Here is a 55630-nt window from a genome sequence, read left to right as displayed (position 1 = left end):
CCCCGGAGAGAACCGTCCCCCACGGCGTGCTCCCGCCGGCGCAGTTACCCAGGGTTCCCAGCACGTACCGGCCCTGCGGATCCGCGGCGGTCTTCAGCAGGTCCGAGCCGGCGGCAGGCCCGGTGAGCTCGAAGACCGTGTCCAGGGTGATGCGCCGGTTCAGGCGGGCACCGCGGACATAGGACCAGGGCGTCCCGCGTGAACTGCGTTCCAGTTCCACCACGGAGAGGCCGACGGCGTTGCGGAAAATGCCGCGCCGCTGCGCCTCCTCGGCCGCCGTAGCCGGAGCTGCCGGGAACATGATCTGCGGATTGACGTACTCGTGGTTGCAGACCAGCAGTCCTTTTTTGCCGTTGGGCTGGCGGAGGATCTCCAGGTAGTCGTTGTTGTACCCGAATTGGCGGGCCTGGGCCGCTGCGCTCTGCGCGTCGAAGTCGAACTCGGGCGAGTCGGCAAAGAGCGGGTCGCCCCAGCGCAGCAGCGGTTCCCAGCCGTAGCCTCCGGGGACATCCAGACTGTCGACGGCGGCATCCACCGGTGCTATCGGCGTAAACGCCAGCCGGCCCGGCTTGGAACTGCCGCGGCCGGGGTCAGCTGCCGCTGCGGGGAGCTCACCACCAAGGGTCAGCACTGCAGCACCCAGGATTCCGGCCGCGCCGGCACCCAGCGCCGAACGCCGGGAGAGTTCAGCCGAAACGATGTCCCGGAAGTAGCTGTTGGAGGAGGTGTTGCAGACCGCCTTGCTGCAGGCATTGTCACATTTCAAGGCGCAGGTGACCGCACTGCGCTTTCCGCGGGTGTGCCCGAGCATGGGCAGGAACCTCTTCTTGGCAGGGCGCGGGCCCGAAACAAACGCGGCGCGGGAATCAGGGTTCATCTGCTCAGTCATCTCTGGTCTTCCTCCGGTGGGGTGCTTGCGCGGCCCACGCTGGCAGCCCCAGGCGGCCTGAAGGCGGACGCTGGTTTAACGGGAGGTGAATTTCGGGCCTGGTTCCGCAGTTCCGGGGCTTTCCATTCCCTGGAATAGATGCCTCCGGGAATGGAAAGCCCCGCGCGGATGTTCCCATGGCAGCAGAACCAAGCAGTAACCAGCAGCAAGCACGATCCAGCTCAAACGATCCAGCAAGGAGTTCCCAATGCCCGCAACTGCCGAAGCGTTTACCCCCGAGGCCGGGACCATCACCATGTTCTCGACCACCTGGTGCGGCTACTGCCGGCGTCTGAAGTCGCAGCTCGATTCCCAGGGCATCGGCTACACGGAGGTCAATATCGAGGACGTTGAAGGCACCGCGGACCTGGTGGAATCCCTGAACGGCGGCAACCAGACCGTGCCAACCGTGATCTTCCCGGATGGTTCTTCGGCAACGAACCCTTCCGCCGCCGAGGTTAAGTCCCGTCTGGGTCTCTGACTGAACTGACCAGCGCCTGTTGGGCCCAGGGTGTTCTGGCTCCGACCTGCACTGGCGCAGGCCGCCGCCGGGAGCACCAAAAGTGACTCCCGGCGGCGCCCTCCCTAGGATGGAGATGCCCCCATAGCTGCGGGGTGCCCTGAGTAATCTCCCGAGAGGCAGTCCTTCCCCATGGTTCACAAGGTCCAAGCGGTAGTCGTCAAGGAAAAGAACGCCCCCGTCACGCTGGAGACGATCCTCGTCCCGGATCCCGGCCCCGGCGAGGCCCTGGTGGACATCCTCACCTGCGGCGTCTGCCACACCGACCTGCATTACAAGCAGGGTGGCATCAGCGACGACTACCCCTTCCTCCTCGGACACGAAGCCACCGGCATCGTCTCCGCCGTCGGCCCCGATGTCACCGAAGTCGCTCCCGGCGACCGTGTGATCCTGAACTGGCGCGCTGTCTGCGGCGAGTGCCGCGCCTGCCGCAAGGGCCAGCCGCAGTACTGCTTCAACACCCACAACGCCACCCAGAAGATGACGCTGGAAGACGGCACGGAGCTCTCCCCCGCCCTGGGCATCGGAGCGTTCGCCGAGAAGACACTCGTAGCCGCCGGCCAGTGCACCAAGGTGGACGACGACGTCGATCCCGCTGCGGTGGGCCTGCTCGGCTGCGGCGTGATGGCCGGCATTGGCGCCGCCATCAACACCGGTGAGGTCCAGCGCGGGGAATCCGTGGCCGTGATTGGCTGCGGCGGCGTCGGCATCGCTGCCATCGCCGGTGCCAAGCTCGCCGGCGCCACCACCATCATCGCCGTGGACATTGACCCGGCGAAGGTTGACCTGGCCCTGTCCCTGGGCGCCACCCACGGCATCAACTCCCGCGAAGAGGATCCGGTGGAGGCCATCCGTGCGCTCACCGGCGGCAACGGCGCCGACGTCGTCATCGAAGCCGTGGGCCGTCCGGAAACCTACAAGCAGGCTTTCTACGCCCGCGACCTCGCCGGCCGCGTGGTCCTGGTGGGCGTGCCCACCCCGGACATGCAGATCGACCTGCCGCTCGCCGACGTGTTCGGCCGCGGCGGATCGCTGAAATCCTCCTGGTACGGCGATTGCCTGCCCTCGCGTGACTTCCCGATGCTGGTGGAGCAGTACAAGCTGGGCCGGCTGGACCTGGACGCGTTCGTGTCCGAGCGGATCGGCCTGGGCGACATCGAGGAAGCCTTCACCAAGATGCACGACGGCAAGGTCCTGCGTTCGGTGGTGGAGCTCTGATGGCGGCGCGCATCGACAAGGTAGTCACCTCCGGCACCTTCAGCCTCGACGGCGGAACCTGGGACGTGGACAACAACGTCTGGATCGTCGGTGATGACCTCGAAGTCATCATCATCGACCCGGCCCACGACGTCGACGCCATTGCGGCCGCCGTCGGCGACCGGGAAGTCATGGGCATCCTGCTCACGCACGGCCATGACGACCACATCCGTGCCGTCGCCGAGGCCCGGGACCGGTTCAGTGCTCCGGTGCTCCTGCACGAAGCAGACCGGATGCTCTGGGACGCCGTGTTCCCGGATGAGGCTCCGGATGACGTGATCGAAGACGAAGACACATTCGAGATTGCCGGCGCCACGCTCGAAGCACTGCACACCCCCGGGCACTCCCCCGGCTCGGTCTGCTTCCTGCTGGAAGACGAAGAAGGCAGCTCTCCGGTGCTGTTCTCCGGCGACACACTGTTCAACGGCGGTCCCGGTGCCACCGGCCGCTCCTACAGCGATTTCGGCACCATTATCGACTCGATCCGCGAACGGCTGCTCACCCTGCCCGCGGAGACCATCGTGAACACCGGACACGGGGATTCGACGTCGATCGGTGCCGAGGCCCCGCATCTGGACGAATGGATCGCCCGGGGTCACTAAGCCCTGAAGGGTTTTATTGAAGGCGCTGTTTCCGGCTTCGGAAGCAGCGCCTTCAGGTTTGCTGCCTGGCTATTAACTTCCGGTACACGCTTCCGGTAATTATTGCCGGGCCTGCACCTGCCAGCACACGCCGTCGAGCCCGGCCGCGAAAGGGTCATCGGCCGCGGACCCGGGCCGGGGTGTGGTGTGCGGTGCGCTGGCTCTCTGCCAGTTCGTTGGCTCGCCGGCGGGTGCCAGCACGTCGTTCAGCCACCAGGTTTCGCCCGGCCCCCACCCCGCCAACATGGTTTTCGCTTCACCGGCGGCCAAAACCGCCCCGGCGGTGCTGAGGTAGCCGATGACGGTCAGGTGCACGGCGTCGTACTCATCAGCCACGGCGGTGAAGTCCGGTATCACCCAGGTCCAGTCTCCGGTCTGCGGAACCGCCAGATTCCAGGTGCTGCCCCGCGACCGGGTGACCTCCAGCGGATAGCGCACTGCGAGGTCCTGCCAGTCACCGGGACCACGGATCTCGCAGATGCGGGCACCGGGTGCCGGACGCACCGGATACGAGCGGGCAAGCGTCCATCCCAAGGCGTCTTCCACCAGCTCCAGGCCGGCCGGACCGTTGCCTGGCACGGCCGGCGTGCTGCTGACCAGGCCGGACAAGGTGGGCGAGGACCACCAGCGGCCGGTCCACCCCGTGGAGAACGGCGTATTGGACTCCTGTGCCGTGATGCCCGACCGCCACCGGGCGAGGGCGGGTCCGGCGTCGTCCAGTGCAGGAGGCGGGGTTCCGGGAACGGTACTGGTTTGTACCCACTGCACGCAGTGGGTCACCGGAGCGGCAGGATCGCTCCACCAGGCGGCGGCCGGCGAACGCACGACGGCGGCGGCCACCTGAAGCAGCGCCCGGCACGGTTCGGCTTCAGTCAGCAGCTGCGCCGTTTCATCCGGGGGCTGCCAGTACACTGCCTGCCGGACAATCCGGGCCAGGCTGCGGTGCAGGTCCGAGCCGCTGAAGACAGGCCGATCCGGGATACCCGCCAGGATCCGCAGCACCTGCTCACTTTCACGGGACAGACCCGGAGCCGGCAGCACCGTGCTTCCGTAGGATTCGCCGGGACGCCGGGGCGCTGTGATCCTAGCCAGTTCAAGGCAGAGCCCGCGGCCGCGGGGACCAGCGAGCAGGGCCGTGGTGGATGTGAAATCCATCGATCAAACGTACCAGCCGGCCCGGTGCCACCAGACCAAAATTCTGGAGAGGACCAATAATCAGGCGGCCCCCAACCGGTCTGCGCCCCGCACACCGCCACGGTCCACCTCACCACCCCGTCAGCGTTGCCCGGGCCGGGTCGCAGACCAAAGCACCGCCCGGTCTCTGATCCCAATCAGGCAGCGGCGCAGGGTAGCCCAATCCACCGCGTCGAGTGGCAGGCCCGCCAGGCCGCCCGGCCGCAGCCCGTACCGGAACCGGCCACGCACCACCAGCCTCGTCTGCCCGCTGCGGACCGGCTGCAGCAGCCAGAGCCAGGTGGACCGGCCGTCGCCGTCGGCCCACAGCATCCATTCGTTCGGTTGGACTTCCTTGATCCGCAGCCGGTGCCCGGCGCCGGTGGCCAGCAGGTCACCGATGTCGTCTCCGATGTCCTTCCCCGGGTTCTCCCCGGTGCCCAAAGTCCGCAGCGGAGTAAACCTGCCCGGCACCCGGAAGTCCGGGAGGGCAACATCCGGGACATTGGAATCAAGGACATTGGGATCCGGGAGACTGGAATCCGGGAGACTGAGCCGGTCCAGGAGGTACCAGCCGGCTCGACCGTGGTCCACCAGGTTCAGGAAGGACCAGATCTCCGGTGCGGAAGCGGAAATCAGGATGCTGCGCGTGCGCTGGCGGACCGAGCCGGAAAGCACCGAGTCGCCGGGCATCCTGTGTCCCGGCGGGGGCATGACGCGCTGCTGCCTGCGGTGCTGGAGAACCCGGAGATAAAGACCCGCGGCGGATCCGGCCGCGGCCGCCGCGCCCAGCGCCCGCCGGTACGGCCTGCCTGCGTGCCCGAAGGCATCCCGCCAGCCAGCCACGAAACGTTCTAGTTCCGTTCCGGCGTCATCAGGAAATTCCCCGCAGGGTCCCGAAATCCGGCGGTCAACGCGAAGCGGCGGGCGGCAGCCCTGTCCGCCAGGCCGACTCCGTGAAACGCGCTGCCGTAGTCGAACATGGTGGCACTCCTTTGCCTTGCCGTGCCGTGCCGTGCCTTGCCGTGCCCCTCGATGATAAACCCGGGAGTCGCCCCGGGCACCGGTCATCCCTAGGTGCCCCGGACGGCGGGCTGCCGGATTTACCAAGACCGGGTTTACGGGCTACTGGGTTACCAAGACCGGGTTACCGGCTGCCGGGTCACCTCAGCCCAGCTTTACCGCAGGCCAGGCAGGCCTTCAAATACGTCGCCCAGCACAGCTGCCGCCGCCGGTCTGGGCGGCCAGGCAATGACCAGCGCTTCGGCGCCGACGGCGCGTGTCCACCGGGCGTCTTCCTCCGCGTCAGGCGGGACGCCGGGAGAGACAACATGGCGCTGGGTCCGGTGCTCCAGAAGTCCGGCAACCACCCGGTGGGCCACGGTGCTGACGTCCACTTCGATGCCTATCTGCTCATCCGGCACCGGATGCAGGTCATACATCCGGCCGGCGTCCCAGGGATCCAGGCCGTGGAGGATGCGTCCGCGGTTCCAGCGCTCCCAGGTGGACCGGCGAAGAGCACCGTGCACCAGCCGCAGGAGGCCAGGACCGCCGTCGTTCCGCAGATCCGCAAACGCCACGTCGGTCGCGGCGCCCACGGCAATATGGTCCGGGTGGCCGGTCAGCCCGTCGGGGCCAAAGGTGGCGACAACGTCGGGCCGCTCCTCGGCGAGGATCCCGCCGATCCGGTCGACGAGTTCCGTCCGGGGAACCCCGGCAAGTTCACCGTCGTCGTACTCCAGCCACTCGTGCCGGTCCGGTGGACGGCCGTGCGCCGTCCACGCCGCGTCCATTTCCCGCCGCCGGATCCTGCCGAGCGGCTCGTGCAGCGGCGGGTAGGCAGGATCCACCTGCCCGGCGCCGCCGTCGGTTGCATGGACCAGAATAAAGCGGAACCCGGGATCATATTCATGGAGCGCCACCGTTCCGGCGAGCCCATAAGCATCGTCGTCGGGGTGCGCGACCACCAGTGCCAGGACGCGCGGGGCGGACATTTCGATACCTCCGCCTAGCTGGAGAGTTTTTTGCCACCAGTCCCAGCTTAGGAGCTTCGGGGCTAGGGTGGTGGCGCCATGGAATATTTCAGTGCAGAGGGATATGAGCTGGCGCGGCAGGTGCTGCAGCGCGGTATTGCGGCCGTGTTCCTGCTCGCGTTCCTCAACGCCGCCGCCCAGTTCCCGCCCCTGCTGGGCGAGCATGGCCTGCTGCCGGCACCGCGGTACCTGGAACGATCCGCCGGCCGGAGGATTCCCACCCTCTTCCGGCTGCATTATTCGGACCGGCTCCTGCGGGTGGTGGCCTGGACCGGTGCCGTGGCCTCCGCCCTTCTGGTGGCAGGGCTGCCGCAGCAGGGCCCGCCGTGGGTGCCCCTGCTGGTGTTCGGCCTGATCTGGTTCCTCTACCTTTCGATCGTGAACGTCGGCCAGGTGTTCTACGCCTTCGGCTGGGAGTCCCTGCTCCTCGAGGCCGGTTTCCTGGCGGCCTTCCTGGGCTCCAACGAGGTTGCGCCTCCGGTCACCGTGCTGTTCCTGTTCCGCTGGCTGGTGTTCCGGCTGGAGTTCGGCGCGGGGCTGATCAAGATGCGCGGGGACCGGGTGTGGCGGGACCTGACCGCACTGTACTACCACCATGAGACCCAGCCGATGCCCAACCCGGCCAGCTGGTTTTTCCACCATCTGCCCAAACCGCTCCACAAAGCCGAGGTACTCGGCAACCATTTCGCCCAGCTGGTTGTTCCGTTTTTCCTCTTCTTTCCACAGCCGGTGGCTTCCATCGCGGCCGGCCTGGTGATCCTCACACAGCTGTGGCTGGTGCTTTCCGGCAACTTCGCCTGGCTCAACGTCCTGACCATCCTGGTGGCCTTCAGCGCCGTGGATGATGCAGCCGTGCGGGCAGTCCTGCCGTGGGCGGCCTTCGGGTCACCGGACCCGGGCAGCACGCCGCTGTGGTTTGTGGCGGTGGTGCTGCTGATGACGGCGGTCATGCTCTATTGGGCCTGGGAGCCGCTGCGGAACCTGTTCAGCCGGGACCAGTTGATGAACGCGTCCTTCAACCGCTGGCACCTTTCCAATGCTTATGGCGCCTTTGGCAGCATTACCCGGCGTCGGAACGAAGTGGTCATTGAGGGGACCATGGACGAGCCCGGGCCGGACGCCCGCTGGCGGGAGTACGGCTTCCACGGAAAGCCCGGCGACCCGGCACGGCTGCCGCGCCAGTTCGCCCCCTATCACCTGCGGCTGGACTGGCTGATGTGGTTCCTGGCCCTGGGCTCATCCGGCGGGAACTGGTTCCCGGTGCTGCTGCAGCGGCTGCTGGCTGCCGATCCGCGGACGCTGAAGCTTCTCCGGGAGGACCCGTTCGACGGTCAGCCGCCGCGCTGGGTCCGGGCCCGCGTTTTCCGGTACCGGTTCTCCACCCCACAGGAACTGCGCGCCGAACATGTCTGGTGGGTCCGTGAACCCGCCGGTGTGTTGGTGGATCCGATCAAGCGCAGGGACCGGGACGCCTGAGCCGGTGTGTTGTGCGGCGTGGCGCCCGGGCTTTACGCTCCGTCCGGTTTGGTGACCACGGTGTGCGTGGCGTGGTCGTAGAGGAACGTCACGGGCCCGCCGGCGTGGTGGAAGCTGTAGTTCGCGCCGTCGAAGTGGGCTCCGTAGCCGTAGTTCTCCTCCCAGGAGCCGTTAAGTGCAGCCTTGAATTCATAGTCGCCGGCCGGGAGTTCCACACTGAGTTTCCACAGTTCGTCGCTGCGGTCAAAGGTCAATTGGACAGCCGGGTCCGCCGGCTCCCAGTCCTCGCCGCCGAGCGCGGATCCGAAGGTACCTGCCACCGCCACCGCCTGCGGCTGCGGGAAGGACGGGCCTTCGTAGCGGTCTTCCGGATGCGATCCGTGGGGCGGCTGCCCGCTGGGTCCCTCGGAATCGATCAGGGCTTCCTCCAGCACTGCCTCGCTGCGGGTTTCCGCCGGTGTTATGGCTCCTCCCGAAGCTTTGGTTCCGGCCAGCGCGGCCTGCAACTGCTCTACGTCGGGGAAGTCCGCCAGGGCGGCCCGGCCCGCGGCGGTGATGCTCCACCCTGCGCGCCCTTCCTTCAGGATCCAGCCCGCCTTGACCAGCTTGGTGGTTGCAGTCACCAGCGTGCGCTCTCCGCGGGCCACTCCGCTGGCCAGGAGATCCGCTTCGGGTCCTTCCAGCGGGACCTGTTCCAGGGCCTGGCGCAGCACGTCGGCGCGGCCTGTCCTCCCCGGATTCGACGGATCCTGGACGGCCAGAGTCTCCAGGATGACTTTCAGCCGGGTGGCAGTGTTCTCAATGCTCTTTTTAGGCAAGGTGGAATCCTCCTGATCGGTGGGCGCCGCTGGGTTGTTCTGTCGGCTGGACTGGCGGGATGTCCTGGACCGGTTGGTTGTCCTGGACAAGTTCTGTGTCGGCTGACGTGGTTCGCTGGTTCTGCGGTTCGCGCCCGATGTTATGGGGAACGGGCAATGGTTGGAAGGACAGGACCCGGTCCGCCCGTGATTTCCTCCAGGAGGGAGGCATCCCCTTGACGCAGGCCCGCATACCTGCGATAGCCGCCCAGGAGTGCTGTCTCGGCATCGTCCATCGTGAGTCCCGGCGCCAGGTCCTCGGCGGCGCCTGCAGTCGCGGGATCCCAGTCGAGACCCAGGGCCGCGTAGACAGACGTGAGTACGCGGCGCAGCGGATCAGCATTCCGGACCACCACCACCGAGGAGAACAGCCAGGCTCCGGACACCACACGCTGCGCGGTTCCCACCAGCTTGATGCGTGTGTCTCCGGTCCCGCCGTGCACGGTGTACTCACCCGGGCAATACTCCCCCGGGATTTCCCCCACTGCTGCCGGCACCCCGGCGTCCTGCAAGGATGTGGCCAGCAGCTGCGCAAAACAGGAAAAGCGGGCCAGGGACTGCGCGACGGCGTTGGGCTCGGGTTCGATGTGGTCCAGGATCAGGCAGCCTTCGTGGTACGCCGCGGCCCGCCCGCCGGCCTTGCGGATCAGGGGCTCGAAACCCTGTTCGCGGCAGGCATCGGCAGCGGCCGGGAAGCCCGGCAGGCGGGCGTCGCGCTGGCCGAAGGCGACCGTGGGCCGCGGACGGTAGATCCGCAATGCCGGGCCAAAGTCGCCGTGCCGCGCCGCAGTCAGCAGGTTCAGTGCGCACTCCAGGTCTGCTGCTGCCCCAAAGGACTGCTGCTGGCGGTAAACGTCCAGCACCCGGGGAGATTCATCCACCGGCTAGCCCTTGCTCAGCGGACGGACGGTCAGGATCTGCTCGCTGCGGCCGAAAGGTCCTGCCAGGTCGTGCAGCACCGAGGAGGTCAGGCCGATTCCATCCGTTCCGAAGGTGACGCGGGTATCCAGTCCCAGCCAGCGTCCTGCCGGCTGCCGGTACAGGTGCATCTGCAGGTCCACGTTGGGGAACATCCAGCTGTCCCCTCCCGGCGGCACCCGGGCGGCGATCCCGTTGGCTCCGTCCACCAGTCCCAGCAGGCTGACCAGGTCCGGGGTCGGTTCGCCGTCGACCATTTCAAACGGCGAGCGCACCCAGACCTGTCCGCGGCCGGGACGCAGGCCGGGTACCGCCCGGAATTCCAGGGTGTTGATGAACTTCCCCGGCCACGCGGTCATCCCGGTGAAATCGGCGGCTTCCTCCGGTCCGGGCATCGGCTCATCCTCAACGGCAGCCACTTTGGCGGAGTCGCCCAGGGCCAGGCGCCAGGCCGTGGCACGGATGGCGGTGCGTCCGCCGGCCACGAGCTCGGCTTCGAGAAGTTCGATCGTGCGGCCGGCCCGGATAACCTTGGTCCGCACATCGAAGGTGCCCTGCGGAATGACGCCCAGGATTTCGTAGCTGACCCGCGCCAGGCGCATATCCGGACGGGGATCCGTCTGCTCCAGGCAGTGGACCAGCAACCCTGCTGCCGGTGCCATGTGCTGTTCGTGGTCGTTCCAGGCGCCCTGGGTGAGGAGTGTTGATTCGAACGTTCCCTCACCCAGCGGGCGGTAATACGATTCCGGCACAAATCCTCCTGGCAGGTCCTTAAAAGATGCGCTCTCAGGCTACAGGAGGCGGTGCGTTCCGGAGCACTTCCCTCCGGGGTGCCGCCGGCTTTGCGGCTGGCCCTTCCTCGCCTTCCGGGCCGGGCGCAGAATGGTGGCGGGCCGCCCTCCCGGCGCTGCGGAAGATGCCCATCCCACTAGAGGAAACCGAGGAAGCATGAAGTACACACATTTGGGCCGGTCCGGTGTGCAAGTTTCGCGCTTGTGCCTGGGCACCATGAACTTCGGACCGAAAACCCCCGAGCTGGACGCGCACACCATCATGGACGCCGCACGGGAAGCCGGAATCAACTTCTTCGACACGGCCAACGTCTACGGCTGGGAGAACAAGGGGCTGACAGAGGAGATCGTGGGCCGCTGGTTCGCCAGGGGCGGCGGCCGGCGCGAAGACACGGTGATCGCCACCAAGCTCTACGGTTCGATGGGCCCTGGCCCGAATGACACCTTCCTCTCGGCACTGAACATCCGCCAGGCCCTCGACGCCAGCCTGAAGCGCCTGCAAACCGACCACATCGATCTGTACCAGTTCCACCATGTGGACCGGAACACGCCCTGGGACGAAATCTGGCAGGCCATGGAAACCGCCGTCGCCCAGGGAAAGGTCATCTACAACGGCAGCAGCAACTTCGCCGGCTGGCATATTGCCGAGGCGCAGGAAAGCGCCCGGCGCCGCCGGTTCAACGGACTGATCAGTGAGCAATCCATTTACAACCTGCTCCGGCGGACCGTCGAACTGGAAGTGATCCCGGCCGTGCAGAAGTACGGCCTGGGCCTGATCCCCTGGTCTCCCCTGCAGGGCGGGCTGCTCGGCGGCATCCTGAAAGCCCAGAACGACGGCGGCAGGCGGGCGGAGGAACGGGTCCAGAACCTGCTCAACAAGCACCGGGACCAGATCCAGGCCTACGAGGACCTGGCTGTGCAGCTGCAGATTGAGCCGGGGATCCTGGCCCTGGCGTGGCTGCTGCACCAGCCCGCGGTGAGTGCTCCGATCATCGGGCCCCGGACCTCCGGCCAGCTTGATGACGCGCTCGCATCCTTGGACGTCGAGCTTGATCAGGATGCCCTGGCAAAACTGGAGGAGATCTTTCCCGGCCACCGCCCGGCCCCGGAGGACTATGCCTGGTAGGCCGGGCCGGCCCCCGGCTGGTTAGTCCGCTCTCAGGATTTGGCCGGCTCGCACTCGTCTAGGTCTCCGATCCAGCCGGTTCGATCAGCTGCGGACCGTTGTTGCGGACGGAGTTCACCTCGGTGGAGACCACCCTCGGGCTGAGCACCGGATCGGGAATGGCCTCCAGCAGGCGGGCAATCGCCTCCGCGTCCATCAGTGCAGGGTCCAGCCATTCGGCGTACATGTCCGGCGGTACCACCAGCGGGGTCCGGTCATGGATGTGCCCGAGCTCGTCCGCCGCTTTCGTGGTGATGATCGTGACGCTGAGCAGCCACTTGTGTTCATGGTCCTCGGGCAGGTTTGGATCGGGCCAGAACTCATACAATCCGGCGAACGCCAGCGGCTCCGGAACAGGGGGATGCAGGTACGTCGGGACCTTGCCCTCCTCCGTCTTCTCCCACTCGTAGTAACCGTCCGCGGGAACCAGTGCCCGCCGCTTGACCGCGGCCTTCCGGAATGCGGGTTTTTCCAGGATGGTTTCCCGCCGGGCGTTGATCAGCCGTGCCCCGATCTTCGGATCCTTGGCCCACACCGGGACCAGCCCCCATTTTGCCGTCGCCAGGCGGCGCACGGTGCCGTCCGGATCATCAGGCCGGTGGCGGGCGGTGATGATGCGCACATCATCGGTGGGCGCCACATTCCACGAGGGCTCAACGTCCTCCCCCACTACCTGCTCCGCCGCAAAGGCTGACACCAGGTCCGACGTCGCCCTGGCCATCACGTATCGTCCGCACATGGCCAACATTGTGCCCGAAAACCCTTCCGGAACACAGCGGCAAACCCTCCCGCCGCCGTCGAACCCTCTTCGAACGTATGTTCTACTGGGAAGATGGATCAGAAGGCTGCAGGGCGGCTGGCTGCCCGCTATGCCAGGCGCGCCGAACCCATCGGGCTGACCCCCGAAGAACTTGATTTTGACCACACCCCGGTGACGACGTCCCTGCCCGCAATCCCCGTCTGGGCATGGATCCGGTTCCCGGGCTGTGCCGAACTGGTGAAAGGGGAAACCTGCACCTGGTCTGCGAAAGCAGTGCAGGTGCTGTGGGAGGACGCCGGCATTCGCCGCTCAACCTGGGTGTGGGCATCGGCGGTTTCCCGGCGTTCCGCGGAGGGCGGGCGGAGTTCCCTGGGCGACCGGACCCCGGCACGGAAGAGTAAAAATTAAGGGGATAGGTATCTCCGGTTCCCAGAAAGGTTCAGCGCCCGTGTCCGCACCGTGCACCTGCATCCAATCGGCCGATCCCTTCTCCGGCCGGATCGGCGTTACGGTCTATGATCCGTTCTGCCGCCAGCGCATGCACCGCGTCAGTGGCTCCACGCTGCGCGAATCCAGCTACGACGCCGGGCGCTGACAGTCCCCGGGCGTCCCCGGGTGCCCTTGGCTGTCCCCGGTTGTCCCCGGCTTCAGCCGTGGCGTGCCGCTGCCGCCGCATGGGAGGCAATGCTGAGCTTGTCGATCCAGGCCAGCGCCATGGCCGAGAGGATAAAGGCAATGTGGATCACGGTCTGCCACAGCAGGACGTCCCCTGCATGCGCTCCAAGCTCCGGGTCCTCAAAATAGGTGCGCGCTTCCACGAAGGACTTCAGCAGGTGCACCGAGGAGATCCCGATGATCGCCATGGCCAGCTTCACCTTGAGGATGTTTGCATTGACCTGGGAGAGCCACTCGGGCTGGTCGGGGTGTCCGTCCACGGACAGGCGTGAGACGAAGGTCTCATAGCCGCCGATGGTGACCATGATGATCAGGTTGGCCACCATCACCACATCCACCAGGCCCAGGACCATCAGCATCATCTCCGCCTCATTCAGAGTGGTGATGTGCGTGGCCAGATGCCACAGCTCACGCATGAAGGTCACCACGTAGAGCATCTGGGCAACGATCAGTCCGAGATACAGGGGTGCCTGAAGCCAGCGGCTGGCGAACATCACGGCACCCAGATAGCCGCGGGCACGGTTGCCGGGGCTCATGCCGCCGGGCCTTCCATGCGCGGCCTCGTGCCGGATCGTCTCATGCAGGACTGTCAACTAGTACCCTCACTATTCTCGCTGTTCTCCCCCGCAGGACTGTCGGCCCCAGCCGGAGCATCGTCACCAGCCGGCGGCGTGGGCTGAGTCACAAGGGTCGAGGCATGGGGGTGTGCAGGGAGGCGTGAAGCAGGGTGCGCAAAGGCGTGAGGTGCCGATGATCCCCGGCAGTAACGCGTTGCCGGTGAGTTTCAGCGGGTTGGTAAAAAGAGTGCGTCAGCCGCGCGTCAGGGGTTCATAGCGGTGATTTGCAGGAGGTTGCCGCAGGTATCAGAGAAGACAGCCGTCGTTACCGGACCCATTTGGGCAGGCGGCTGGGTAAATTCCACGCCCAGTCCCGACAGCCGGTCATACTCGGCCTGGACATCTTCCACCGCGAAAGAGTTGAAGGGAATGCCGTCACGGACCAGCGCTTCCTTGAACGGTGCCACAGCCGGGTGCCCGCTCGGTTCCAGCAGCAGTTCCACGCCGCCCTGCTCCCCGCGATTGCCGACCGTCAGCCAGCGGGCACCTCCGGCGGGTTCGTCTGAGCGTTTTTCGAAGCCGAGTACCCGGGTATAAAAGTCCAGCGCCTTGGCCTGGTCATCCACGAAGATGCTGGTGAGGGTGATTCTCATGACTGTTCCCTTCCACTCCGCGTCTGCGCGGATGACCGGATGCTACTACCTTTACGGCCGTCAGGACTGTACGTGGTTGCGCCGGTGACGGTGCTCCAGAAGCAGCCTGGCTCCGTTGAGAATCAGCGTTTCCACGGGGACACCCTGTTCCGTAGCCAATTCTTCCAGCTCCCGCCCAAGTTTTGGCGGGATATACACCTCGACATTCATGGGTTAAACGGTACCTGCTGCCCGCCCGGCGGCTGGACGATCCACCCCGGCCAGAGGATCGACGGCGCCGCCCAGTCATTGTTATCGACTGCGGTTGTGGCACGGAAGAGCGGTGCGCACTCTCCCAGATACAGCAGCTGCCCCTGCATGTACCTTCGGTTTGCCGCCGCTTCCGGTAGTGGATCGCTCCCATCGCGCTCCGCCATCCGTTGAAAGGAGGTGGTGAAGGACACGTGGAGGAACACGGACGCATCCCATATCTGCACCAGCTCCGGACGGTGCAGGAAGATGCCGTCAATCAGGATGACCGACGGCACGGAAATGGCCAGATCGGGGCCGCCGAGGAGGGCATCCGTGGCAAGGTCGTGACTTGCCGCGCGGTACGTGCCGGAGCCTCCGGGTTTCAGCGGCTCCACAACGAGTCTGCGGAACGCTTCATAGTCGTAGGAATCCTGCCAGAATCCTTCCGGTGAGTCTCTCCCCTGGCGGTAGCGTTCACGGCGAATCCGGTGGAAGCCGTCAATCGACACCCGGACAACTGGGGAAACCCTCACGGAGTCTCCACCGTGCCCCTTTGACAGGGCAACGGCCAGTTCGTCCGCGAACATGGTTTTTCCGGCTCCATCGACTCCGTCGACGCCGATGAAGACGTGCCTGCCGAGGTCCTCCGGCCGCGGAAGTCCTCCTGCCAGCTGCCGGAAAATGTCCCCTGAGGTTGCTGTCGATTCCATAGGCGGCACCCTAGCCACTACTTTCCAGCCACCGCCACCGTCCAGTGCTAACCTTGGAGGAATCGAAAGTATGTTCTATGGAGGTCTGCGGATGCCTGTGTTCTCGGGTAATACTCCCGGGACATCGTCCCGGTCCCAGGCCATGTCCGACGGCGATGCCGCCTCCGGCTTTCCCAGCCCGTCCCGCGACTATTTCGATGGCCGGATCGACCTCAACCGGCATCTGATCCGCGACATCACCTCGACGTACATCGTGCGGGTGTCCGGGGACTCCATGACCGGCACCGGAATCAGCGACGGTGATGAGCTGATCGTTGACCGTTCGCTCACGCCGCGGGACGGGGCCGTCGTCGTCGCCGTCCTGAACGGCGAGCTGGCCGTCCGCCGGCTCCGGCTCACCGGCCGGGGCATTGTCCTGGCCGCGGAGAATCCCAACTATGAGGACATTCCGGTGCCGGACCCGGCGGAGCTTTCGATCTGGGGCGTTGTGACCCGGTGCCTGCACCATGTCTGAGACTGACATGCCCGGCACCGTTATGCCCAAAACTGCGACGCCGGGTCCCGCCCTTCCCTGGCCCGGGCCCGCGCCTGCTCCAGCGCAGCTGCACCGGATTGCCCTGGTGGATGTCAACAGTTTCTACGTTTCCTGCGAGCGCGCGTTCGATCCCGCGCTCGCAGGCATTCCGGTGGTGGTGCTTTCCAACAATGACGGCTGCGTGGTGGCCCGCTCGGATGAGGCCAAGGCGCTGGGCATCAAGACCGGCGAGCCGTGGTTCAAGCTGGCCGACGCCGCACCGCGGCTTGGCCTGGTCCAGCGTTCGAGCAATTACGAGCTGTACGGCGACCTCAGTTCCCGGGTCATGGAGCTGCTGGGCCGGTACGCGCTCTGGCAGGAGGTCTACTCCATCGACGAATCCTTCCTGGGCCTGGCCGGCACGGCAGCAGAACTGGACGCCCAGGGCGCGGACATCCGTGCCGCCGTCGCCCGCCACACCGGCCTGCCGGTCTGCGTGGGCATCGGCACCACAAAGACCCTGGCAAAGTTTGCCAACCGGATCGCGAAACAGAACAAGCACCTGGGCGGAGTCTGCAACCTGGACACGATGGATCCGGACGTGGTGGAGACCATCATGTCCCGCGTCCCGGTGACGGGTCTCTGGGGCGTCGGAGCCAAGCTGGGCAAGCGCCTGCATGCGCTGGGTATCCGCAGCGTCGCGGACCTGAAGGCGGCCGATCCGGCGCTGATCCGCAGCCGCTTCTCCGTCACCCTGCAGCGCACCGTTCTGGAACTGAACGGGACCTCCTGCCTGCCGCTGGAGGAAGAACGCGCAGACCGGCAGCAGCTGATCTTCTCCCGCAGCTTTTCGGCGCCCGTGACGACGGCGGCGGAGATGCGGCAGGTGATGAGCATCTATGCCCAGCAGGCGGCGGCCCGGCTGGAACGCGAGGGGCAGCATGCCCGGGTGCTCACCGCTTATGCCGGCACCTCGCACTTTAGCCAGAAGGCGGCGTCATTCCCCTCCGTTACGGTTCGCCTGCAAAGCCCGACGTCCGATCCCGTGGTGCTTACCCGCGCCGCTGTCGGTGCGCTGGAGGACTCCATCGTGGAGGGGGTCCCCTACACCAAGGCCGGAGTGATGCTGAGCGGCCTGTCCGACGCCGGTGCACAACCGGTGTTTGATGAATTCGTCTCCGCCCATGAACACCGGCATCTCGGCGAACTCCTGGGGAAGGTTGCGGACAAGTACGGTGCCGCCAGCATCGGCCTGGGCCTGGCCGGCCTCTCCAGCGCGAAACCGGATTGGACCATGTCCCGGAAGTTTTCGTCTCCCCGGTACACCACCGAGTGGGAGGAGCTGCCGGTCGTGAAGGCCTGCTGAGGAAGTACCGCTGGGCGAAGGACAACCGTGGCGGGCTGCTGTGACCGTACCCATCCGCATGCGCGCGCCTATCCACCTGTGCTGTTATCGACACAGGCAGTTATCGATACAGGCAGTTATCGACACAGACAGTTATCGACACAGGCAGTTATCGATACAGGCAGTTATCAATACAGGCGCTCATCAACATAGGCAGTTATCGACTTAGGCGCTTATCCACATGGGCATCTCTGCCCATGGACGCCGTTCGGGGTACCGCCTAATCTCTCCTGCAGATGTCAGCGCGGAGCTCCTCCCCTAACCCAGCCGTCGCCATCGGCGCCCGCCGCACTTACTCCTCGACGTCAGGCCTGGTCAGGCGCAGCTCCTCGACGTCGAGCCGTAGCTCCAGGAGACGCAGCACCCGGTCGTCGATGACCCTGTCATCCCGCAGCTGCAGAAGCACCGTACGTTTGCGTCCGAGCAGCGCCAGCCGCAGTTCCGAGTCCTGTTGATGACGCATCACCGCAGGCGGAGACTCCTGCGTTTCGCCGGTGCCGGTCCCGGTTGCGCGCAGGACATCGAGATGGTGCCAGTGTTCCCGGGTGATCCGGTCCACGACGTCCCCGTTCGTACCCAGCTGCGCTGCCAGCCGCGGAATAGCCAGGAGCCCGTCCTCGGTGGTCCGGATTTCGGCCAGCTGGCGTTCTTTCTCCATCGCGGTGTCCTGCGGCAGCCGGGCCCAGCGGGCTACGAGGGGCAGCAGCGGGCCTTGGACCGTCAGGGTCACAACAATCACGCCCGCGGTCACGAAGATGATCATGCCGCGGTTCGGAAAGGGGGTGCCTGCGGCGGTGAGGACCGGAACGCCCAGGGCTGCGGCTAGCGAGACAGCGCCCCGGAATCCCGCGACGCCGCTGACTACCCATGAGCGGTTGCTGACCTGGCGCAGTTTTCGGGTGGTTGCCCTGCTCCGCAGGGGGACGCGGAAGCTGGTGAGGAACAGGAAGGAGAAGCGAATCGCGAGGATCACTGCGGAGACGACGGCGACCCAGAGCAGGCCCAACGCGATTTCGCCGCCGCTGAGGATCCGCACGACGGCGTGCAGTTCAATGCCGATGAGGGCGAACAGGGCCCCGTTGAGCAGGAAGGTCGAAAATGACCAGAACGCCCGGGCCTGCCTTCGGGCCAGCGCGGAGTTAATCCGCGGTCCGGCCTGGCTCATGATCAGGCCGCAGACCACCACGGCCAGCACCCCCGATCCCCCGAACTCTTCGGCGAGCAGGAAAGCGGAGAACGGCGTCAGGAAACTGATGACAGTGCTCAGCAGCGCGTCGTCGACACGGCGGCGCAGCCGGATCCCCGCCCAGGCCACCAGGAATCCGGCGGCTATGCCCCCTGCATAGGACAGGACGAGCAGGCCCGAGACGACGAGGGGCGTATAGTCCCGGTCTCCCGCGACTATCCCCACCGCCACGGCATACACCACAAGGGCGGTTCCATCATTAATCAGGCTCTCAGCGCGCAGCAGCGTCACGCTGCGGTGGGGCAGAATCCTCGCCAGGGCGGCGACGGCGGTGGCGTCGGTGGGTGCGACGGCGGCACCCAGGACCCAGGCCGGCCCCCACGGCATTCCCAACGCATGGGCTGCGGCGGCGACTCCTGCTGCGGTTAGGACAACAAGGACCGTGCTCATGAGGATGATCCGCCGCTGATGGGTGCGGATTTCCCGGAGCGACGTCGTCAGGCTTTCCCAGTAGAGAAGGGCTGGCAGGAAGAGCAGCAGCACCACCTCGGAAGGCAGTTCGACTTCCCGGAAGGCAGGAACGAAACCCAGCAGGACGCCCCACGCCAGCAATAGCAGAGGGGCTCCTATCCGAAGGTACGGAGCGGCAAGGGAACAAACGAGGATTGCTATTCCCAGGCCAACGAGGAGTTCCAGACCGAGCACGGGCAACCTCCCGGATATTTCGTCCGGCCGGAACAGATTCTGTAATCCGGCGCTGTTTCAGTCTGGCAACCGGGGAGGGGTGCGTCGAGACCTCCTGCATTTTGCTCTGCTGTTCCTGGTTCCACCGGGGCCCGCTGCGGCCGGGTGGGGCTCGTGGACACTGTGGGGCGGGCGCTGATTTATGAGGCTGACTCTTTTAACCTGTGAAGCTGGTTTATGCCGCCGCGCCGGAAACAGGCTCCCTGATCATGGACCAGACCATTGGTCCGCCGTCGGGCATCTCGGTTACGGCCCAGACCACGAAGCTGCGTCTGCGGTAAAAGGCGAGGTTCCGGTCGGAGGATGTTTCGAGGGCGATGCGGCGCCCATACGCGTCCGCGTGCTGCAGCATGGCTTCCAGGAGGGCGGAGCCGAGCCCATTGCCTTGGATGTCCGGAGCGACGCCGATGGTCGCCAGCGTCCAGGCAGCCGGGGGCGGCTGCGGCAGGCGGGTTTGCAGACGGTGCCCTGCCTCACCGTGCAGTTCAGACAATTTTTTCTGGAGTCCGGGATCCAGCTCGATGGGTCCTGGCTGGACGAGGACGGCAGCGCATTCAAGCCGGTCGTCCGTCCATACCTCTCCGTAAGGGAGTCCCACGTGCTCCAGGTAGAGGCGCTGGATGGCTGCGAGACGGGCCTCGTGCCGTTCACTGTCCACGGTCCAGCAGGTCCAGGGGTAGTTCTCGAAGGCCTCGGCCAGGGTTGCCGCGAGGGCGGTAATTTCGGCCGGAGATGCTTGCGTCAGCCGGCGGATTGCCATGCGGTTCCTTTGTTTGCTGTTTGCTGTTTGCTGTTCGCTGTTCGCTGTTTGCTGGTTGCTGGCTTGCTGTTCGCTGCGGGGATCGGAGGATGCTGCGGTTCCTAGCGGCTTTCCGGGGGTACGCGTCGGCACCTGTCACCGTAAACCGTATGTCACATCCAAAGCCGAAACCGAACCCGATTTCCAGCCGGGTCTGTGGGCTCGGATGCCGCCGGTCGCCTTCCTACCCGGCACGGATGTCCGCCCTCAACGGTTCCCACCCTGGCCGGCGTGACCGGATCTCTGGGGTCCGGCCGCGGGCACTGGCGGGATCTCTTGGGCCCCGCGCGCCCAGGCCGGGCTCCTAGGGCCCGCCCGCGGAACACGCTCAGAACGGTGGCGGGTCCAGGTCGTGAGCTGTCTCGACGTTGGCGCTTTCTCCGGGCATACCCGGTGAGCCAGCCATACCATTTGGGCCGCCCATCCCGGTTGCGCCGACCGTACCCTGTAGGCCGCCCACCCCGTTAGGACCGCCCACCCCGGTCGCACCAGCCATACCATTTGGGCCACCCATCCCGGTTGCACCTCCTCCACTCCCCTGCCGGGCGCCAGAGTCCGGTGGGGTCCAGTGGCCGCCCGGAGTTACCCGGGCTCCATATCCGAACATTGGCGTGGTGCGGTAGCTGCGGCCCATAGGAGATGTCCATTCGATGGTCCCCGGCTCTGGCTGTCTGGCCTTCCAATGCCCGAGTGTCTTGAATCGATGATGCTTCGGGCACAGGTGCTCAAGGTTTGAGTGCACAGTGTTTCCGCCGTGGGCCCAAGGCCGGGTGTGGTCGATCTGCGAGCTCTGCACGCTGACGCCGCAGCCAGGAAACCTGCAGGTGCCGTCCCTTGCCTGGAGCCAGCGCTTCAGCCCCGCTGGGATTCGCCGGCGGCGTCCGACCCCGAGGATCTCACCGCTCGCCGGGTCCTGAACCAGCGGCGTCCAGCTCAGAGCCTGAGAGATCATTCGGCGGCCGGCTTCTGGGCTCAGGGGGCCGTAGCCGTTGAGTTCCACAGGTGATTCGTCGAGCCCTGCGAGGGTATCAGCGTTGATCAGGACCATGACCTCCGTCCTCAGACCGTTTCTGCGGGCCTTGCGCGCCTTGGGGTTCCGGGGAGCGCGGGCTTTGCGAGAGCTGTCCGCCACATCGAACGGCCGGCCAATCGGTGCAGGGTCTCCGGCAACGCCCGCCCCGCGGACCGACGGTGCTTTTTCATCCGGCCAGCTGATGGGAAGACCCCCATCCAGCAGCAGCGACTGGAGGATGTCAGCCCGGAGCTGGTCCATGGAACGTTCATCCCCCGCTGACTTCTCGCCGCGGGCCGCAGCAGTCAGGGCCGAATGGATGGCCAAGCCTTTTTCGGCTGCCAGAAAAGCGGAGATGCAGGACATTCCGTCGGGCCGGGCCTCAAAGCAGACGCGTCGCTTGGCCAGGGCGTCCTTGTGCCGTACGGGGATAGTGTCCGGAAACAGAGATTCCCGAAGCCTGCGGGCCTTTGCTGTGAAGCGTGCCGCCGTGATCCCTTCAGCATGTGCGAGCAGGTCCCGTTCAAACCGGGCACGCGCACTGCAGGCGGGGCCACCATCGGGCAGGTCATCCAGCCCCTCGCAGCCGGGATTGCAGGCTGGGTCTTCAGAAATCCCGTCAGGAACGAATTGTGCCTCGTCCAGGACCACCCTGGCATGCTGGTAGCTGATCCGGCCTTCCGAAAGCCGCCGCAGTGTCTGAGTGTGCCCGGTGCAGAGGGTGTCGGACTCGTTAGCCAGACGCAACGCGCTCATATGTGGCAGGTTGAGGATGGCTCCAACCTCAGCCGCCGCCAGGCTTTGTGCCCATGCAGGGTCCTCCCGGCCGGTTGACTGGGCGATGTCGCGGGCGAAGAGCTCCTCGATCCGGGCCACAACCAGTGCCTGCTGAGCCTGTGCCCAGGAGACAAGGGCGCCGAGTCTGGCCAGAGTGGTCCCGGCCTCCACATCTGTCAGGGAGCCGGGGTTCTTGAGGGAAAGTCTGCCGTCAAAACCGCTGGGGAACGTGTCGCGGGCAACGGCTGGAGCTTCGCCGTCCGCACAGAAGACCGCGAGCGCGGAGCTTGCACCAGGAGCCGATTCCGGGGAATCCGGGGCACCTGCGCTAGATGGCCGCGTGTCTGAAAAGCTGTTCATGTGTCCAAGGCTTTCATCTGCCACTGACATTTGAGGCCCCTAATTGGGCACTTTTGGCGTGGTCGGATACGGGACATTTGCCGTCGAATACTCGTTTTTCCATGCCGAAATAACCGGAGCCGAGTAGCGTGCCGGGCGGTGTCTAAGCCAGGGCCTCAACGGTGGTCCCAGCCAGGCAGCCAACCGCACCAGGCAACGTCCGACGCCGCCAATACCCCCACCCCCCAGCTCGCGCGCTCGCACCCGCTTCGCCCACGCCCACGCACCCGCTTCGCTTCCTGCACCCCCACGCAGCTCGCGCTCACGCGCCGCGCCGCGCCTCGCCGCGCCTCGCCTCGCACTCAGGCACCCCCACCCAGCCAGCCATTCACCTCGCCCAGCTTCCCGGGTACCAGTCAGGCGCGGCCCCCTCCGTTTCGCCGCCCTCCGCTTCTTCCCCTTCCGCTTCTCCGCCCTACGCGCCGCCACCAAGGCCTCGGTGGTTCCGGCACGGCTTCCGGAGGCGCTGCCGCAGCCCTGCGTTCCCGCCAGCGCCGGACCTCAGTGTCGACGTCGCGCATTTTCGTTATGACCGGAGGACCACCGAGCAGCTGTCGGCGGGCCTCCACGATGCGCGCGTTGAAGTCCTCCACAGCCGCCCGGACCAGGGCAGCGGACGGAATCGTATCGAGACGGCTGTCCAGTTCGGCGTCCTCGACACGCAGCAAAAGGGCAGGGGGTCCCAGGCCGCTGAGCTTTTCGCGCTGGATGAGTCCCTTGATCCACCAGTCCGGATCGTGCCCCTCGCCCATTCCGGGTATGGGTTTACCCGCATACTGGAGGTTGTCGAATTCACCCCGCTGCATGGCGTCGCGGATGAGGTAGTCCGCTCTGTCCCCCGGGTCAATCATCGCCTTCCTGCGCCGCAGCTCGGCCTCCGCCGGGGTTTCCGGGGCCTCCTGCTGCTCCGGAACTCCGGAGGCACGCAGCCTTGCGGCCCGCTCCATCCGGCGGCGGTAAGCATCAGCTCCCCGGTTGCCCATCCTGCCCGTTCCTCCATTCCCTGCCACCGGCCTGCACACCCGAGTCGAACTCCGGCGTCCCGGTAAACACTCCAACGTCTGGGTTCCAACGTACGACGGCGTCAGCTCACCGAGTACTCCGGCCCCACCTCATGCGTCACTCACCGAAGCTCTCCGGCGCACGCTCACCACGCCTACCCACACGAACCCCACCCCCGGCAACCCCGCAAGCCCGGCACCCCTGGCCACCCCCGGCACCCCCGGCACCCCGGCCACCCCCGGTGACGGCACCGAGCCCCCACCCCCGGCCTCACTTGTCGATCGTTTTCTCCAGCTCCTCCGGATAGCGCGCCCCCTGGACCGGGATCCGCAGAACGGCGTCACCGATTTCCCGAAGGTCATTCTCTGAGAGCTCCACCGCTGTTGTCTCCAGGTTCTCTTCCAGCCGCTCGAGTTTCCGGGTCCCGGGAATCGGCACGATCCATGGCTTCTGGGCCAGCAGCCAGGCCAGCGCGATCTGTGCCGGACTCGCATCCTTCGCCGCCGCGATCCTGTCCAGCTGCTCAACCACCGCCTGGTTCGCCTCCCGTGCCCCGGGCGCGAACCGCGGGAGCCGTCCCCGCATGTCCCCGGCAGCAAACTCCGTGGACGGCGTGATCTTGCCGGTGAGGAATCCGCGTCCAAGGGGGCTGAACGGAACGAATCCGATGCCCAGCTCCTCGCAGGCAGGCAGCACCCGCCGCTCCGGCTCCCGCCACCAAAGCGAGTATTCACTCTGCACGGCCGTCACCGGCTGCACGGCATTCGCCGCCCGGATGGTAGCCTCCGATGCTTCGGAAAGCCCGAAGTGTTTGACCTTTCCCTCGGTGATCAGGTCTTTCACGGTTCCGGCGACGTCCTCGATGGGGACTCCGGGATCCACCCGGTGCTGATACAGCAGATCAATGGCGTCCACCCCGAGCCTCCGAAGGGAGCCGTCGACAGCCTCACGGATGTGCTTGGGACGGCTGTCCAGCCCGACCTGGCGCCCGTCGCTGTTGATCTTGAACCCGAACTTAGTGGCAATGGTGACCCGCCCCCGGTAGGGCGCCAGCGCCTCGCCCACCAGCACCTCGTTGCTGTACGGACCGTAGACCTCCGCTGTATCGAAGAGAGTTACTCCCCGGTCCACGGCAGTGCGGATGACGGTGATGGCAGCTTCGCGGCTGGCAGAAGGGCCATAGCCCTGGCTGAAGCCCATGCACCCCAATCCCAGCTCAGATACCCGGAGCCCTGCCAACCCAAGTTCACGCGCTTTCATCCATCTCTCCCGTTCATTGGTTCCTACCGTGGCAGGATCAGGAACGACGGCGGCTGGCTGGCCCTGCTTCCCACACCCGGTGATTTCTTCCACCCTGCGCGCAGGGAGCGGGAGCGTCAACCGTTGCCGCCGCCTGCCGCGGATCGGCTTACCGGGCGTCAGTCCGCTGGGCGTCACCGCCGCCGGGGATCGCCGAAGCTGGAGGTCCGCCCGGGAGCGCGCATCAGGTACGGGTGATCTCCTGCGGATTGGGACCTCCGCGGATCCCGGTGTCCAGCGCGCTGATGTCCGAGAGCTCGGGTGCCGTGAGGGAGAAGTCGAAAATGTTGATGTTCTCCGCGATCCGCTTGGGGGTGACCGATTTCGGTATGGCGCAGATCCCGAGCTGGATGTGCCAGCGCAGGATCACCTGAGCCGGCGTCTTGTGATACTTGGCGGCCAAGGCGGTGATCACTGGATCCTGCAGCGGGTCCTTCAGCTGCCCGGCATCGGACCAGTACCGGTTGACGCCCCCGATCGGTGACCAGGCCTCCGTGAGGATCCCCTGTTCCAGGTTGAAGGCCCGGACATCGGGTTGGCTGAAGTAGGGATGCACCTGGATCTGGTTTACCGCGGGAACGACGTCGGTGCGCGCCAGCAGCTCGGCCAGCTCTCCGGTGTCAAAGTTGCAGACTCCAATGGCCCGGACCATGCCTTGTTCGTACAGGGTCTGAAGCGCCTGATAAGCGGCCACGGTGGCGTCAAAATCCGACGGCAGCGGCTGGTGCAGCAGATAGAGGTCCAGGTAGTCGAGTCCCAGTTTCGCCAGGCTGGCGTCGAAGGCGCGCAGCGCCGAGTCATAGCCGTAGTCATCCACCCACAGTTTGGTGGTGATGAACAGCCCGGCCCGGTCGACAGCGGACTGGCTCAGAGCCGAACCGACCTCTGCCTCATTCTGGTAGGCGGCCGCAGTGTCGATCAGCCGGTAGCCGTTGGCCAGCGCGGTCTCCACGGACACGGTGGTCCGGGCCGGAGGGCTGCGGAACACCCCAAAACCCAGGGCGGGGATGGCGGCGTCGTTGTTCAAAGTCAGCGTCGGCATGATTCCAGTCATGGCAGGTTCTCCGATTCGGCCAGAGCTTGTCCCCCAGTGTCCCGCACCGTCCCACCGGCTGCACAGGGTGCTGAACAGACTTCCCCTGCAGGACCGCAACAGCGTGCCGGACTGTGTTCGTGTGGATGGCTCTTACGGATGCAGCGCCCGGTGCCGGCGCACGGCCGCCCGGTTCCCGCACCGCACGGAGCAGTACCGCTGCCGGCCGTTGCGGGTGACATCGACGACGACGTTCCGGCAGGGGTCCCCGGGCGTGAGTCCGGCTTCGCACCGGCGCAGGCGGGTCATTCCCCGGGTGGTCAGGTGCAGGGCGGTGCCCACACTGATGACGGCCAGCAGAACCTCGGCCAGCGACTGTCCATCGTCCCGGTAGTGCAGATGCCAGCCTTCGCCATCGTGGTCAGTAAGCCGGGGGTAGGCCGCCGCGTCCTTCATCAGTCCATTGAGCAGACTGGCACGCTGGTCCGCGCCGGAAGCGTCCACAACCGCCAGCCACCGGTCCACTACGTCCCTGACCTCGCTGTGATCTGCCGGTGTCCGTGTGAAAGCCATCGTCATACCGAAGTCACGGGTCCTGGCCACAATGCCGCTGCGGGTCTGGGGCCAGTCGTTTGCCAGCGACGCCGCCAGCAGCACGGCGTACTCCCCGTAAGGGTTGAGATGCATAACACCATTACATCATGCTCAGTACATGGAAACACAGAAGAAACCGGCCAGCCCCGGAGTCCGCCAGGAGTGTGAACACGGGTGGGTCACGGCCTCCCGGCACCGGACATCCCAGGGAACAGTTGCCTACCGGATGTGCGTCCGCTGCGGCGTTTACCGCGTGGAACTCAGCGAGCCCGGTTCCTGGCTGCCTGCGTCTCCACTGAGCCGTCCTGCCGGCGGAGCGGCGGGAGGGTCGAGCGGCAGTTCCGCACCCGCCAGGGGCAACCTGGCGGACGCGCCCGCCTGCGGATAAGTCCTCCCGCCTTTGACCTGCCGGGCACCAGCCGTTGACTGTTGTGAAGCGCCGCTGCCCGCGCCAGACTGGGCAGATGGCCGGGACCTGGCGCTCCGGCCGGCCCCCGCGGGATTCGCCGCGGAGGCACAGCACCCCAACCGTGCAGAGGACTGGAGCGGACATGACAGCGGATGTACTGGCAGTGATCGGCGTTGGCGGGATGGGGCAGGCCGTTGTGCGCCGGTCCGGTGCGGGCAGGAAAGTGCTCCTTGCCGACTTCAACGAGGCGCTCCTTCAGGACGCCGTGGATACGGCACTCGGCGAGGGGTACGACGTCGCCTCCCAGGTTGTGGATGTCTCCTCACGGGATTCAGTAGCAGCTCTGGCAGCTGCGGCCCGGGAACTGGGTACGGTCACCGGCGTCGTGCATACCGCCGGGCTCTCCCCCGTGCAGGCGCCGGCGGAAGCCATCTGGAAGGTGGACCTGTTCGGCGTCGCACTGGTGCTGGAGGAGTTCGAAAAGGTGATCGCCCGCGGCGGCGCCGGCGTCGTCATCTCCAGCATGTCCGCGTATATGGCCGGCGGCCAGATTCCCGCTGAGGCGCTCGCGGACCTCGCCGCCAAGCCGGCGGATGACCTGCTGGGGCTGCCGTTCGTGACGGGCATCGACAATTTGGGCTACGCCTACAGCGTTGCCAAACGGGCGAACCAGGCGCGGGTCCAGGCAGAAAGCGTGCGCTGGGGCGGCCGCGGTGCGCGGCTGAACAGCATCAGTCCCGGAGTGATTTCGACGCCGATGGGCCGGCAGGAGCTAGCGGGCGAATCCGGGGCGCAGATGCGCGCCATGATTGAGGGCTCCGGCACCGGCAGGCTCGGCACCCCGGGCGACATCGCGAACGCCGCAGCGTTCCTGCTCAGCAGCGAGGCCAGCTTCATCACGGGTACGGACCTGCTGGTCGACGGCGGTGTTGTGGCAGCGCTCGACGCCGGCCGGTGGGCGCAGGAGGCGGGATAGCTGCGGCCCGGGGCAGGCTGCCAGCCATGCCTGCTTAGTAGCCCGGGGCGGGCGGCAGGCCGGCGTGCTCTTCCAAGGTGATTCCGGCGTCGAACAGTTTCTGCGCAACGTCCGGGCCCACGTAGCGGAGATGCCAGGGTTCGTAAGTGAACCCGGTGATGTGTTCCGCTCCGTTCGGATAGCGGATGATGAACCCGAACCGGTGGGCATTGGCTGCGGCCCAGGCGCCGGCCGGGGTGGTGGCGAAGCAGGACTGCAGTGAGCAGGCGCCGTCATTGTTGCCGATATCCACTGCCAATCCGGTCTGGTGCTCACTGAAGCCCGCGCGGGCGGAGATGGCCTCGGCAGTGCTCACTCCGTAGTTTTGGGTGTAGGAGTCGTGAAGCAGCCCCTGCGCATCCGCGGCCCGGAAGCCGCTGACGGCGGTTAGCCCGATGCCTGCCGCCGCGGCGTCGGCGCTCATCTGCAGGTAGGCGGCCGCGGCTTCTGCGCGCAGCTGCACCCCTGAGGCGTCGGCCAGGTCTCCGGGGACGTAGGCGCGGTCTGTCAGCGGGCGGTGTTTGTTGACCACAACGGTGACGCTCTGCGGTGAGTCGAAGTCCGGGCCGGGCGCGCTGGCCGTCGCCGGGGCTGGGGCAGGGGCACTGGTCTCCGCGTCCGGATCGGAAGCAGCTGCGCTGGTTGTCCTCTCCGAATCCGAAGCAGGTGCGCTGGCATTGATGTCGGGCTCCGGCGCGGACCAGGAAAGGTAGGCCAGCAGGCACAGGCATACACACACGATCATGGCGATGTGTGTGTTGACGTGCTGACGCGGCATGCTTTTCCTCCCCCGCAACTTTCCCACAATCGCGCCGTGCCCGTTAGTACCGACGCGGAGGCCGGAAGTGGACTATCCTCGAAAGCTCCTCAAAGAGCCGGTGCCGCCTCGGCTCCCAGGGAGCCTCCCGGAAGAGATGGAGTCCCGTGACCGATCTGCAGTGCCCCGCCACCGCTGTCCTGCTTGAGGACCAGGTGCTGCCGCCGCCGTGGCTCAAGCGGCTGCCGGTGGCCGCCAGCTTCGAGGCGCCGGTGCCAGGCACCGCGGACGCACTGGTTGAAGAATCCGCAGATCTGTTCCGCGGCGAAACGTTCGTGATCCGCGCTCCCCTTGCTGAGCTGGTGGAGATCCTGCAGCGGCGGGGGCTGGCTGGCACGATTCCCGCCCTCCTCGAAGTCGATTCCGAGGGCTGGAGGCGGATCCCACTCCCCCATTAGCCGCCCCCCAATCGCCAGCCCACCGCTACCCGGATAGCCTCACCCCTGGACCGGAAACCCCGGTTCGGCAGGGTGAGCCTGCCGAACCGGGGCCATGGCTGAGGCTCTGCTTGATCAGGAAGCGTCCCACGGCACTGCTACGTCGAGCACCCAGACCACTCCGAAGGGATCCTTGAGCATGCCGTACAGCGGTGCGAAGCCGGACGGGCCGAGGTCTTCCACGATGGCCGACCCTGCGGAGAGCTTGTTCCACAGTTCGGTGATTTCATCTGCCGAATCGCCGCGGACAGAGATGAACACGGATTTTTCGCCCTGGTCGTAGGAGGTGCCCGACGGCACGTCATAGGCCATGATCTGGAAGCCGTCCGCGCCGGTGACCTGGCCGAACTTGATCTGCTTCGCCTCCTCGGGCGTTTCCACGGAGTGTGCGTCCTCGTTGGTGATGAGGACAAGCTGTCCGCCAAAAACGGACTGGTAAAACTCGAGTGCCTTGGCGGCTTCGCCGCGGAAGTTCAGGTGTGGGGTGGTCGTAACTGACATGACGGCTCCTTAGCTGATGCACCACGGAAGGTGCGGAGTTCCCGGTTTTCCGGGTTAACACCACTCTCACAGCAGTAGAGGTCAGCTTCTGTCCTCTACTGGAACTACGATCGAAAACATGACCACAACTTCCCGGCTGCTTCATCTGCTTTCCCTGCTGCAGACGCGGCGGGACTGGCCCGGCGAAGTTCTAGCCGGCCGCCTGGAGGTCAGCCACCGGACCATCCGCCGCGACGTCGACCGGCTGCGGGAAATGGGCTACCGCATCAGCGCGGTCAAAGGACCGGACGGCGGATACCGCCTGGACGCAGGCTCCGAACTGCCACCCCTGCTGTTCGACGACGACCAGGCTGTGGCCCTCGCCGTCGCCCTCCAGACGGCAGCCGCCAGCGGAGCCGGGATTGAGGAAGCAGCACTGCGGGCTCTGACAACCGTGCGGCAGGTTCTCCCTTCGCGGCTGCGCCACCGGCTTGATGCCCTGGAGTTCACGGCCATTCCCGCGGGACGCACTGCCCCTGTGGCTCCCGACGTGCTCCTGGCCCTGTCCAGCGCTGTCCACGCCAAGGAAGTCCTGCGCTTCGACTACCCGGCAGGGCAGCCGGATACACCGGACACCCCCGCGCCTGTCCGCCGGGTTGAGCCGCATCATCTGGTCACGGTACGGGGGCGTTGGTACCTGGTGGGGTGGGATCTGGAACGCGGAGACTGGCGGATCTTCCGGGCCGACCGGATGCACCCCCGCACCCCGGCCGGACCGCGCTTCACCCCGCGGGAACTCCCGGGCGGTGACGTGCGCCAGTTTGTGGCGGCACGGTTCAAGGGCTCAGATCAGGCAGACGCCTGGCCCTGCAGCGGCAGTGTGGTGCTGAGCCTGCCCGCCGTCCAGGTGCTGCCCTTCGCCGGGGACGGGGTAGTTGAGGATCTTGGCACCGGGCAGTGCCGGCTGACGGCGGGTTCCTGGTCCTGGGTGTCGCTGGCGGCCTCATTCGGCCGGTTCGACGCCGATATTCAGGTGATTAGTCCGCCGCAGCTCGCAGCAGCATTCGGGACTCTTGCCTCGCGGTTCGCCGCCGCGGCAGCAGACGCAACCCGCTAGGATCCTCCCATGCCTACGCCCCTGCCTCAGGAGAACACCTTCGACCACCTCCGCAGGCTCGACGGCGAGCATGTTGGCTACATCCATATGGCGCCCGAGGGCGGCTTTGTCCCCTTCGACCTGCTGCACCGGCAGCGGGCCGAGGCCATGGAACTGGAGGACGCGGAGAGCCTGTTGGATGAACTGGGACTGCGGATGTTCACTGAGAACTGGTGGCTCGACGTCGACGGTGAGCGGATGCAGGTCCTGATCCAGGAAGTGCGGCGCGACCGGGTGCATGTAGCACCGTCTGCAGAAGGTGCCATCGCCAAGTCTGCCGACATGCGGGCCTCGGTGGTGCTGCTCCTGCCGACCGACCGGCTGTACCAGCAGGAACTGCCCTGACTCGGCTTACCGGGATCCGGATGCGCTTTCGCGCATCGTCGAACCAAGGATCTAACACTACGAACAACCGTGTAATGCGGATCGCCTACGGCTGCGGGTATGGGGGGCCGAAGCCACCTGCCGATCCTTGGGGAGGTGCGTTATAAGGCCGCTTGATTTGAGTCTCCGCCGGCACCGGAGATCCCGGGTTGGAGCGCAAGATATAGCGACGTTCCAGCCACGCCGACCATCCCCGAAACAACATTGCGATTCCAAAAAATATGGCGAACATTAGGGAGGTCGAAGCAAACACGGTGAGCGGTGAGGCAGGGGTACCGTTGGGCGATTGGTATCCGGATGTCATAAAGGCCAGCGAAAAGACTACTCCGATAAACAGAAAGAACCAGTATCCCCAGCGGATAGCGCGAGCGAACGGACGGCGAAGGGGCACGAGCAGAATTCGCTGCCACACCCGGCCTGCCAACGAAGGACGCCCGTCGTCTGAGGAACGTTCGAGGGCATTTGATAATCGCGCATGTGATGCTGCGAGATCAGCACCCACAGCGTCTCTAGCCTGCCCTGTTTGTCCGGACGCGTTCTCTGGCATTAAGTCGTAAGTCTCCAACCACGAGCGCAGGTATCGAACGCGTGCCGATTCTTCGGATATGACTGTAGAACGCTGAAGTAGGGCCCCTTTGTCCTTGCGACGCTCAGCGAGCAGAAAGCCTAGTCCGGTGACAGCCGCCGTGATGAGGGCTGGCAAAACGGCTAGGGCTATCTCCCAAACGGGACCACCCATGGTCTCCCCTCCGCTGCATTGTGGCCTATCACTACAGTGAAACGCTGGCGTCCAACTTTCAAGCGGTCCCAGATACTCGGGACCACGTATCCGCCTGCACAAGGGGAAATTCCCGCAATCCAAGCTTTATCTGTCCGGCAAATACCCAGGAGTGAGGGCCCAGCACTTTCATGCGACGCTGGAACCATGGATCTATTGGTATCGCCGGAGCTGACGATTCCCGCCTCGGAACTTGAGTGGCGGTTCTCCCGTTCGTCCGGTCCGGGGGGCCAGCACGTCAACACCACGGACAGCCGGGTCGCCCTGTCCTGGAACGTGGCGGACTCAGCGGTGCTGTCGGAAGACCAGCGCGCAAAACTGTTCCAGCGCCTCAAACGCCGAATGATTGCCGGATCGCTGGTTGTGACAGTGTCTGAACAGCGTTCCCAGCTGCGTAACCGGGAGATCGCCCTGGCCAGGCTCGCCGCGCTGGTGGCGGACGGGCTTGCACCTGCACCTGCCGGGCGCCGCCGGACCAAACCCACCCGGGGTTCCAACTTCCGGCGCCTTGATGCGAAGAAGCAGCGCTCAGCAACCAAGCAGCAACGGCAGAAGCCTCCGAGGGACTAACCCCGTTCAGCTGTTCAGGAGCACGCTTGATGTGAGCAGGCCCGACAGGGCAGGCTAATTCACCAGCAGGTCAGGCAGGCTAAGTCAGGCAGGAAGGTTAAACATTGCAGCCGCAGCGGGCTGGTTAGCCCGCTGCGGCTGCAATGTTTTTGGAGGAACCCTCCGGGGAACTAGAAGTCCCAGTCGTCGTCTTCCGTGTTCACGGCCTTGCCGATCACGTAGGAGGAACCCGAACCGGAGAAGAAGTCGTGGTTCTCATCCGCGTTCGGAGACAGAGCCGAAAGGATCGCCGGGTTCACGTCCGTCAGGGTGGACGGGAACATGGCTTCGTAGCCCAGGTTCATCAGCGCCTTGTTGGCGTTGTAGTGCAGGAACTTCTTGACGTCCTCAGCCAGGCCGACGCCGTCGTACAGGTCGTGCGTGTACTGAACTTCGTTCTCATACAGCTCGTACAGCAGCTCGTACGTGTAGTCCTTCAGCTCCGCACGGCGCTCCTCGGAGGCACCATCCAGGTTGCGCTGGAACTTGTAGCCGATGTAGTAGCCGTGCACGGCCTCGTCACGGATGATCAGGCGGATCAGGTCAGCCGTGTTTGTGAGCTTGGCCCGGGAAGACCAGTACATCGGCAGGTAGAAGCCGGAGTAGAACAGGAAGGATTCCAGCAGGGTGGAGGCCACCTTGCGCTTCTGGGGATCGTCACCGCGGTAGTACTTGGTGATGATCTGCGCCTTCTTCTGCAGGTTCTCGTTCTCGGTGGACCAGCGGAACGCTTCGTCGATCTCCTTGGTGGAGGCCAGCGTGGAGAAGATCGATGAGTAGCTCTTGGCGTGCACCGACTCCATAAACGCGATGTTAGTGTAGACGGCTTCCTCATGCGGGGTGAGGGCATCCGGAATCAGCGAGACGGCACCAACGGTGGCCTGCACGGTGTCCAGCAGCGTCAGGCCGGTGAATACACGCATGGTGAGCTGCTGCTCTTCCGGCGTCAGCGTGTTCCAGGACTGGACGTCGTTGGACAGCGGCACCTTCTCCGGCAGCCAGAAGTTGTTGACCAGGCGGTTCCAGACTTCTACGTCCTTATCGTCCTGGATGCGGTTCCAGTTGATCGCCTGCACTTGGTCGATCAGCTTAAGCTTCTCGGTCATTAACTCTTCCCTCTGCCTCATAAGCACCAATTCGGAGTACCTCCGACGGCCAGCGATTCATTCTAGTTGCTCCACAAGGAAGCCGCACCCACGTGTAGCGATCGCGACTACACAGGAGTGCTGGGAGGGGGCAACATGCCCGCTCCCAGCACTCGGGCGCTACTACTTAGATTCTTTTACGGTCGTCGCGGGGTGCGACTTTCCATATTTGTCGGTTACATAGCGGCCTGTCTTAGCGCTGCGGTATGACCCTTTTGCCATGGTTCCTCCCCTCGTCTGTCGATCTCACAGCGGACATGAAATTCGTCACCTGACGGGACGAACCGTGATCCGGATAGTCCGGCGAATCGTACGGCGAATAGCCATAACAACCCCTCCTTTCGGAGTCCTGCCCGGTCGGAGGGCCTTCGACAGAAGGCCGACAACTCCTGTAAGCTCGACAGACCATCGCAAATGGGACTGTCTCGGTTACACCGGGACTTTCATGAGGAGTCAGGCTTCCTACAGCTTGACTCCTCAAGCCTTTAAGTGGGCTACAGCATGCAGGAGACGCAGCCCTCAACTTCGGTGCCTTCCAGGGCAAGCTGGCGCAGACGGATGTAGTAGATGGTCTTGATGCCCTTGCGCCAGGCGTAGATCTGCGCCTTGTTGATGTCGCGGGTAGTGGCGGTGTCCTTGAAGAACAGCGTCAGCGACAGGCCCTGATCCACGTGCTGCGTGGCAGCGGCGTAGGTGTCGATGATCTTCTCGTAGCCGATTTCGTACGCATCCTGGTAGTACTCCAGGTTGTCGTTCGTCAGGTACGGAGCCGGGTAGTACACGCGCCCCAGCTTGCCTTCCTTGCGGATCTCGATCTTCGATGCCACCGGGTGGATGGAGGAGGTGGAGTTGTTGATGTAGGAGATCGAGCCGGTCGGCGGAACGGCCTGCAGGTTCTGGTTGTAGATACCGTGCGCCATGACCGACTCGCGCAGCGCCGCCCAGTCCTCCTGGGTCGGGATCTGCACGTTTTCGAACAGTTCACGCACCCGTTCGGTCTGCGGAACCCATTCCTGGTTCACGTACTTGTCGAAGAACTCACCGCTGGCGTACTTGGACTTCTCGAAGCCGGCGAAGGTACGGCCGGTTTCGATGGCCAGCAGGTTCGAGGCCCGCACGGCGTGGTAAACGACCGTGTAGAAGTAGATGTTCGTGAAGTCGATGCCCTCTTCGGAGCCGTAGTGGACCCGCTCCCGGGCCAGGTAGCCGTGCAGGTTCATCTGGCCCAGGCCAATGGCGTGGGACTGGTCGTTGCCCCGGGCGATGGAAGGAACCGAGCCGATGTGGCTCATGTCCGACACCGCGGTCAGGGTCCGGATGGCTGTCTCGATGGTCCGGCCGAAGTCCGGCGAGTCCATGGTCTTCGCGATGTTCAGCGAACCCAGGTTGCAGGAGATGTCCTTGCCGGTCTCGTCATAGGAGAGATCGTCGTGGTACGTGGTGGGCTGGGAAACCTGGAGGATCTCCGAGCACAGGTTGGACATGATGATCTTGCCGTCAATCGGGTTTTCCCGGTTCACGGTGTCCTCGAACATGATGTACGGGTAACCGGATTCGAACTGGATCTCGGCGAGGGTCTGGAAGAACTCGCGGGCCTTGATCTTGGTCTTCTTGATCCGGGAATCGTCCACCATTTCGTAGTACTTCTCGGTGACCGAGACGTCGGAGAACGGCATGCCGTAGACCTTTTCGACGTCGTACGGGGAGAACAGGTACATGTCCTCATCCCGCTTGGCCAGTTCGAAGGTGATGTCCGGAATGACGACGCCGAGGGAGAGGGTCTTGATCCGGATCTTCTCGTCGGCGTTTTCCCGCTTGGTATCCAGGAACCGGTTGATGTCCGGGTGGTGGGCGTGCAGGTAGACGGCGCCGGCGCCCTGGCGGGCACCGAGCTGGTTGGCGTAGGAGAAGGAATCCTCAAGGAGCTTCATGACGGGGATGACGCCGGAGGACTGGTTCTCGATCTGCTTGATCGGCGCGCCGACCTCGCGGATGTTGGTCAGCGCGAAGGCGACGCCGCCGCCGCGCTTGGAGAGCTGCAGCGCGGAGTTGATGGACCGGCCGATCGACTCCATGTTGTCTTCGATGCGCAGCAGGAAGCAGGAGACCAGCTCGCCGCGCTGCTTCTTGCCGGCGTTCAGGAAGGTGGGAGTGGCCGGCTGGAAGCGGCCCTCAATGATTTCGTCCACGATCTGCTCGGCCAGCTGCTCGTTGCCGCGGGCCAGGTGCAGGGCAACCATGCAGACGCGGTCCTCGTAGCGTTCCAGGTAACGCTTGCCGTCGAAAGTCTTCAGCGTGTAGGAGGTGTAGAACTTGAACGCGCCGAGGAAGGTCTCGAAGCGGAACTTCTTCTTGTACGCGCGCTGGTAGAGCTCGCGGATGAAGTTCATCGTGTACTGGTCGAGCGTCTCGCGCTCGTAGTACTCGTTCTTTACGAGGTAATCCAGCTTCTCTTCCAGGTCGTGGAAGAACACGGTGTTGTTGTTCACGTGCTGGAGGAAGTACTGGCGTGCAGCCGCACGGTCGGCGTCGAACTGGATTTCACCGTTCTTGCCGTAGAGGTTCAGCATGGCGTTGAGCTCGTGATAGCCCAGGCCCTTATAGGCTTCCGGCAGCTCCTTGGAGTCCGTCATGCCGGCTTCTGCGACTGATGTGTCCAAAACTCTTCCAATCCTTGGTTTACTGTGGCGACGTCCTCGGACGTGCCCATGAGTTCAAATCGATAAAGCACGGGGACCTGGCATTTGACGGCAATGATGTCCGCCGCCAGGCAGTAGTTCTCCCCGAAGTTTGTGTTGCCGGCACCAATCACGCCCCGGATGAGGGAGCGGTTCTGCTCGACATTCAGGAACTTGATGACCTGCTTTGGCACCGCACCCTTGGCGGCGGCGCCGGGCTGCGCTGCCGTGCCGCCGTAAGTCGGCAGCACCAGGACGAAGGGCCTGTGGGCAATCAGTGTGGGGGCACTGGTGTGGAGCGGAATCCGGGCCGCCCCGCGTCCAAGTTTCTCCACGAACCGTCCGGTGTAGCCGGAGGCCGAGGTGAAGAAAACGAGATCGGCGTAGGTCTCCGGGTTGGATTCGGCAGCCGGATGCGGGTTCCCGGCGCCGTCAGCGGCCCCGGTTGTCAGCATCGCGATTCCCAAAGTCATTGCGTCCTGCTTCTCTGCTGCGGTTTCTGTAATGCTCTGTTGCCGGGGTTCGGCCGCGGCCCGGGGCTGCTGCCCCGCCGCGGCCGTCAACCGGCGCGCCTGCGGACCTAGGCGACGGAAGTGACTGCAGCCTGAGCCAGTTCCTCGATCTTGTCGGGCCGGAAACCGGACCAGGAGTCCTGCTCGGTGATGACCACGGGGGCCTGCATAAAGCCGAGTGCCCGGACACGCTCAAGAGCCTCCGGATCCTGTGACATGTCGACGCTCTGGTAGGCGATGCCCTTCTTGTCCAAGGCGCGGTATGTTGCGTTGCACTGAACGCACGAAGGCTTGGTGTAAACCGTGACGGTCATGGTGGTCTCCCCTTGATGATGCATGATGATGCCTTTGAAGTCTGTCCCTTGATACTACATCCGGCCACTACATCTAGTGCGCTGCCACGGGTCGAACCCCAAGATGATGTATTACAAGTATGTCATTCAACACGCTGTTCGTCCACAGTTTCTACACAGGGGCGACCCCTTGATTTACGTGGTTTTCCGCTCCGCGGACCGGGTTTCTCCACAGCCTGTGGAGAGTGGATGCACAGCCTGTGGGGCTGCCTGAATGATTGCGTGTCGCCTGCCATGGGCGTGTCGTCCGTAGTAGGTGGCACCACTAGATATGGTGGTCGACGGCGGTTCAGGGCACCAAGGAGAGCAAAGGGAGGGCATCGTGGTCAATCCGATCCATCTCAAGACACTCCTGGAGGTCATCCGGTCCGGATCCTTCGCCGCGGCCGCAGTGCACCTGGGTTACACACCATCCGCTGTGTCCCAGCAAATGTCTGCCCTGGAGCGCGATACCGGCACCAGGCTTTTCGAGCGCTCGGCGCGGGCGGCCGTTCCCACTGAGGCCGCCGTCGTGATGTCCCGCCATGCCGCGAAGGTGCTGACCGATATGGATGCCCTGCTCGCTGCTGCGGCGCGGGCCGAAGCCGGCACGGAACATGTTCTGCGCCTGGGCATCTTCCCCAGCCTTGCCACCTTTGCCCTCCCCCGGCTGGTGGGCTCCCCCGACTGGCGGGACCTCGGCATCAACCTCAAGATCTTCGTCGCGGAGCCGGGCCAGACGATTCAGGGCCTGCGCTCAGGCGGAGAGCTGGACGTCGCACTGGTCTTCCAGGTTGGGCAGGGCGGGCTGGCCTGGCCCGCCACCGTCACCCGTCAGTGGCTTGGTGATGATAACTTCCGCGTGGTCCTGCCGGCCCAGTGGGGCATACAGCCCGGCGCCAAGGTCTCCGCCGAACAGCTTTCAGACATGCCCTGGATCATGCACCATCCCGGTACCCCGGATGCCCTGGTGATCGAAAGGCTGTTCGCCAGCTGCAGCCTGCATCCACGCGTCGCCGCCTACTGTGACGACTTCAACGCGAGCCTTGAGATGGCCTCCGCAGGAATCGGTGCGGCGCTGGTACCCGAGCTTGCGATGCGGGGCCGGCAGGACGGCGTCGTGGTCCTGGATGTCCCCGAGATCCGGCTCGCGCGCAGTATCTTTGCTCTGCTGCTCAATGACCGGCAGCTGCCGCGGACCAGGGTCTTCCTGGACCGGCTCGCCGAAGTCCTGCAGGGCATCAGCATCTCCCCCGCCCGGGAAGAACCGGGTCACAGCTCACCGCCGGTCTAGACCGTACACTCCGGCCTGTGGGGCAGGTCCCATAAATCGACGCACCCAGCGCAGCAGGACATACTGGCCAAATGGCACTGCGAGGGAAATCCCTACCCAAACCGTCCTTGGCCGCTGTATCCAACCGGCTGACAGGCATGCTGCGCTATACGCGGCTCCAGCTGGCATTGAAAGCCGCACTGGCGGTGGGGATCGCCTGGACCATAGCCCCGCTGGTGCCCGGCGTGGCATCCCAGTACCCCTACTACGCACCGCTGGGTGCTTTGGTGAGCATGTACCCCACCGTTTCCGGCTCGGCACGGGCCGGGATCCAGACCCTGATCGGGCTGGTTACGGGAATCGGACTGGCGCTGGTCGCCCTGCTGTTCGGCGGGCCCACGGTTTGGACGATTGCCCTGATTGTGGGCGTCGGGGTCCTGCTCGCAGGTATTCCGCGGCTCGGGGCGGGCCGGGACTATCTCCCGGTCGCAGCTTTGTTCGTCCTGGTCCTGGGCGGGGATGACCCTGACGGTTATTCCTACGGTTACGGAGTCCAAATGGGCGTGGGCGTACTGGTGGGCCTGATTGTCAACGCCGTTGTCTTCCCGCCGCTGCACCTGAACGGTGCCGTGGACGGGCTGGCGGCGCTGCGGTTGAACCTGGCAAAACAGCTCCGGGAGATGGGCCTGGCCGTCGGAGAAAGCTGGCCGCCGGAACACGAGGACTGGTCCAACCGGCGCACCGAATTGGTTGCCTTTAGCCGCGAAGTGCGTGAAGCAGTGCAGCTGGCAGACTCCAGCCGGCACGGCAATCTGCGGCGGCGGCGCCACCAGCGGGATCTCAGTGCCGATTTCCGCGCCCTGCGTGCCATGGAACGCGTCACCCTGTACGTGGAGGACATGACGGAGGTGCTCGCCACCGCCATCTGGCAGACCCCGGAGGATACGCCGGTTCCCGGGACCGTCGCGGAGGCCCTGGAACGTGCCCTGCTTGCCAGCGCCGAAGCGGTCGAGACCTGGGATGCCGACACGGAGGAGTATCAGGAGGCGGTGGATGCAGTCCAGGCGCTGGTGCGCCGGATGAACAGCTCCGCTTCGCCGGACACCCCCATTGACGCCACGGCTTCGCTGGCCATGAGCCTGCGACGGATCATGCGCACGATCCGTACCGAGGAAGACCAGCCGTAAGGCCCTCAGACCCGGTTACCGCGTCCCCTGTCCGACGCAGGCGTTCCCGCTTCCGCTGCCATGGAAGCGCCCAACCGGCCTCGAACGCGGAGCGACATCACCGTCATCGCCGTCCCGGTGATGACGGCGGATCCCAGCCCAAAGAGGGTCGCAGGATTCCCCTGCTGCACCACTTCAAAGAGGTGCCAGGCCAGCAGTACGGCCAGAAGGGTGGCAGTTCCGCTGGCGGCGGCCATGACGGTTGCGCAGGCCAGCGCCCGGGGCGTGACCGGACGGCCCTGGACAGTCATCCCGACCAGACACCAGGCTGCCAGCACTGCGATCTGGACACACGCGAGTCCACAGACAACCACCGAAACATACGGCACCAGCAGGTGCGCGTACTCAGGGAACGACGCAGCCATTTCTGCACCCATCGTTGGGAAGAGAACGGCCTGGGCCAAAAGGATGAGCAGGAACATCAGGACCAGAAGGACTCGCAGCTGTACCCGCACCGGTCGATTCATAAATCGATTATCAGCGGTTAGCTATCGATTTTCAATAGCTAATCACATGCGGGGGTTAGCCTGCGTCGGGCAGCAGGCCAAGCTCCGACAGCTGGCGCGACATACCTGCGCCGTCCGGTGCGTAGATCCAGGGAATATCCCGGGGCTGCTCCCCGCCCCGGCCCGCCGACCGTCCGCCGGCCAGCACGGCTTCACCCGGTGACAGTTCCCGGATAGCTACGGCCCTTACGTTCTGCGGGTGGCTCCGGCTGAACTCTGCGTAGATCTGCTCATCGTGCTGCCCGTTGTCCCCGATCAGGAGCCAGCTGACCTCGGGGAACTCAACGGCGAGCCGTTCCAGCTGAGTGCGTTTGTGCTCCGGACCGCTGCGGAACCATCGGTCCCTGGTCGGTCCCCAATCCGTGAGCAGCAGCGGGCCCGCCGGATACAGGTTGCGGGTGATAAAGCGCGTGAGGGCCGGCGCAACGTTCCAGGCACCGGTGGACAGGTAGAACACCGGACCCGCTTCACTCTCCCGCGCCAGCCGGTCCATCATCACGGCCATGCCGGGAGTAGGCGTGCGGGCGTGCTCGTCCAGCACAAAAGTGTTCCACGCCGCGAGCAGCGGCCGCGGCAGCGCCGTCACCATAATCGTGTCGTCGATGTCGGAGATGACCCCGGTACGGGCCTGGGGGTCCACGATGAACACCGGCGACACGGCCGCCGGGGCCTCAGGCTCCGACTCAGGCCGCAGCGTCACTGTGGTCCAGCCCGGGGACAGGGAGGCAGGGAGCACGACGTCGATGACGCCGCCGCGGTCCGCCGTCACCAGATGTTTCTCGGTGCCCACTTCAATGCAGACAACAGCGTCATTAACCGGCGGAGACGTGAAGTTGCGCCAGCCGCGCACGCCGTCGCGCAGTGCCTTGGCGGATTCGCCGCTGCGGGCTGAGAGCTTTCCAGGCTTGGCCAGTACCACCCTGCCCAGTACCCGCACCCAGGTGGTGGATCCATAACCGGTAAAGGAGAGCACCGTCTGGACTCCGCCCCGTTTACGTACGCGTTCCATCCGGTAGGCGTGCAGCCGGTCCTCGAGACGGGCGCCGATATGGATCGCCTGGTCCTTGGTCCGTTTGACTGCGGGGAGGCCTGGGAGAGGAGTCGAAGACATGGTTTCAGTCTGTCAGATGCTGGCTGGGCTACCGGTACTGGGACCGGACAGGGCAGTCGAACGGATCCCGGGCGGCCAGGCCAACCCGGTTCAGATAGCGCACCACAATGCCGTAGGACTCGGTGATGGTGGCCTCCGTGTAAGGAATCTTGTGCTTGGCACAGTGTTCCTTGACGATCTCGCTGGCCCGTGCCAGGTGCGGGCGGGGCATGCTCGGGAAGAGGTGGTGTTCCACCTGGTAGTTCAACCCGCCCATAAACGTGCTCATGCCCCGGCCGGTGATGTTGCGCGAGGTCAGGACCTGCCGGCTGAGGAAGTCCACCTTGGAATCCCGCGGGATCAGCGGCATACCTTTGTGGTTCGGTGCGAAGGAAGCGCCCATGTAGACACCGAAGACGCCCAGCTGCACGCCGAGGAAGGCGAATGCCATACCCACCGGAAGGAAGAAGAACACTGCGCCGATGTAGAGGCCCAGGCGCAGGAATACCAGGGTGATCTCGGTGTAGCGGCCCTTGACCTTGTTCTTGGAGAACAGGTGCCGAATCGACGTCGCATGCAGGTTGATGCCCTCAAGGAGCAGCAGCGGGAAAAACAGCCAGCCCTGCCGGCGGGTCAGCCAGGCCATCAGGCCCTTACGGGTTTCTGCCTGCTCGACCTGGAAGGAGATGGTATCCATCTCAATATCCGGGTCCTTGCCAACCGTATTGGGGTTGGCGTGATGACGGTTGTGCTTGTTCATCCACCACTGGTAGCTGATGCCGACGACGGCGTTGGCCAGGAAGCGGCCGGCCCGGTCGTTCGCGGGTCCGGACTCGAACACCTGGCGGTGCGAGGCTTCGTGGGTGATGAACGCGATCTGTGTCAACAGGATGCCCAGCGCGGCTGCGATCAGCAGCTGGAACCAGCTCTCACCGATCAGGAAGAACCCTGTGCCGGCGGCAATCAGGCCGGCGCACAGGAAAGCGAAGGTGGTGATGTAGAAGGCCCGGCGCCGCTTGAGCAGTCCCTCGTCCCGGATGATTTTCAGCAGCGCCGAGTAGCTGCTGGTGACCGGGTTATCCCGGTTTCGGGGGGTGCGGCCTGTGTTTCCGGCCGTGCGGGACTGTGCAGCAATGCTCATAGCGCCTCTGGTGGTCTTCGACTTCCCAGCCGCGAAGGTAGAGCATTTGCTCTGCAGATGTGACCAGCGTAACCCGTCTTGCTGGCAAAACCCTGAGCGGTGTCTCCGGGGCGCGGCCGGTGCAGCTATGTGACGCTTCCGGATGAGCCTGATGACTCCGGTTGACGTACCGATGCAGCCCGGCCCCGTTGACCGGTCCAGTCTCCGGGCGGAGCATTGCTGGCAGAACCGGTCCCGCAACGCCAGCCCCCAGGAGCAGCCGTGATCCGAGTCCTGTCCATCGACGGCGGAGGAATCCGCGGCATCATTCCCGCGGCCTGGCTGATGAAGCTCGAGGAGCTTACGGGCAGGCACACCGCTGATCTGTTCGACATTATGGTGGGCACCTCCACCGGCGGCATCCTGGCTCTGGGCCTCGCCTGCCCTGCCCAGGGCAAAACCCCGCACAGCGCGGCTGCCCTGCGCAGCCTCTACGTCGACCACGGTGCGGAAATATTCTCCGGTCAGGGACGCCGCCTGAGCACCGGTTCAGCAGAACAGGCTTCCGCAGGACCGGCCCGGGAGGCACGCTATTCGTCCGAGCCGCTGCGCCGGTACCTGGACCAGTACTTCAGCGACCGGAGGCTCTCCCAGGCGCTGAAGCCGGTTGCGGTGGTCACGGTGGACCTGGCCCACTTCGCCGGCCTGCTCTTCAGCGGCGGCGGGCTGGGCCAGCACCCCCTCGGCGACGCACGGATGTCGCTGGCCGCACTGGCAACGTCCGCCGCGCCCACGTACTTCGAACCGGTGCGCTATGCCGGGCCGGACGGCGTCGACCGCCTCCTGGTGGACGGAGGACTGGCGGCCAATGATCCGGCGTTCGTGGCACTGGCGCTGGCACTGGTTCAGCAGCGGCGCTCCGGAGGGACGGAGGAAATCCTCCTGGTCTCCCTGGGCACCGGCCTCCAGGCAGGCGGCGGTTCCCTCGAAGCAAGTTCCCTGGCGCAGCTGGCCCATCCCGAACAGCTGGCCGCCTTGGAACCAATAGTCGAATCACTCTACGGGGCACCCGGACTGCTCACCCGTCACCTGCTCGCCTCCGCGCTGGGCACGGGATATGTCCGGGTACAGACCCGGCTGCTTCCCGGGGTGGACCATGCCCTGGACAACGCCAGCCCGGAGAACATCCGCGGGCTGCTGGCGACCGCTGATGCCCTGGTGGCAGCTGACGGCGAACGGCTCCGGGAACTGGCCGCTGCGCTGGCCGGTTGATGGTGGCCCGATGGCTGGCGGCCGATTGGATGGTCGCCGGTTGACATTGACGCGGCGTCAACTTGTAGCGTTGAGGCATGAGCCAGAAACCAGGCCCCGGACGCAGCGAATGGTCCGTGCAGGAAGTCGCGCGGCTGGCCGGAACAACCAGCCGCACCCTGCGGCACTACGACGCCGTTGGCCTTTTGCCGCCGTCGCGCATTGGGTCCAATGGCTACCGCTACTACGACCAGGCGGCACTCATCCGGCTGCAGCGCATTCTGCTGCTGCGCGGACTGGGCGTCGGGCTGGATGGCATTGCCGCGGTCCTGGAACGCGACGTTGACGCAGCCGCCGCGCTGCGGACGCACCTGGACTGGCTTCGAAAGGACAGGGACCGGCTGGGACGGCAGATCGCCTCAGTGCAACGGACCATCACAGCTTTGGAGGAAGGGAAGGACATCATGGCGGACAGAGCATTCGATGGCTTTGACCACAGGGAATACAAGGAGGAAGTAGAGCAAAAATGGGGCCAGGAGGCCTATGCCCGCTCGGATGAGTGGTGGCGAAACCTTCCCGACGGCGAGCGGACCCAGTGGCGGGCCGAGACGGAAGCGCTGGGACAGGCCTGGACCGAGGCGGCAGCGCAGGGCACCGACCCCACCGGTCCAGCTGCCCAGGGACTTGCGGCCCGCCACATCGACTGGCTGAAGGGAGTGCCCGGCGCTCCCACCGATCCGGAAAACCTGTCCGGGTATGTACGGGGCCTGGCCGACATGTACGTGGCCGATCCGCGGTTCGCCGCCAACTACGGTGGACCCGACGGGGCAGCGTTCGTCCGTGAGTCGCTGCTCGCTTATCTGGAGGGCGGGCTGAAGGGCTAGCTTCCCCGGCGGGTTCCGGGCGCGGGAGCTGATGCATGGCTAGTATCCAGGCATGAGATTCAGTGACCCGGCGCCCGAACCCGGGGCTGCCGGTGCCCCGGCGGAGAATCCCCCGGGGGCCGGCAGCCCGGCGGAGGGTGCCGGCCCCCGGCACGCCGCCCTCGGCCTCGGCGTACCAGCCGACGCGGAACCCTGGCGGGATCCGGGAACCTACTGGCCCTCGCTGAGCGCCGCCGTCGCGCACCTGGATGCGCCGGTGGCGGTACTGGGGCTCGATGCCCTGCGCTTTAATGCCCGCGACCTGCTCCGGCGGGCCGGCGGCCTCCCGCTTCGCGTCGCTAGCAAGTCCATCCGCGTCCGGGCGGTGCTGGACGCCCTGCTCGAGCTGCCGGGATTCAGCGGCATCTTCGCGTTTACCCTGCCGGAGGCGCTGTGGCTGGCAGAACGCTGCAGCGACGTCGTCGTGGGCTACCCCTCGGCCGACCGGAATGCGCTGAAACGGCTGCTTGCCGATGAACGGCTGGCTTCCCGGATCACGCTGATGGTCGATGACGAGGCGCAGCTGGACCTGGTCGATTCCCTGGTTCCTCCCGGGAGGCGCCCCCTGGTGCGAGTCTGCCTGGACGCAGATGCCTCCTGGCAGGCACCGGTGCTCGGGTTTATCGGCACCCGCCGCTCCCCCCTGCACGCGCCGGAACAGGCCCTTGCACTGGCCCGCCGCATCCTCGCCCGCCCGGGATTCACCCTGGTGGGACTGATGATGTACGAAGGGCAGATCGCCGGCGTCGGGGATGCGGTTCCCGGTGCCCTGCCGGCCAACCAGCTGATGCGCTGGATCCAGGCCCGGTCCATGGCCGAGCTGACGGAACGCCGCGGAGTAATCGTCCGCGGGCTCAGGCAGCTGGCGGACCTGGAATTCGTCAACGGCGGCGGCACCGGATCCGTCGAGGCAACGGGCCGGGATCCTTCGATCACGGAGATTACCGTTGGCTCCGGATTGTTCGCCGGGCACCTGTTTGACACTTACCGGGCCTTCTCCCCCGCCCCCGCTGCCGCCGTCGCACTGGATGTGGTGCGCCGCCCCAAGCCGGACACCGCAACCGTCCTGGGCGGCGGCTGGATCGCCTCCGGCCCGCCCGGCGCCAGCCGCGTTCCGCAGGTGGCCTGGCCACCGGGCCTGAAGCTGCTGCCGCGGGAGGGAGCCGGTGAAGTGCAGACCCCGCTCACCGGCAGCGCGGCAGCTGACCTCAGCGTCAGCGGCCGGGTCTGGCTGCGGCACGCCAAGAGCGGCGAACTTTCCGAGCGCGTCAACGAGTTCCAGGTGGTCCACGACGGCGTTGTGGTTGGCGTGCTGCCCACCTACCGCGGCGAGGGAAAGGCGTTCCTGTGACCAGGCGGGTCAAAACTCGACAGGAACAGCGCCAACGGCTGGAGTGGCGGAACTGGGGCCGGACCGTCAGCGTCCGCCCGGAACGGGTCGAGGCTCCCCGCTCCCTCCCCGAACTTCAGCGCCTGGTGGCATCCGCCGCGGGTGCCGGGCAGCGGGTCAAGGCTGTTGGCGCCGGACACAGCTTTACCGGCATCGCCGAAGCTCCCGGCCTGCTGCTGGATCTGGCCCAGCTGCAGGGACTGCTCGGTGTGGACACGGCCCGCGGCCAGGTTCGGCTGCTGGCCGGAACCCGTCTGCACCGGATTCCGGGACTCCTCGCTCCCTACGGCCTGGCGATGCCGAACCTCGGCGACATTGACCGCCAGTCCATTGCCGGTGCCGTCTCCACGGGCACCCACGGGACCGGCGCAGCCTTCGGCGGCCTTGCCACCCAGGTGGCAGGACTGACCCTGGTACAGCCCGACGGCGGCCTGCTCACCCTGGACGCCAGCGATCCCCTGCTGCCGGCGGCGGCTCTGAGCCTGGGGGCCCTTGGCGTCATTGCCGAGGTGACCCTGCAGTGTGTACCGGCGTTCGTGCTGCGTGCCGAGGAACGATCCGAGCCGCTGGCAGGTGTGCTCGAAGAACTGACCGAACGGGTCCTGGGCACCGACCACTTTGAGTTCTACTGGTTCCCGCATACCGACCGGGCTGCCACGAAGAGCAACACCCGGCTGGCGGGCTCCGTGCCGCGCCGGCCGTTGCCGCCGCTGGGCCGGTGGGTGGATGAGTCGCTGCTCTCCAACACGGTGTTCCGGGCAGCCTGCGCGGCCGGAACTCTTGCTCCCGCGGTGGTGCCGGCCGTCAACCGCGCCGCGGCACGGCTGCTGGGCGGCCGGGACTATGCCGATTTCGCGCCGAAGGTCTTTACCCAGCGGCGCACGGTGCGCTTCCGTGAAATGGAATACGGGCTGCCCGCTGATCTGCTGCCCGCGGCGTTCGAGGCGCTGCAGACTCTGCTGAAGAAAAACCGCTGGCGGATCTCCTTTCCGGTGGAAGTCCGCTGGGCCGCCGCTGACGACCGCTGGCTCTCCACCGCCTACGGCCGGGACACCGCCTACATCGCCGTACACCGTTACTACCGGGAAGATCCGGCCGAATACTTCGGGGCCGTGGAGGAAGTGATGCTCGCTCACGGCGGCCGGCCGCACTGGGGCAAGCTGCACGGCCTCGATGCCGCGGCCCTGGAGCAGCGCTATCCCCGCTTCAGGGATTTCCTGGCCCTGCGGGACCGGCTCGACCCCGGCCGTGTGTTCGCCAATCCGTACCTGGACCGGGTCCTGGGTCCATGAGCGGCGCCGGGCTCCTCAGTAGCCGAGCAGGTCCCTGAATCCACCGGCGCCGATGACGGAAGCACCGGCGCCGCGGCTGCGCTCCGCCAGCTCACGGTCACTCGTAGCCACGGTGACCGTCCGTCCATCAGCCACCAGCTGTTCCGTAACGGCGGCAATCGTGTCATCACCCGGGCCGTCGGCACGGACAACCCGAATGGGACCTGCGGGGTCCGGAGCGGACCGGGCCTGCCCCTCCAGCACCACCACCAGCTCGGGATACCAGAGGTCTTCCGGAAGGCCGAGCAGGGAGGCCGGAAGCCCGCGACCCGAAGCGGCGGCCGCGGCGTCCAGCAGCCGGGCCGCTGCGCCTGCCCGGTCCTTCCACCAGCCGTCCGGCACCGAGCCGATCACGTTGGCTGCATCAACAACAACCACAGGGCGGACGTCAAGCAATGGCCGCAGGCGCTGCCAGGACGCGGCAAACCCGGGGTGCAGCGGCAGCCCGGCAACGTCGTCGGGCGCCACCCAGGCAAGTTCATGGCTTTCGGGATCGCTGATGACGGGTTCAAAGGGGACGGTGACATCCCCGACGATCGTGGCGTAGGACCAGATCCCCAGGTCCAGCACACTCATGAGTCTGGGCCGGATGGCTGTTGCCGGTACACCGGCTTCCTCGGCAGATTCCCGCAGGGCCGCCGCCAGCGCCGGTTCGTGCTCGTGCCGTGCACCTCCCGGCAGCGCCCACGTGTCGCCGTGATGACTCCAGGTAACCCGGTGCTGCAGCAGGATCCCGCGTGCCGGGTCGAAGGCAAGCAGGCCGGCGGCGCCAAAGCGCCCCCAGTACCGCTCACCGGTTTCTGCGACCACCCAGGCATCGCCGGGATCCCGCGGTCCGTGGGGACGGCGGGGTTCTCCGGGGGCAGGTTGTTCAATACTCACGCGCCCACCTTTTCATATCCGGGCGTCCGCTGCCGTAAGGCACCCCGCCTGCACCGGCACCGGCACCCGGACACAAAAAAACCTGCCCCGCAGCTGCGGAACAGGTTTTTCGAATTCGTGAATCTTCTTCGAATTCGTGAATCTTTTTCGAATTGGTGGAGCTGAGGGGACTCGAACCCCTGACCCCCTGCATGCCATGCAGGTGCGCTACCAGCTGCGCCACAGCCCCAATTCAGTTTTTGTTTCCATCGGATCCTTCGATCCAACCCTAAACCACGGCTGCCCGTGTGTTTATCGGTGGAGCTGAGGGGACTCGAACCCCTGACCCCCTGCATGCCATGCAGGTGCGCTACCAGCTGCGCCACAGCCCCGAAATACTGCTCTATCAGTGCAGTTCAGAATGTCTTTCCCGCCTGGATTCTTAGGTCCCTGCCGAAGCAACTCCTCTACTTTAGTACAGAAGCGCGGTAGTGCAAAATCAAACTACACCGTTGGTATTCGCGCTGTGGGAGGGCCGGAGCCGGAAGCTCCTGCCCCCCACTAAGCAACGTTACTCGGCGTCGGCTGCCGGGGCTTCGGGAAGCTGCAGGTCAACCGCGGGGCAGTCCTTCCAGAGGCGTTCCAGGGCGTAGAAGACCCGGTCCTCCTCATGCTGGACGTGAACCACCACTGTGGCGTAGTCCAGCAGGACCCAGCGGCCTTCGCTGCGGCCTTCGCGGCGCACCGGCTTCAGTCCCGACTTGGCAAGCTCCTCTTCGACGCCGTCGACGATGGCGTTGACCTGGCGTTCATTCGACGCGGACGCGATGAGGAAAACGTCGGTGATAGCCAGCCGTTCGCTCACGTCGATCGCGACGATGTCATCCGCCAGCTTGGCCGATGCGGCTCTGGCCGCAGTCCGGGCGATATCTATGGATGATTCGGTGGCGCTCAACGTTTCTCCTTGTGTGGTATCAGCTGCCAAGGCCGCCGACGATCAGTATTATTCCGAGGATGAGGGCCGACAGGCCCACACCCACAATTCCCAGGGACACGGCTCGTATCCTCCGGCTGCGGCCGAGGCCGGCAGTCATAACATCCAGGGGGTCCAGGCCAAAGGCGCTCCGTGCACCGATCGGCTTGGCACCCTGGTCCGCTTCCAACGGGGCATTCACCAGTGCGTCGGCGCGGGCCAGGATCCTCGAATGCCGGACATCTGCCTGCTCCGGGGTCCGTGCCTGCGCGCCGCCGGGGCGGTGCCCCCTCGCCGGCTGCCGGACGGGAGCCTTCCTGCCGGCCCCCGCCGCCTGCGGTGGCGCAGGATTGGAGGGAGCAGCAGGATTCGACGACGTAACAACAGGCACGTGGGACGTGGCCGGCGGTTTCATGACCGGCCGCTCCAATCCCGGAACCTCTACGAACTCGAGCGGAGTCACCATGGCCAGGTTGTGGGCAGTCGTTGGGTCTGACTGAGGCGAGCGGCGCTGCTCGTTTTCCTGGGCCAGGCGCTGGATGTTCTGTGTCCGCCGGTTCAGGACGGCGGCCCGTTCGGCCAGAGCGCGCTGCTGCGCCAGCAGCTCCAGGTCCACGGCTTGCGGATCGGCCTGCTGCAGGGCCTCCATGGCTGCCACCTGGTTGCGCGCCTGATGCTTCAGCGCTTCCCGTGCCGCCAGTGCCTGTTCCACGGTCATATCCGCGATGTCCGCATTGGGTTCCGGGGCGGACGGGGGAAGCTTTTCAGGACCCGTGGATGACTTGACCCCGGTGGACCGCTTAACTCCCCGCGGCCCGGGCGCTTCGGTCTGAGCATCAAGCGCTGCGGCTGGATCCGCGGGTGACTGAGCTGGCGCCTTGACCGGTGCCTGAGCAGGTGCCTGAACTAACGGCGCGCGGCTCGGTGCCGGGGTAACGGGTTTGATGACGGGTGCCGGCTGCTCTTCGGCGGCACGCCGCCGGCGTTCCCTGCGGCTCGATATCTGGGGTGCCGGCTCGCTGGTCTGGTGGGATGCTGCTGCGGGGCCGGAACGGCGGCCGGAGCCGCCGGCGGCCGGCGCCTGTGTTCCCGCAGGCTTGCCGGGCACATCTCCGGCAGCGGGAGGAGCAGCGGGGGCGCCGCTGGCAACACCTGCGGCAGCCGAAGGAGCAGCGGGAGTGCCTCCGGGCAGGGGCGGGACAGGAACGGAGGTTTCCGGTTTCTGCTCCTGCTCGGCCGCAGTCTTTTCCCGGGCGGCCTGCTGGGCCTGCTGCTGGGCTATCCGCAGCTGCCGCCGGGTGGGAGGGTTGGCACTGGACTCATCGGGCCGCTTCTGGCTGTCGGTGAGCGCTTTGTAAGCACGAAGGGCTTCCCGGTCCCGTGCCCGCTGCTGGGACTCCCGTTCCTGGTGCCCCGCATCTGCCGTCGAGCCTGCCGCGCGGCGGCTGCGTCGAGGTGCGTCTGCGGACTCTGGACCGTTAGTCATTTCCTACCCATCCGGTGTTGATCGCTCAGGCTGCCGGTTTCAGTTCCGGCAGCCTATGCCTGCTGCTGCTGCGAAGGTGTGTACAGGTTGTGCTTGGCGATGTACTGCACCACCCCGTCCGGTACCAGGTACCAGACCGGCTCGGACGCTGCGACCCGCTGGCGGCAGTCGGTCGATGAAATGGCCATCGCCGGAACCTCCAGGAGGCTGACATCGTCGCGGCCCATGTTCTGCAGTTCGTGCCCGGGCCGGGTCACTCCAACAAAGTGGGCCAGCGTCCAGAGTTCCTGGACGTCCTTCCACGAAAGGATCTGCGCCATGGCGTCCGCACCGGTGATGAAGAACAGTTCGGCGTCCGGGCGCGCGCGGCGCAGATCCCTTAGCGTATCAATTGTGTAGGTGGGTCCGGGCCGGTCGATGTCCACCCGGCTTACCGTGAAGCGCGGATTGGAAGCCGTGGCGACCACTGTCATGAGATAGCGGTGCTCCGCCGGAGTAACCTCCTGGGCGGGTTTGTGCCACGGTTCACCGGTGGGCACGAAGACCACTTCGTCCAGATTGAACACCGCCGCCACTTCGCTGGCCGCCACAAGGTGGCCGTGGTGAATGGGATCAAACGTGCCGCCCATAACGCCAAGGCGGTAGGGGCGGCGTCGTCCCTCAGCCAGGTCTTCTGCTGTGTTCATGCGTGCGGTACCCGCGGCTCCACCTGGGGCGGGACCTTTATTCGGGGATGCCCTGTCCGTGGTCGTGCTTGTTCGGGTGCTGGCGCTGCGGATCCACGTGCTCGGCTACTGCTTCGTGGCGGTGGCCCAGGCTGGTAAACGCCATGGTGGCGAACATCAGGACCATGAAAATGCCGAAGATGACCGCTCCGTAGACGATCGCCGGGGTGCCCTCGGCGTGTTCTTCGGCAACTTCGGCCGCCATCAGTGCAGCACTGGAAAGCTGGATCAGCATGAATCTCCCTAAATCAACCGCCGGAGAACCCGGCAGAGCATCGTTTCTAGATCAATGGTACGCGTCTGCGGCCCGAACAACGCAGTCCGGGCCCGGGGGTGAAGGGCGTTAGCCCCGCACCTGCCCCTCGCCCTGGATGATCCATTTGGTGGTCGTCAATTCCTTCAAGCCCATCGGGCCCCGCGCATGCATCTTTTGGGTTGAGATGCCTACCTCTGCGCCAAGGCCAAGTTCCCCGCCGTCGGTGAAACGGGTGGAGGCATTGACGATCACGGCAGCGGAGTCGATTTCAGCAATGAAACGCTCGGCGTTGGCGAGGTCGTTGGTGATGATGGCCTCGGTGTGGCCGGTGGTCCAGCGGCGGATGTGGTCCAGGGCTTCGTCCATGGAGTCCACCATCGCCACGGCCAGGTCCAGGTCCATGTACTCGCGGCCCCAGTCCTCGTCCGTGGCAGCTGTTGCTTCGACACCGCCGGGCAGGATGGCCCGGATGCGCTCATCGGCGTGCAGCCGCACCCCGGAAGCCGCCAGGGTTGCCAGGACTTCACGGGCAGCTTTGGCGCCGCTGTGCACCAGCAGGGTCTCCACCGTGTTGCACACGCTCGGGCGCTGGGTCTTGGCATTGAGCAGGATGTCGACGGCCATCTCTTCGGGAGCGGTCTCGTCCAGGAAGATGTGGACATTGCCCTCACCGGTCTCGATGACCGGCACGGCTGCGTTGGTGACGACGTTCTGGATCAGTGCCCGGCCGCCGCGGGGAATCAGGACATCCACGCGCCCGCGGGCCTTCATCAGGACGTTCGCCCCGGCCCGGCCGTAGCTGTCGATGCTCTGGACTGCATCCGCGGGCAGTCCCACAGTGTCCAGGGCGTCGCGGATCAGGTCCACCAGCACCGTGTTGGTCGAAGCGGCGGCACTTCCGCCGCGGAGGATCACCGCGTTCCCGCTCTTAAGTGCGAGTCCCGCAATGTCCACGGTCACGTTGGGGCGGGCCTCGTAAATGGCGCCCACCACGCCCAGCGGCACATGGACCTGCCGCAGGCGCAGCCCGTTGGGCAGGGTCTGGCCGCGGGCGACCGATCCCACGGGGTCCGGCAGCCCGGCCAGGTTCCGCAGCGCGTCGGCGAGCCCGTCGATGCGTTCCGGGGTCAGCGTGAGACGGTCCAGCAGTGCCTCGGAAGTGCCGCTTTCACGGCCCCGCCGTACGTCCTCCGCGTTCGCGGCGAGCACGACGTCGCGCCTGGCGACGACGTCCTGGGCGATCTGCTCCAGGGCGAGGTCCTTCCAGGCCCGGTTGGCGCGGGCCATCCGCCGGGCAGCAGTCCTGGCCCGGTCGGCAATACGGTGCACGCCGGCTTCGACTTCCTCCGGCGAGGGTGCCTCACTTCCGGCGCGGTCGTCGGACGTGGCGGAAGTGGTGTTCACGGCGGTCATGCTCCCAGTGTAGCGGCGGCCCCGCCGGCCTGCCCGGTCCGTGACAGTGAGGGTCCTGCGTCCGCCCGGGCGGAGCGTGGCTGCAGGATCACAAGGTCGTTGACGTGCACCACCGAGCGCTCATAACCGCGGCCGAGTTCCCGGGCCAGTTCGCGGGTGGAGCGGCCCAGCATCTGGGGCAGTTCATCGGAGGCATAATTGGTCAGTCCGTGGGCCAGGACGCGTCCGGAGGTATCGCGCAGCGCCACCGGGTCACCGGGCTCAAAGTGCCCTTCCACAGCCACTACGCCCGCGGGCAGCAGCGACCGGCGCCGCTCCCCCACAGCCCGGGCCGCGCCGTCGTCAAGCACCAGGGTTCCCTGGATCCTGGCGAGGTGGGCCAGCCAGAGCAGGCGGATCGGCTGGCGCACGCCGCGGGTGGCGAACCAGGTGCCGACGTCTTCACCGGCCAGCGCCGCGGCGGCGTTTTCCGTGGACGTCACCAGTGCCGGAATGCCGGACTGCGCGGCAATGGTGGCGGCCTCGACCTTGGTGACCATTCCGCCCGTGCCGACGCCGGCTTTGCCGACCTTGCCGATCCGGACATCTTCCAGGTCCTTCAGGCCCGTGACCTCCGGAATGCGCCGCGCACCGGCCGACGGCGGGCCATCGTAGAGCGCATCGACGTCGGAAAGCAGAATCAGGGCATCCGCCTTGACCAGGTGCGCGACGAGCGCCGCCAGACGGTCATTGTCGCCGAAGCGGATTTCATGGCTGGCGACGGTGTCATTCTCATTCACGATGGGCACCACGCCAAAGTTCAGCAGCCGCTCCATCGCCCGGTGGGCGTTGGCATGGTGCGTCCTGCGCATCAGGTCTTCCACCGTGAGCAGGACCTGGCTGACCGTGACGCCGTGGGCGCCGAAGGCCTGGGTGTACCGGGCCATCAGCAGCCCCTGGCCCACGCTGGCGGCCGCCTGCTGTGTTGACAGCTGGGCCGGCCGCTTGGACAGGCCCAGGGGCGCCAGGCCGGCCGAGATGGCGCCGGAGGACACCAGGATGATTTCGGTTCCCTGCCGCCGCCGTGCCGCCAGGACGTCGGCAAGGGAGGTCAGTGCTTCATCGGAGATGCCGCCCGCAACGGACGTCAGGGATGAGGAGCCGACCTTCACGACTATGCGGCGGGCGCGGGCCAGGCCGGCCCGCGACTTCAGCGGACGTTTGGGAACGGGAGGGATCTGTACTTCAGTTTCTTCACTCATGACCGATCCACCCTATGTCCAAGTTCCCTCCAGCTCCGCTTCTATGACCGGATTAGTCCTCTTCCGCTGCCGGAGGAGCCGAATGCTTGTAGTTCACCGATTCGGTCCAGATTCCGGCCTTGCGCTCGGCTTCCAGCTCGGCACGGGCCGCGGCGCGGGCATCCTTGCGCTGCTGGTGATCCTCGCGCTTTTCGTTACGGGTCGGGCGGGAGAACTCTTCGATCCGGATGTCGGATCCGCGCGGTGAAGCAGCGAGGAGTTCGGCGCCGCCGATCATGGTCGGCTCCCAGTCGAAGACGACGCCGTCGCCCTCGCCGATAACCACCGCGTCGCCGGGCTTGGCGCCGGCCTTGAAGAGCTGGTCTTCAACGCCGAGCTTGGCCAGCCGGTCAGCCAGGTAACCCACTGCTTCGTCGTTGGTGAAGTCGGTCTGCTGGACCCAGCGCACCGGCTTGTCACCGATCACACGGAACAGCGGTTCCAGGTTGCGTTCCTCGCGGCGGATGGTGAAGCCGCCCTTGCCGTTGACCGAACGGGGACGGACCACGGGAGGTGCGATCCGCGGCGGAGCGGTCGCCACGGCCTTGCGGGCCTCGGAGACAATTGCTGCCATGGCGAAACCGAGTTCGCGCAGGCCTTCGTGGCTTGAGGCAGAGACCTCGAACACCCGGTAGCCGCGCTTCTCAAGTTCGGGGCGGACGAATTCGGCCATGTCGCGCCCGTCGGGGACGTCAACCTTGTTCAGCGCCACCAGGCGCGGACGCTGGTTCAGGGGCACGACGTCGCCGTCGGCACCCGCGTAGCTCATGTCCACTTCGTACTTTTCCAGCTCGGCCTCGATGATGTCGAGGTCGCTGAGCGGGTCACGGTCGCCTTCCAGGGTTGCGCAGTCCAGGACATGCACCAGGGCAGCACAGCGTTCAACGTGGCGCAGGAAGTGGTGTCCCAGCCCCTTGCCCTCCGACGCGCCCTCGATGAGGCCCGGTACATCTGCCACCGTGAAGCGGACATCGCCCGCCTGCACGACGCCCAGGTTCGGGATGAGGGTGGTGAAGGGGTAATCGGCGATCTTGGGCCGGGCCGCGGACATGGCCGCAATCAGCGAGGACTTGCCGGCGGACGGGAAGCCCACCAGGGCGATGTCGGCGATGGACTTGAGTTCCAGGACGATGTCCCGCTCATCTCCCGGGGTGCCCAGGAGGGCAAAGCCGGGGGCCTTGCGCTTCTGTGAGGAGAGCGAGGAGTTACCCAGCCCGCCCTGGCCGCCTGCGGCAGCCACATACTCGGCGCCCATGCCCACCAGGTCGGCAAGCACTTCGCCGTCCTTGGACTTGACCACGGTGCCTTCCGGCACCGAAAGGATCAGGGTCTCCCCCGTCTTGCCGGCGCGCCAGTCACCCATGCCCGGTCCGCCGTTGCCTGCGTGGCGGTGCGGTGCATGATGGTAATCCAGCAGGGTGGTCGTCTGTCCGTCCACGCGCAGGATGACGTCGCCGCCGTCGCCGCCGTTTCCGCCGTCCGGGCCGCCGAGCGGCTTGAACTTCTCGCGCTTTACGGACACACACCCATGGCCGCCGGCACCGCCCGAAACATGCAGTACAACACGGTCTATAAAGCTGGCCATGGTTCTCCTTGTTGAAAAATTTGGATCAAGCCAAGTCTACTCGGCTTAAAAAAACGGTGGGGGGGGCCCAAATGGGGCGC

Annotated in this window: 56 protein-coding genes and 2 tRNA genes (1 of these 58 only partly in view); 20 read left to right on the top strand and 38 right to left on the bottom strand. The window is 65.8% G+C overall.

The window, feature by feature from the left end:
- Window positions 1-877: the beginning of a PhoX family protein gene (locus H9638_RS06760; protein ID WP_191746815.1), read on the bottom strand. 1274 nt of this gene lie to the left of the window's left edge; the window shows 877 of its 2151 coding nt (coding positions 1-877); the start codon lies at window positions 875-877; its stop codon lies off the left edge, out of view.
- A 259-nt stretch (window positions 878-1136) separates the two neighbouring features.
- Here H9638_RS06760 and H9638_RS06755 point away from each other — a divergent pair, with 259 nt between their 5' ends.
- The 3 genes from H9638_RS06755 (at window position 1137) to H9638_RS06745 (ending at window position 3307) form a co-directional block, all read left to right on the top strand.
- Window positions 1137-1409: a mycoredoxin gene (locus tag H9638_RS06755; protein ID WP_066297394.1), complete on the top strand. Its 273-nt coding sequence runs from the start codon at window positions 1137-1139 to the stop codon at window positions 1407-1409.
- A gap of 171 nt (window positions 1410-1580) precedes the next feature.
- Window positions 1581-2666, top strand: a complete 1086-nt coding sequence (locus H9638_RS06750; RefSeq protein WP_191746461.1) for an S-(hydroxymethyl)mycothiol dehydrogenase — start codon at window positions 1581-1583, stop codon at window positions 2664-2666.
- Complete coding sequence (locus H9638_RS06745) at window positions 2666-3307, top strand: MBL fold metallo-hydrolase (protein ID WP_191746460.1); 642 nt, start codon at window positions 2666-2668, stop codon at window positions 3305-3307. The genes H9638_RS06750 and H9638_RS06745 overlap by 1 nt, the downstream gene beginning before the upstream one ends.
- A 99-nt stretch (window positions 3308-3406) precedes the next feature.
- Here H9638_RS06745 and H9638_RS06740 read toward each other — a convergent pair whose 3' ends face one another.
- The 4 genes from H9638_RS06740 to H9638_RS06730 all read right to left on the bottom strand — a co-directional run bounded on the left by H9638_RS06740 (window position 3407) and on the right by H9638_RS06730 (window position 6513).
- Complete coding sequence (locus H9638_RS06740; protein WP_191746459.1) at window positions 3407-4501, bottom strand: serine/threonine-protein kinase; 1095 nt, start codon at window positions 4499-4501, stop codon at window positions 3407-3409.
- Between the two features lie 120 nt (window positions 4502-4621).
- On the bottom strand, window positions 4622-5212 hold the full coding sequence (locus H9638_RS06735; RefSeq protein WP_191746458.1) for a hypothetical protein: 591 nt from the start codon (window positions 5210-5212) through the stop codon (window positions 4622-4624).
- Between the two features lie 161 nt (window positions 5213-5373).
- Window positions 5374-5502, bottom strand: coding sequence for a hypothetical protein (locus H9638_RS16950; protein WP_263599455.1), 129 nt, complete (start codon window positions 5500-5502; stop codon window positions 5374-5376).
- A gap of 195 nt (window positions 5503-5697) precedes the next feature.
- Window positions 5698-6513, bottom strand: coding sequence for a PIG-L deacetylase family protein (locus H9638_RS06730; RefSeq protein ID WP_191746457.1), 816 nt, complete (start codon window positions 6511-6513; stop codon window positions 5698-5700).
- Window positions 6514-6591: 78 nt separating this feature from the next.
- Here H9638_RS06730 and H9638_RS06725 point away from each other — a divergent pair, with 78 nt between their 5' ends.
- Window positions 6592-8028, top strand: a complete 1437-nt coding sequence (locus H9638_RS06725) for a lipase maturation factor family protein (protein WP_191746456.1) — start codon at window positions 6592-6594, stop codon at window positions 8026-8028.
- Window positions 8029-8060: 32 nt separating this feature from the next.
- Here the strand turns inward: H9638_RS06725 and H9638_RS06720 are convergent, their stop codons facing one another.
- The 3 genes from H9638_RS06720 to H9638_RS06710 all read right to left on the bottom strand — a co-directional run bounded on the left by H9638_RS06720 (window position 8061) and on the right by H9638_RS06710 (window position 10555).
- The gene (locus H9638_RS06720; RefSeq protein ID WP_191746455.1) at window positions 8061-8846 is read right to left on the bottom strand and encodes a pullulanase X25 domain-containing protein; all 786 of its coding nucleotides are present in this window, start codon (window positions 8844-8846) and stop codon (window positions 8061-8063) included.
- Window positions 8847-8986: 140 nt separating this feature from the next.
- Window positions 8987-9766, bottom strand: a complete 780-nt coding sequence (locus H9638_RS06715; protein WP_318241805.1) for a lipoate--protein ligase family protein — start codon at window positions 9764-9766, stop codon at window positions 8987-8989.
- Window positions 9767-9769: 3 nt separating this feature from the next.
- Window positions 9770-10555 (bottom strand): thioesterase family protein, encoded by a 786-nt coding sequence (locus tag H9638_RS06710; RefSeq protein ID WP_191746454.1) that lies wholly within the window; start codon window positions 10553-10555, stop codon window positions 9770-9772.
- Between the two features lie 196 nt (window positions 10556-10751).
- Here H9638_RS06710 and H9638_RS06705 point away from each other — a divergent pair, with 196 nt between their 5' ends.
- A complete protein-coding gene (locus H9638_RS06705) occupies window positions 10752-11720 on the top strand; it encodes an aldo/keto reductase (protein WP_191746453.1) in 969 nt (322 codons plus the stop codon).
- A 58-nt stretch (window positions 11721-11778) separates the two neighbouring features.
- Here the strand turns inward: H9638_RS06705 and H9638_RS06700 are convergent, their stop codons facing one another.
- Window positions 11779-12498 (bottom strand): SOS response-associated peptidase, encoded by a 720-nt coding sequence (locus H9638_RS06700; protein WP_191746452.1) that lies wholly within the window; start codon window positions 12496-12498, stop codon window positions 11779-11781.
- A gap of 93 nt (window positions 12499-12591) precedes the next feature.
- Between H9638_RS06700 and H9638_RS06695 the strand changes: the two genes are divergently transcribed.
- Together H9638_RS06695 and H9638_RS06690 are read left to right on the top strand one after the other, a co-directional pair.
- Window positions 12592-12927: a hypothetical protein gene (locus H9638_RS06695; protein WP_191746451.1), complete on the top strand. Its 336-nt coding sequence runs from the start codon at window positions 12592-12594 to the stop codon at window positions 12925-12927.
- A gap of 40 nt (window positions 12928-12967) precedes the next feature.
- Window positions 12968-13114, top strand: coding sequence for a hypothetical protein (locus H9638_RS06690; protein WP_191746450.1), 147 nt, complete (start codon window positions 12968-12970; stop codon window positions 13112-13114).
- 52 nt (window positions 13115-13166) lie between these two features.
- On the opposite strand, the gene H9638_RS06685 is transcribed toward H9638_RS06690, so the two are convergent.
- The 3 genes from H9638_RS06685 to H9638_RS06675 form a co-directional block, all read right to left on the bottom strand.
- On the bottom strand, window positions 13167-13730 hold the full coding sequence (locus tag H9638_RS06685) for a TIGR00645 family protein (protein WP_191746449.1): 564 nt from the start codon (window positions 13728-13730) through the stop codon (window positions 13167-13169).
- A 284-nt stretch (window positions 13731-14014) separates the two neighbouring features.
- Window positions 14015-14404: a VOC family protein gene (locus H9638_RS06680; protein WP_191746448.1), complete on the bottom strand. Its 390-nt coding sequence runs from the start codon at window positions 14402-14404 to the stop codon at window positions 14015-14017.
- A gap of 206 nt (window positions 14405-14610) precedes the next feature.
- Window positions 14611-15345, bottom strand: coding sequence for a nucleoside/nucleotide kinase family protein (locus H9638_RS06675; RefSeq protein ID WP_191746447.1), 735 nt, complete (start codon window positions 15343-15345; stop codon window positions 14611-14613).
- 142 nt (window positions 15346-15487) lie between these two features.
- Here H9638_RS06675 and H9638_RS06670 point away from each other — a divergent pair, with 142 nt between their 5' ends.
- Together H9638_RS06670 and H9638_RS06665 are read left to right on the top strand one after the other, a co-directional pair.
- Complete coding sequence (locus H9638_RS06670; RefSeq protein WP_225217162.1) at window positions 15488-15859, top strand: LexA family protein; 372 nt, start codon at window positions 15488-15490, stop codon at window positions 15857-15859.
- Window positions 15860-15947: 88 nt separating this feature from the next.
- Window positions 15948-17225: a Y-family DNA polymerase gene (locus tag H9638_RS06665; protein WP_225217161.1), complete on the top strand. Its 1278-nt coding sequence runs from the start codon at window positions 15948-15950 to the stop codon at window positions 17223-17225.
- A gap of 331 nt (window positions 17226-17556) precedes the next feature.
- Here the strand turns inward: H9638_RS06665 and H9638_RS06660 are convergent, their stop codons facing one another.
- From H9638_RS06660 to H9638_RS06630, 7 genes are all read right to left on the bottom strand, one after another.
- Window positions 17557-19155, bottom strand: coding sequence for a Na+/H+ antiporter (locus tag H9638_RS06660; RefSeq protein ID WP_191746445.1), 1599 nt, complete (start codon window positions 19153-19155; stop codon window positions 17557-17559).
- Between the two features lie 214 nt (window positions 19156-19369).
- Window positions 19370-19954: a GNAT family N-acetyltransferase gene (locus tag H9638_RS06655; RefSeq protein WP_191746444.1), complete on the bottom strand. Its 585-nt coding sequence runs from the start codon at window positions 19952-19954 to the stop codon at window positions 19370-19372.
- 367 nt (window positions 19955-20321) lie between these two features.
- On the bottom strand, window positions 20322-22142 hold the full coding sequence (locus H9638_RS06650; RefSeq protein WP_191746443.1) for an HNH endonuclease signature motif containing protein: 1821 nt from the start codon (window positions 22140-22142) through the stop codon (window positions 20322-20324).
- 395 nt (window positions 22143-22537) lie between these two features.
- Window positions 22538-23164: a DnaJ family domain-containing protein gene (locus H9638_RS06645; RefSeq protein ID WP_191746442.1), complete on the bottom strand. Its 627-nt coding sequence runs from the start codon at window positions 23162-23164 to the stop codon at window positions 22538-22540.
- A gap of 289 nt (window positions 23165-23453) precedes the next feature.
- Complete coding sequence (locus H9638_RS06640; RefSeq protein ID WP_191746441.1) at window positions 23454-24443, bottom strand: aldo/keto reductase; 990 nt, start codon at window positions 24441-24443, stop codon at window positions 23454-23456.
- Between the two features lie 223 nt (window positions 24444-24666).
- Entirely contained in the window at window positions 24667-25536 is an 870-nt protein-coding gene (locus H9638_RS06635) for an aldo/keto reductase (protein ID WP_191746440.1), read from the bottom strand.
- A 132-nt stretch (window positions 25537-25668) separates the two neighbouring features.
- Window positions 25669-26202, bottom strand: a complete 534-nt coding sequence (locus H9638_RS06630) for a CGNR zinc finger domain-containing protein (protein ID WP_191746439.1) — start codon at window positions 26200-26202, stop codon at window positions 25669-25671.
- Window positions 26203-26660: 458 nt separating this feature from the next.
- Between H9638_RS06630 and H9638_RS06625 the strand changes: the two genes are divergently transcribed.
- Window positions 26661-27494: an SDR family oxidoreductase gene (locus tag H9638_RS06625; RefSeq protein WP_191746438.1), complete on the top strand. Its 834-nt coding sequence runs from the start codon at window positions 26661-26663 to the stop codon at window positions 27492-27494.
- A gap of 34 nt (window positions 27495-27528) precedes the next feature.
- Here H9638_RS06625 and H9638_RS06620 read toward each other — a convergent pair whose 3' ends face one another.
- A complete protein-coding gene (locus H9638_RS06620; protein WP_191746437.1) occupies window positions 27529-28311 on the bottom strand; it encodes a M15 family metallopeptidase in 783 nt (260 codons plus the stop codon).
- Window positions 28312-28457: 146 nt separating this feature from the next.
- Here H9638_RS06620 and H9638_RS06615 point away from each other — a divergent pair, with 146 nt between their 5' ends.
- The gene (locus H9638_RS06615) at window positions 28458-28748 is read left to right on the top strand and encodes a hypothetical protein (protein ID WP_191746436.1); all 291 of its coding nucleotides are present in this window, start codon (window positions 28458-28460) and stop codon (window positions 28746-28748) included.
- A gap of 114 nt (window positions 28749-28862) precedes the next feature.
- Here the strand turns inward: H9638_RS06615 and H9638_RS06610 are convergent, their stop codons facing one another.
- Entirely contained in the window at window positions 28863-29288 is a 426-nt protein-coding gene (locus H9638_RS06610; protein ID WP_191746435.1) for a VOC family protein, read from the bottom strand.
- Window positions 29289-29406: 118 nt separating this feature from the next.
- Here H9638_RS06610 and H9638_RS06605 point away from each other — a divergent pair, with 118 nt between their 5' ends.
- The 3 genes from H9638_RS06605 to arfB all read left to right on the top strand — a co-directional run bounded on the left by H9638_RS06605 (window position 29407) and on the right by arfB (window position 32155).
- On the top strand, window positions 29407-30384 hold the full coding sequence (locus H9638_RS06605; RefSeq protein WP_191746434.1) for a helix-turn-helix transcriptional regulator: 978 nt from the start codon (window positions 29407-29409) through the stop codon (window positions 30382-30384).
- A gap of 9 nt (window positions 30385-30393) precedes the next feature.
- Entirely contained in the window at window positions 30394-30768 is a 375-nt protein-coding gene (locus H9638_RS06600) for a serine/threonine protein phosphatase (RefSeq protein ID WP_191746433.1), read from the top strand.
- A gap of 964 nt (window positions 30769-31732) precedes the next feature.
- Window positions 31733-32155 (top strand): alternative ribosome rescue aminoacyl-tRNA hydrolase ArfB, encoded by a 423-nt coding sequence (gene arfB, locus H9638_RS06595; RefSeq protein ID WP_191746432.1) that lies wholly within the window; start codon window positions 31733-31735, stop codon window positions 32153-32155.
- 170 nt (window positions 32156-32325) lie between these two features.
- On the opposite strand, the gene nrdF is transcribed toward arfB, so the two are convergent.
- The 4 genes from nrdF to nrdH all read right to left on the bottom strand — a co-directional run bounded on the left by nrdF (window position 32326) and on the right by nrdH (window position 36843).
- Complete coding sequence (nrdF, locus tag H9638_RS06590) at window positions 32326-33300, bottom strand: class 1b ribonucleoside-diphosphate reductase subunit beta (RefSeq protein WP_066297289.1); 975 nt, start codon at window positions 33298-33300, stop codon at window positions 32326-32328.
- A gap of 533 nt (window positions 33301-33833) precedes the next feature.
- Window positions 33834-35972, bottom strand: coding sequence for a class 1b ribonucleoside-diphosphate reductase subunit alpha (gene nrdE / locus H9638_RS06585; protein WP_191746431.1), 2139 nt, complete (start codon window positions 35970-35972; stop codon window positions 33834-33836).
- On the bottom strand, window positions 35969-36490 hold the full coding sequence (gene nrdI / locus H9638_RS06580; protein ID WP_225217124.1) for a class Ib ribonucleoside-diphosphate reductase assembly flavoprotein NrdI: 522 nt from the start codon (window positions 36488-36490) through the stop codon (window positions 35969-35971). The genes nrdE and nrdI overlap by 4 nt, the downstream gene beginning before the upstream one ends.
- Window positions 36491-36597: 107 nt before the next feature.
- Entirely contained in the window at window positions 36598-36843 is a 246-nt protein-coding gene (nrdH, locus tag H9638_RS06575; RefSeq protein WP_191746430.1) for a glutaredoxin-like protein NrdH, read from the bottom strand.
- 361 nt (window positions 36844-37204) lie between these two features.
- Between nrdH and H9638_RS06570 the strand changes: the two genes are divergently transcribed.
- The gene (locus tag H9638_RS06570; protein WP_191746429.1) at window positions 37205-38155 is read left to right on the top strand and encodes a LysR family transcriptional regulator; all 951 of its coding nucleotides are present in this window, start codon (window positions 37205-37207) and stop codon (window positions 38153-38155) included.
- A 137-nt stretch (window positions 38156-38292) separates the two neighbouring features.
- Entirely contained in the window at window positions 38293-39321 is a 1029-nt protein-coding gene (locus H9638_RS06565) for an FUSC family protein (protein WP_191746812.1), read from the top strand.
- Between the two features lie 5 nt (window positions 39322-39326).
- Here the strand turns inward: H9638_RS06565 and H9638_RS06560 are convergent, their stop codons facing one another.
- The 3 genes from H9638_RS06560 to H9638_RS06550 are packed head-to-tail and all read right to left on the bottom strand — an operon-like array spanning window position 39327 to window position 42097.
- Window positions 39327-39827 carry a DUF2975 domain-containing protein gene (locus tag H9638_RS06560; protein ID WP_191746428.1) on the bottom strand — a complete coding sequence of 167 codons (501 nt, stop codon included), beginning with the start codon at window positions 39825-39827 and terminating at the stop codon, window positions 39327-39329.
- Window positions 39828-39882: 55 nt separating this feature from the next.
- Window positions 39883-40977: an App1 family protein gene (locus tag H9638_RS06555; protein WP_191746427.1), complete on the bottom strand. Its 1095-nt coding sequence runs from the start codon at window positions 40975-40977 to the stop codon at window positions 39883-39885.
- A 28-nt stretch (window positions 40978-41005) separates the two neighbouring features.
- Window positions 41006-42097, bottom strand: coding sequence for a fatty acid desaturase family protein (locus tag H9638_RS06550; protein WP_191746426.1), 1092 nt, complete (start codon window positions 42095-42097; stop codon window positions 41006-41008).
- A gap of 261 nt (window positions 42098-42358) precedes the next feature.
- Here H9638_RS06550 and H9638_RS06545 point away from each other — a divergent pair, with 261 nt between their 5' ends.
- From H9638_RS06545 to H9638_RS06530, 4 genes are all read left to right on the top strand, one after another.
- Window positions 42359-43348 (top strand): patatin-like phospholipase family protein, encoded by a 990-nt coding sequence (locus H9638_RS06545; RefSeq protein ID WP_191746425.1) that lies wholly within the window; start codon window positions 42359-42361, stop codon window positions 43346-43348.
- A 77-nt stretch (window positions 43349-43425) separates the two neighbouring features.
- Window positions 43426-44211 (top strand): MerR family transcriptional regulator, encoded by a 786-nt coding sequence (locus H9638_RS06540; protein ID WP_191746424.1) that lies wholly within the window; start codon window positions 43426-43428, stop codon window positions 44209-44211.
- A 52-nt stretch (window positions 44212-44263) separates the two neighbouring features.
- Window positions 44264-45601 (top strand): type III PLP-dependent enzyme domain-containing protein, encoded by a 1338-nt coding sequence (locus H9638_RS06535; RefSeq protein WP_191746423.1) that lies wholly within the window; start codon window positions 44264-44266, stop codon window positions 45599-45601.
- Window positions 45598-46932: a D-arabinono-1,4-lactone oxidase gene (locus H9638_RS06530; protein ID WP_318241804.1), complete on the top strand. Its 1335-nt coding sequence runs from the start codon at window positions 45598-45600 to the stop codon at window positions 46930-46932. The genes H9638_RS06535 and H9638_RS06530 overlap by 4 nt, the downstream gene beginning before the upstream one ends.
- Window positions 46933-46947: 15 nt before the next feature.
- Here the strand turns inward: H9638_RS06530 and H9638_RS06525 are convergent, their stop codons facing one another.
- The 10 genes from H9638_RS06525 to obgE form a co-directional block, all read right to left on the bottom strand.
- On the bottom strand, window positions 46948-47853 hold the full coding sequence (locus tag H9638_RS06525) for an NUDIX domain-containing protein (RefSeq protein ID WP_191746422.1): 906 nt from the start codon (window positions 47851-47853) through the stop codon (window positions 46948-46950).
- Between the two features lie 153 nt (window positions 47854-48006).
- Window positions 48007-48082, bottom strand: a tRNA-Ala gene (locus tag H9638_RS06520).
- A gap of 69 nt (window positions 48083-48151) precedes the next feature.
- A tRNA-Ala gene (locus H9638_RS06515) sits at window positions 48152-48224 on the bottom strand.
- 179 nt (window positions 48225-48403) lie between these two features.
- Window positions 48404-48787 (bottom strand): ribosome silencing factor, encoded by a 384-nt coding sequence (gene rsfS, locus H9638_RS06510; RefSeq protein WP_191746421.1) that lies wholly within the window; start codon window positions 48785-48787, stop codon window positions 48404-48406.
- A 19-nt stretch (window positions 48788-48806) separates the two neighbouring features.
- Window positions 48807-50291 (bottom strand): hypothetical protein, encoded by a 1485-nt coding sequence (locus H9638_RS06505; RefSeq protein WP_191746420.1) that lies wholly within the window; start codon window positions 50289-50291, stop codon window positions 48807-48809.
- 53 nt (window positions 50292-50344) lie between these two features.
- A complete protein-coding gene (gene nadD / locus H9638_RS06500) occupies window positions 50345-50977 on the bottom strand; it encodes a nicotinate-nucleotide adenylyltransferase (RefSeq protein ID WP_191746419.1) in 633 nt (210 codons plus the stop codon).
- Window positions 50978-51014: 37 nt separating this feature from the next.
- Window positions 51015-51251: a hypothetical protein gene (locus tag H9638_RS06495; RefSeq protein ID WP_191746418.1), complete on the bottom strand. Its 237-nt coding sequence runs from the start codon at window positions 51249-51251 to the stop codon at window positions 51015-51017.
- Window positions 51252-51359: 108 nt separating this feature from the next.
- On the bottom strand, window positions 51360-52685 hold the full coding sequence (locus H9638_RS06490; RefSeq protein WP_191746417.1) for a glutamate-5-semialdehyde dehydrogenase: 1326 nt from the start codon (window positions 52683-52685) through the stop codon (window positions 51360-51362).
- Entirely contained in the window at window positions 52682-53926 is a 1245-nt protein-coding gene (gene proB, locus H9638_RS06485; RefSeq protein ID WP_191746416.1) for a glutamate 5-kinase, read from the bottom strand. Before proB ends, H9638_RS06490 begins: the two co-directional genes overlap by 4 nt.
- 52 nt (window positions 53927-53978) lie before the next feature.
- Window positions 53979-55550 carry a GTPase ObgE gene (gene obgE, locus H9638_RS06480; RefSeq protein WP_191746415.1) on the bottom strand — a complete coding sequence of 524 codons (1572 nt, stop codon included), beginning with the start codon at window positions 55548-55550 and terminating at the stop codon, window positions 53979-53981.
- Window positions 55551-55630: the final 80 nt, after the last annotated feature.

The sequence above is a fragment of the Arthrobacter pullicola genome, from assembly GCF_014836875.1.
Classification (GTDB): Bacteria; Actinomycetota; Actinomycetes; order Actinomycetales; family Micrococcaceae; genus Arthrobacter_B; species Arthrobacter_B pullicola.
The sequence above is the reverse complement of the archived record's forward strand: the minus strand, read 5'-3'. Positions and strand labels throughout refer to the sequence as shown.

Excerpts from the sequence above, each read along its gene's own strand:
- H9638_RS06735 (WP_191746458.1), bottom strand. The coding sequence starts at position 5,212 with ATGCCCGGCGACTCGGTGCTTTCCGGCTCGGTCCGCCAGCGCACGCGC.
- H9638_RS06645 (WP_191746442.1), bottom strand. The coding sequence starts at position 23,164 with ATGGGCAACCGGGGAGCTGATGCTTACCGCCGCCGGATGGAGCGGGCC.
- H9638_RS06650 (WP_191746443.1), bottom strand. The coding sequence starts at position 22,142 with ATGAACAGCTTTTCAGACACGCGGCCATCTAGCGCAGGTGCCCCGGAT.
- H9638_RS06565 (WP_191746812.1), top strand. The coding sequence starts at position 38,293 with ATGCTGCGCTATACGCGGCTCCAGCTGGCATTGAAAGCCGCACTGGCG.
- H9638_RS06535 (WP_191746423.1), top strand. The coding sequence starts at position 44,264 with ATGAGATTCAGTGACCCGGCGCCCGAACCCGGGGCTGCCGGTGCCCCG.
- H9638_RS06600 (WP_191746433.1), top strand. The coding sequence starts at position 30,394 with ATGCCTACGCCCCTGCCTCAGGAGAACACCTTCGACCACCTCCGCAGG.
- H9638_RS06495 (WP_191746418.1), bottom strand. The coding sequence starts at position 51,251 with ATGCTGATCCAGCTTTCCAGTGCTGCACTGATGGCGGCCGAAGTTGCC.
- arfB (WP_191746432.1), top strand. The coding sequence starts at position 31,733 with ATGGATCTATTGGTATCGCCGGAGCTGACGATTCCCGCCTCGGAACTT.
- H9638_RS06750 (WP_191746461.1), top strand. The coding sequence starts at position 1,581 with ATGGTTCACAAGGTCCAAGCGGTAGTCGTCAAGGAAAAGAACGCCCCC.
- H9638_RS06560 (WP_191746428.1), bottom strand. The coding sequence starts at position 39,827 with ATGAATCGACCGGTGCGGGTACAGCTGCGAGTCCTTCTGGTCCTGATG.
- obgE (WP_191746415.1), bottom strand. The coding sequence starts at position 55,550 with ATGGCCAGCTTTATAGACCGTGTTGTACTGCATGTTTCGGGCGGTGCC.
- H9638_RS06755 (WP_066297394.1), top strand. The coding sequence starts at position 1,137 with ATGCCCGCAACTGCCGAAGCGTTTACCCCCGAGGCCGGGACCATCACC.
- H9638_RS06745 (WP_191746460.1), top strand. The coding sequence starts at position 2,666 with ATGGCGGCGCGCATCGACAAGGTAGTCACCTCCGGCACCTTCAGCCTC.
- H9638_RS06540 (WP_191746424.1), top strand. The coding sequence starts at position 43,426 with ATGAGCCAGAAACCAGGCCCCGGACGCAGCGAATGGTCCGTGCAGGAA.
- H9638_RS06730 (WP_191746457.1), bottom strand. The coding sequence starts at position 6,513 with ATGTCCGCCCCGCGCGTCCTGGCACTGGTGGTCGCGCACCCCGACGAC.
- H9638_RS06675 (WP_191746447.1), bottom strand. The coding sequence starts at position 15,345 with ATGGAATCGACAGCAACCTCAGGGGACATTTTCCGGCAGCTGGCAGGA.
- H9638_RS16950 (WP_263599455.1), bottom strand. The coding sequence starts at position 5,502 with ATGTTCGACTACGGCAGCGCGTTTCACGGAGTCGGCCTGGCGGACAGG.
- H9638_RS06605 (WP_191746434.1), top strand. The coding sequence starts at position 29,407 with ATGACCACAACTTCCCGGCTGCTTCATCTGCTTTCCCTGCTGCAGACG.
- proB (WP_191746416.1), bottom strand. The coding sequence starts at position 53,926 with ATGAGTGAAGAAACTGAAGTACAGATCCCTCCCGTTCCCAAACGTCCG.
- H9638_RS06670 (WP_225217162.1), top strand. The coding sequence starts at position 15,488 with ATGTCCGACGGCGATGCCGCCTCCGGCTTTCCCAGCCCGTCCCGCGAC.
- nadD (WP_191746419.1), bottom strand. The coding sequence starts at position 50,977 with ATGAACACAGCAGAAGACCTGGCTGAGGGACGACGCCGCCCCTACCGC.
- H9638_RS06640 (WP_191746441.1), bottom strand. The coding sequence starts at position 24,443 with ATGAAAGCGCGTGAACTTGGGTTGGCAGGGCTCCGGGTATCTGAGCTG.
- H9638_RS06680 (WP_191746448.1), bottom strand. The coding sequence starts at position 14,404 with ATGAGAATCACCCTCACCAGCATCTTCGTGGATGACCAGGCCAAGGCG.
- nrdE (WP_191746431.1), bottom strand. The coding sequence starts at position 35,972 with ATGACGGACTCCAAGGAGCTGCCGGAAGCCTATAAGGGCCTGGGCTAT.
- H9638_RS06740 (WP_191746459.1), bottom strand. The coding sequence starts at position 4,501 with ATGGATTTCACATCCACCACGGCCCTGCTCGCTGGTCCCCGCGGCCGC.
- H9638_RS06630 (WP_191746439.1), bottom strand. The coding sequence starts at position 26,202 with ATGCATCTCAACCCTTACGGGGAGTACGCCGTGCTGCTGGCGGCGTCG.
- H9638_RS06610 (WP_191746435.1), bottom strand. The coding sequence starts at position 29,288 with ATGTCAGTTACGACCACCCCACACCTGAACTTCCGCGGCGAAGCCGCC.
- H9638_RS06490 (WP_191746417.1), bottom strand. The coding sequence starts at position 52,685 with ATGACCGCCGTGAACACCACTTCCGCCACGTCCGACGACCGCGCCGGA.
- H9638_RS06685 (WP_191746449.1), bottom strand. The coding sequence starts at position 13,730 with ATGAGCCCCGGCAACCGTGCCCGCGGCTATCTGGGTGCCGTGATGTTC.
- H9638_RS06655 (WP_191746444.1), bottom strand. The coding sequence starts at position 19,954 with ATGGCAATCCGCCGGCTGACGCAAGCATCTCCGGCCGAAATTACCGCC.
- nrdH (WP_191746430.1), bottom strand. The coding sequence starts at position 36,843 with ATGACCGTCACGGTTTACACCAAGCCTTCGTGCGTTCAGTGCAACGCA.
- H9638_RS06550 (WP_191746426.1), bottom strand. The coding sequence starts at position 42,097 with ATGAGCATTGCTGCACAGTCCCGCACGGCCGGAAACACAGGCCGCACC.
- H9638_RS06555 (WP_191746427.1), bottom strand. The coding sequence starts at position 40,977 with ATGTCTTCGACTCCTCTCCCAGGCCTCCCCGCAGTCAAACGGACCAAG.
- H9638_RS06505 (WP_191746420.1), bottom strand. The coding sequence starts at position 50,291 with ATGACTAACGGTCCAGAGTCCGCAGACGCACCTCGACGCAGCCGCCGC.
- nrdI (WP_225217124.1), bottom strand. The coding sequence starts at position 36,490 with ATGACTTTGGGAATCGCGATGCTGACAACCGGGGCCGCTGACGGCGCC.
- H9638_RS06695 (WP_191746451.1), top strand. The coding sequence starts at position 12,592 with ATGGATCAGAAGGCTGCAGGGCGGCTGGCTGCCCGCTATGCCAGGCGC.
- nrdF (WP_066297289.1), bottom strand. The coding sequence starts at position 33,300 with ATGACCGAGAAGCTTAAGCTGATCGACCAAGTGCAGGCGATCAACTGG.
- H9638_RS06700 (WP_191746452.1), bottom strand. The coding sequence starts at position 12,498 with ATGTGCGGACGATACGTGATGGCCAGGGCGACGTCGGACCTGGTGTCA.
- H9638_RS06725 (WP_191746456.1), top strand. The coding sequence starts at position 6,592 with ATGGAATATTTCAGTGCAGAGGGATATGAGCTGGCGCGGCAGGTGCTG.
- H9638_RS06705 (WP_191746453.1), top strand. The coding sequence starts at position 10,752 with ATGAAGTACACACATTTGGGCCGGTCCGGTGTGCAAGTTTCGCGCTTG.
- H9638_RS06620 (WP_191746437.1), bottom strand. The coding sequence starts at position 28,311 with ATGCCGCGTCAGCACGTCAACACACACATCGCCATGATCGTGTGTGTA.
- H9638_RS06635 (WP_191746440.1), bottom strand. The coding sequence starts at position 25,536 with ATGACTGGAATCATGCCGACGCTGACTTTGAACAACGACGCCGCCATC.
- H9638_RS06625 (WP_191746438.1), top strand. The coding sequence starts at position 26,661 with ATGACAGCGGATGTACTGGCAGTGATCGGCGTTGGCGGGATGGGGCAG.